46 protein-coding genes (1 of these 46 running past the window's edge) are annotated in these 57,671 nt (G+C 71.3%); 17 read left to right on the top strand and 29 right to left on the bottom strand.

Going from position 1 to position 57,671, the window contains the following annotated elements:
- Together ADK66_RS04335 and ADK66_RS04330 are read right to left on the bottom strand one after the other, a co-directional pair.
- On the bottom strand, nucleotides 1-300 hold the beginning of the coding sequence (locus ADK66_RS04335; protein ID WP_053652581.1) for a sugar isomerase domain-containing protein. Its footprint begins 450 nt before the window's first position; the window shows 300 of its 750 coding nt (coding positions 1-300); the start codon lies at nucleotides 298-300; its stop codon lies beyond the left edge, outside the window.
- Complete coding sequence (locus tag ADK66_RS04330; protein WP_053652580.1) at nucleotides 297-1,259, bottom strand: MurR/RpiR family transcriptional regulator; 963 nt, start codon at nucleotides 1,257-1,259, stop codon at nucleotides 297-299. The genes ADK66_RS04335 and ADK66_RS04330 overlap by 4 nt, the downstream gene beginning before the upstream one ends.
- Before the next feature lie 192 nt (nucleotides 1,260-1,451).
- Between ADK66_RS04330 and ADK66_RS04325 the strand changes: the two genes are divergently transcribed.
- A complete protein-coding gene (locus ADK66_RS04325; RefSeq protein WP_053652579.1) occupies nucleotides 1,452-2,438 on the top strand; it encodes an N-acetylglucosamine kinase in 987 nt (328 codons plus the stop codon).
- Between the two features lie 360 nt (nucleotides 2,439-2,798).
- Here ADK66_RS04325 and ADK66_RS04320 read toward each other — a convergent pair whose 3' ends face one another.
- The 4 genes from ADK66_RS04320 to ADK66_RS04305 form a co-directional block, all read right to left on the bottom strand.
- The gene (locus ADK66_RS04320) at nucleotides 2,799-3,698 is read right to left on the bottom strand and encodes a carbohydrate ABC transporter permease (RefSeq protein ID WP_053652578.1); all 900 of its coding nucleotides are present in this window, start codon (nucleotides 3,696-3,698) and stop codon (nucleotides 2,799-2,801) included.
- Entirely contained in the window at nucleotides 3,695-4,603 is a 909-nt protein-coding gene (locus ADK66_RS04315; RefSeq protein ID WP_053652577.1) for a carbohydrate ABC transporter permease, read from the bottom strand. Before ADK66_RS04315 ends, ADK66_RS04320 begins: the two co-directional genes overlap by 4 nt.
- Nucleotides 4,604-4,663: 60 nt before the next feature.
- Nucleotides 4,664-6,076, bottom strand: a complete 1,413-nt coding sequence (gene ngcE, locus ADK66_RS04310; RefSeq protein ID WP_053652576.1) for an N-acetylglucosamine/diacetylchitobiose ABC transporter substrate-binding protein — start codon at nucleotides 6,074-6,076, stop codon at nucleotides 4,664-4,666.
- 336 nt (nucleotides 6,077-6,412) lie between these two features.
- A complete protein-coding gene (locus tag ADK66_RS04305; RefSeq protein ID WP_053652575.1) occupies nucleotides 6,413-7,711 on the bottom strand; it encodes an aspartate aminotransferase family protein in 1,299 nt (432 codons plus the stop codon).
- Between the two features lie 169 nt (nucleotides 7,712-7,880).
- On the opposite strand from ADK66_RS04305, the gene ADK66_RS04300 reads away from it, so the two are divergent.
- Nucleotides 7,881-8,846 (top strand): hypothetical protein, encoded by a 966-nt coding sequence (locus ADK66_RS04300; protein WP_231639896.1) that lies wholly within the window; start codon nucleotides 7,881-7,883, stop codon nucleotides 8,844-8,846.
- On the opposite strand, the gene murD is transcribed toward ADK66_RS04300, so the two are convergent.
- Nucleotides 8,834-10,192 (bottom strand): UDP-N-acetylmuramoyl-L-alanine--D-glutamate ligase, encoded by a 1,359-nt coding sequence (gene murD, locus ADK66_RS04295; protein WP_053652574.1) that lies wholly within the window; start codon nucleotides 10,190-10,192, stop codon nucleotides 8,834-8,836. The two genes, ADK66_RS04300 and murD, sit on opposite strands and share 13 nt — an antisense overlap.
- A gap of 82 nt (nucleotides 10,193-10,274) precedes the next feature.
- Between murD and ADK66_RS04290 the strand changes: the two genes are divergently transcribed.
- Entirely contained in the window at nucleotides 10,275-11,615 is a 1,341-nt protein-coding gene (locus tag ADK66_RS04290; RefSeq protein ID WP_053652573.1) for a hypothetical protein, read from the top strand.
- Nucleotides 11,616-11,654: 39 nt separating this feature from the next.
- Here the strand turns inward: ADK66_RS04290 and ADK66_RS04285 are convergent, their stop codons facing one another.
- Both ADK66_RS04285 and ADK66_RS04280 read right to left on the bottom strand, forming a co-directional pair.
- A complete protein-coding gene (locus ADK66_RS04285; RefSeq protein WP_053652572.1) occupies nucleotides 11,655-13,553 on the bottom strand; it encodes a PucR family transcriptional regulator in 1,899 nt (632 codons plus the stop codon).
- A 44-nt stretch (nucleotides 13,554-13,597) separates the two neighbouring features.
- The gene (locus tag ADK66_RS04280; protein WP_082377193.1) at nucleotides 13,598-14,500 is read right to left on the bottom strand and encodes an RNA methyltransferase; all 903 of its coding nucleotides are present in this window, start codon (nucleotides 14,498-14,500) and stop codon (nucleotides 13,598-13,600) included.
- Between the two features lie 26 nt (nucleotides 14,501-14,526).
- On the opposite strand from ADK66_RS04280, the gene ADK66_RS04275 reads away from it, so the two are divergent.
- Nucleotides 14,527-16,374, top strand: coding sequence for a thiamine pyrophosphate-requiring protein (locus ADK66_RS04275; RefSeq protein ID WP_053652571.1), 1,848 nt, complete (start codon nucleotides 14,527-14,529; stop codon nucleotides 16,372-16,374).
- 23 nt (nucleotides 16,375-16,397) lie between these two features.
- Here the strand turns inward: ADK66_RS04275 and ADK66_RS04270 are convergent, their stop codons facing one another.
- The 4 genes from ADK66_RS04270 to ADK66_RS04255 form a co-directional block, all read right to left on the bottom strand.
- Complete coding sequence (locus tag ADK66_RS04270; RefSeq protein WP_231639895.1) at nucleotides 16,398-18,599, bottom strand: transglycosylase domain-containing protein; 2,202 nt, start codon at nucleotides 18,597-18,599, stop codon at nucleotides 16,398-16,400.
- 184 nt (nucleotides 18,600-18,783) lie between these two features.
- Nucleotides 18,784-19,551, bottom strand: a complete 768-nt coding sequence (locus tag ADK66_RS04265; protein WP_053652570.1) for a hypothetical protein — start codon at nucleotides 19,549-19,551, stop codon at nucleotides 18,784-18,786.
- A 150-nt stretch (nucleotides 19,552-19,701) separates the two neighbouring features.
- Nucleotides 19,702-20,808 (bottom strand): SPFH domain-containing protein, encoded by a 1,107-nt coding sequence (locus tag ADK66_RS04260; protein ID WP_053652569.1) that lies wholly within the window; start codon nucleotides 20,806-20,808, stop codon nucleotides 19,702-19,704.
- A gap of 4 nt (nucleotides 20,809-20,812) precedes the next feature.
- A complete protein-coding gene (locus ADK66_RS04255; RefSeq protein ID WP_053652568.1) occupies nucleotides 20,813-21,286 on the bottom strand; it encodes an NfeD family protein in 474 nt (157 codons plus the stop codon).
- 109 nt (nucleotides 21,287-21,395) lie between these two features.
- Between ADK66_RS04255 and ADK66_RS04250 the strand changes: the two genes are divergently transcribed.
- A complete protein-coding gene (locus ADK66_RS04250) occupies nucleotides 21,396-22,709 on the top strand; it encodes a serine hydrolase (RefSeq protein ID WP_053652567.1) in 1,314 nt (437 codons plus the stop codon).
- A 58-nt stretch (nucleotides 22,710-22,767) separates the two neighbouring features.
- On the opposite strand, the gene ADK66_RS04245 is transcribed toward ADK66_RS04250, so the two are convergent.
- A complete protein-coding gene (locus ADK66_RS04245) occupies nucleotides 22,768-23,580 on the bottom strand; it encodes a DUF3097 domain-containing protein (RefSeq protein WP_053652566.1) in 813 nt (270 codons plus the stop codon).
- 282 nt (nucleotides 23,581-23,862) lie between these two features.
- On the opposite strand from ADK66_RS04245, the gene ADK66_RS04240 reads away from it, so the two are divergent.
- Nucleotides 23,863-24,657 carry a hypothetical protein gene (locus tag ADK66_RS04240; protein WP_053652565.1) on the top strand — a complete coding sequence of 265 codons (795 nt, stop codon included), beginning with the start codon at nucleotides 23,863-23,865 and terminating at the stop codon, nucleotides 24,655-24,657.
- A gap of 178 nt (nucleotides 24,658-24,835) precedes the next feature.
- On the opposite strand, the gene ADK66_RS04235 is transcribed toward ADK66_RS04240, so the two are convergent.
- The 7 genes from ADK66_RS04235 to ADK66_RS04205 form a co-directional block, all read right to left on the bottom strand.
- The gene (locus ADK66_RS04235; protein WP_053652564.1) at nucleotides 24,836-25,615 is read right to left on the bottom strand and encodes an HAD-IIA family hydrolase; all 780 of its coding nucleotides are present in this window, start codon (nucleotides 25,613-25,615) and stop codon (nucleotides 24,836-24,838) included.
- 37 nt (nucleotides 25,616-25,652) lie between these two features.
- Nucleotides 25,653-26,681 (bottom strand): ferrochelatase, encoded by a 1,029-nt coding sequence (locus ADK66_RS04230; RefSeq protein WP_053652563.1) that lies wholly within the window; start codon nucleotides 26,679-26,681, stop codon nucleotides 25,653-25,655.
- Between the two features lie 126 nt (nucleotides 26,682-26,807).
- Entirely contained in the window at nucleotides 26,808-27,575 is a 768-nt protein-coding gene (gene fabI / locus ADK66_RS04225; RefSeq protein WP_053652562.1) for an enoyl-ACP reductase FabI, read from the bottom strand.
- Between the two features lie 27 nt (nucleotides 27,576-27,602).
- A complete protein-coding gene (gene fabG, locus ADK66_RS04220) occupies nucleotides 27,603-28,307 on the bottom strand; it encodes a 3-oxoacyl-ACP reductase FabG (protein WP_053652561.1) in 705 nt (234 codons plus the stop codon).
- A 618-nt stretch (nucleotides 28,308-28,925) separates the two neighbouring features.
- Entirely contained in the window at nucleotides 28,926-29,876 is a 951-nt protein-coding gene (locus ADK66_RS04215) for a VWA domain-containing protein (protein WP_053652560.1), read from the bottom strand.
- Complete coding sequence (locus tag ADK66_RS04210) at nucleotides 29,873-30,874, bottom strand: DUF58 domain-containing protein (RefSeq protein WP_082377191.1); 1,002 nt, start codon at nucleotides 30,872-30,874, stop codon at nucleotides 29,873-29,875. Before ADK66_RS04210 ends, ADK66_RS04215 begins: the two co-directional genes overlap by 4 nt.
- Nucleotides 30,853-31,959 carry a MoxR family ATPase gene (locus ADK66_RS04205; protein WP_053652558.1) on the bottom strand — a complete coding sequence of 369 codons (1,107 nt, stop codon included), beginning with the start codon at nucleotides 31,957-31,959 and terminating at the stop codon, nucleotides 30,853-30,855. The genes ADK66_RS04210 and ADK66_RS04205 overlap by 22 nt, the downstream gene beginning before the upstream one ends.
- Nucleotides 31,960-32,200: 241 nt before the next feature.
- Here ADK66_RS04205 and ADK66_RS04200 point away from each other — a divergent pair, with 241 nt between their 5' ends.
- From ADK66_RS04200 to ADK66_RS04190, 3 genes are all read left to right on the top strand, one after another.
- Nucleotides 32,201-32,431 carry a hypothetical protein gene (locus ADK66_RS04200; protein WP_053652557.1) on the top strand — a complete coding sequence of 77 codons (231 nt, stop codon included), beginning with the start codon at nucleotides 32,201-32,203 and terminating at the stop codon, nucleotides 32,429-32,431.
- 282 nt (nucleotides 32,432-32,713) lie between these two features.
- Nucleotides 32,714-33,316, top strand: a complete 603-nt coding sequence (locus tag ADK66_RS04195) for a PH domain-containing protein (protein ID WP_369814760.1) — start codon at nucleotides 32,714-32,716, stop codon at nucleotides 33,314-33,316.
- Nucleotides 33,317-33,578: 262 nt separating this feature from the next.
- A complete protein-coding gene (locus ADK66_RS04190; RefSeq protein ID WP_369814759.1) occupies nucleotides 33,579-34,937 on the top strand; it encodes a PH domain-containing protein in 1,359 nt (452 codons plus the stop codon).
- A 45-nt stretch (nucleotides 34,938-34,982) separates the two neighbouring features.
- Here the strand turns inward: ADK66_RS04190 and ADK66_RS04185 are convergent, their stop codons facing one another.
- Nucleotides 34,983-36,062, bottom strand: coding sequence for a phosphatase PAP2 family protein (locus ADK66_RS04185; RefSeq protein ID WP_053652556.1), 1,080 nt, complete (start codon nucleotides 36,060-36,062; stop codon nucleotides 34,983-34,985).
- 138 nt (nucleotides 36,063-36,200) lie between these two features.
- On the opposite strand from ADK66_RS04185, the gene ADK66_RS04180 reads away from it, so the two are divergent.
- Both ADK66_RS04180 and ADK66_RS04175 read left to right on the top strand, forming a co-directional pair.
- Nucleotides 36,201-36,605, top strand: a complete 405-nt coding sequence (locus ADK66_RS04180; RefSeq protein WP_053652555.1) for a thioesterase family protein — start codon at nucleotides 36,201-36,203, stop codon at nucleotides 36,603-36,605.
- The gene (locus tag ADK66_RS04175; protein ID WP_053652554.1) at nucleotides 36,602-37,432 is read left to right on the top strand and encodes an MBL fold metallo-hydrolase; all 831 of its coding nucleotides are present in this window, start codon (nucleotides 36,602-36,604) and stop codon (nucleotides 37,430-37,432) included. Before ADK66_RS04180 ends, ADK66_RS04175 begins: the two co-directional genes overlap by 4 nt.
- On the opposite strand, the gene ADK66_RS04170 is transcribed toward ADK66_RS04175, so the two are convergent.
- Nucleotides 37,405-38,178, bottom strand: coding sequence for a PfkB family carbohydrate kinase (locus ADK66_RS04170; protein WP_053652553.1), 774 nt, complete (start codon nucleotides 38,176-38,178; stop codon nucleotides 37,405-37,407). The genes ADK66_RS04175 and ADK66_RS04170 overlap by 28 nt on opposite strands.
- A gap of 423 nt (nucleotides 38,179-38,601) precedes the next feature.
- Here ADK66_RS04170 and ADK66_RS04165 point away from each other — a divergent pair, with 423 nt between their 5' ends.
- Nucleotides 38,602-39,741: a lytic polysaccharide monooxygenase gene (locus ADK66_RS04165; RefSeq protein WP_053652552.1), complete on the top strand. Its 1,140-nt coding sequence runs from the start codon at nucleotides 38,602-38,604 to the stop codon at nucleotides 39,739-39,741.
- 78 nt (nucleotides 39,742-39,819) lie between these two features.
- On the opposite strand, the gene asnB is transcribed toward ADK66_RS04165, so the two are convergent.
- Complete coding sequence (gene asnB / locus ADK66_RS04160) at nucleotides 39,820-41,781, bottom strand: asparagine synthase (glutamine-hydrolyzing) (RefSeq protein WP_053652551.1); 1,962 nt, start codon at nucleotides 41,779-41,781, stop codon at nucleotides 39,820-39,822.
- A 134-nt stretch (nucleotides 41,782-41,915) separates the two neighbouring features.
- Between asnB and ADK66_RS04155 the strand changes: the two genes are divergently transcribed.
- The 3 genes from ADK66_RS04155 to ADK66_RS04145 all read left to right on the top strand — a co-directional run bounded on the left by ADK66_RS04155 (nucleotide 41,916) and on the right by ADK66_RS04145 (nucleotide 47,621).
- A complete protein-coding gene (locus tag ADK66_RS04155; RefSeq protein WP_053652550.1) occupies nucleotides 41,916-43,397 on the top strand; it encodes an aminopeptidase P family protein in 1,482 nt (493 codons plus the stop codon).
- Between the two features lie 575 nt (nucleotides 43,398-43,972).
- Nucleotides 43,973-45,694 (top strand): hypothetical protein, encoded by a 1,722-nt coding sequence (locus ADK66_RS04150; protein WP_053652549.1) that lies wholly within the window; start codon nucleotides 43,973-43,975, stop codon nucleotides 45,692-45,694.
- A 298-nt stretch (nucleotides 45,695-45,992) separates the two neighbouring features.
- Nucleotides 45,993-47,621: a hypothetical protein gene (locus ADK66_RS04145; RefSeq protein ID WP_053652548.1), complete on the top strand. Its 1,629-nt coding sequence runs from the start codon at nucleotides 45,993-45,995 to the stop codon at nucleotides 47,619-47,621.
- 71 nt (nucleotides 47,622-47,692) lie between these two features.
- Here ADK66_RS04145 and pulA read toward each other — a convergent pair whose 3' ends face one another.
- From pulA to ADK66_RS04120, 5 genes are all read right to left on the bottom strand, one after another.
- Nucleotides 47,693-53,182, bottom strand: a complete 5,490-nt coding sequence (gene pulA, locus ADK66_RS04140; protein WP_053652547.1) for a pullulanase-type alpha-1,6-glucosidase — start codon at nucleotides 53,180-53,182, stop codon at nucleotides 47,693-47,695.
- Between the two features lie 135 nt (nucleotides 53,183-53,317).
- The gene (locus ADK66_RS04135) at nucleotides 53,318-53,983 is read right to left on the bottom strand and encodes a cellulose binding domain-containing protein (protein ID WP_231639893.1); all 666 of its coding nucleotides are present in this window, start codon (nucleotides 53,981-53,983) and stop codon (nucleotides 53,318-53,320) included.
- Between the two features lie 132 nt (nucleotides 53,984-54,115).
- On the bottom strand, nucleotides 54,116-54,784 hold the full coding sequence (locus ADK66_RS04130) for a hypothetical protein (RefSeq protein WP_053652545.1): 669 nt from the start codon (nucleotides 54,782-54,784) through the stop codon (nucleotides 54,116-54,118).
- A gap of 128 nt (nucleotides 54,785-54,912) precedes the next feature.
- The gene (locus ADK66_RS04125) at nucleotides 54,913-55,302 is read right to left on the bottom strand and encodes a hypothetical protein (RefSeq protein ID WP_053652544.1); all 390 of its coding nucleotides are present in this window, start codon (nucleotides 55,300-55,302) and stop codon (nucleotides 54,913-54,915) included.
- 37 nt (nucleotides 55,303-55,339) lie between these two features.
- Entirely contained in the window at nucleotides 55,340-56,095 is a 756-nt protein-coding gene (locus ADK66_RS04120; protein ID WP_053652543.1) for a hypothetical protein, read from the bottom strand.
- A gap of 19 nt (nucleotides 56,096-56,114) precedes the next feature.
- On the opposite strand from ADK66_RS04120, the gene ADK66_RS04115 reads away from it, so the two are divergent.
- Together ADK66_RS04115 and ADK66_RS04110 are read left to right on the top strand one after the other, a co-directional pair.
- Entirely contained in the window at nucleotides 56,115-56,303 is a 189-nt protein-coding gene (locus tag ADK66_RS04115; protein ID WP_053652542.1) for a hypothetical protein, read from the top strand.
- A 60-nt stretch (nucleotides 56,304-56,363) separates the two neighbouring features.
- Nucleotides 56,364-57,086, top strand: a complete 723-nt coding sequence (locus tag ADK66_RS04110; protein WP_053652541.1) for a dienelactone hydrolase family protein — start codon at nucleotides 56,364-56,366, stop codon at nucleotides 57,084-57,086.
- The last annotated feature ends 585 nt before the right edge of the window (nucleotides 57,087-57,671 follow it).

The raw sequence follows: 57,671 nt of genomic DNA, 5'->3' as shown, positions 1-57,671 counted from the left end.
GTGGGCGATGCAGGGGTCGCGCTCCAGCTTGGGGTCGGCGAGCACGTCGCGCGGGGCGTCGCCGTGCACCACCAGGTCCCGTACCGAGAGTCGGTTGGTGGGGACCAGCCCGCCGGCCCGGGCGACCAGTTCGGCGGCGAACCCCTCGGAGTGCCCGGCACCGAACGCCTGGAGCACACCACCGGCGCGCAGGCTGTCGGCGATCAGGTCGGCGGCCCGGGTGATCCCGTCCGCCTCGGAGTCGAGCAGCCTGTCGAGCACCGGGCGGACCGCGTCCGCGTACCCCTGGGCACTGATCATGAAGTGGCTCCCTTCGCGGCCTTGTGCCCGTCGACGGCCTGCGCGGTACGCCGGAAGGCCGCGTGGGCGCGGTCGTGGGTGCGCTGGGCAACGGCGATGTAGAGCAGGTCGAGCACCACCAGCTGGGGGTGGCGGGCGGAGAGCGCGTCCGGCCGGAAGGTGGTGGCCTGGCTGGCGGTGAGCAGCACGATGTCGGCCAGTTCGGCAAGTGGTGAGCGGGGGAAGCCGGTGAGGGCGAGGGTGGTGGCGCCCCGGCTGCCGGCCTCGGCCAGCATCTCGATGGTCTCCCGCGTCTGCCCGGTGTGGGAGATGCCCAGCGCCACGTCGCCGGTACGCAGCAGCGCCGCGCTTGCCAGGCCCTCGTGCACGTCGTTCCAGGCCCACGCGGCCACGCCGATGCGGTGCAGGCTGAACTGCATCTCCTCGCCGACCAGCGCGCTGCCGCTGGCGCCGAAGATGTTCACCCGGTTGGCGCCGGCGATCGCCACCGCCGCCCGTTCCACCTCGACGAGGTCGAGCAGCGCGGCGGTGTCGTGCATGGCCCGGGTGTCTGCGGCCATGATCTGGTCGAGGACCCGCGCGAGGGGGTCGCCCGGCTGGATCTCCCGGCCGATGTCGACGGTCCAACCGGCGGAGCGGGCCCGGCCGGTTTCGGAGGCGATGCCGAGTCGCAGGTCCGCGTAGCCCTCGAAGCCCATCGCCCGGCAGAAGCGGGTGATGGTGGCCGGCGAGGTGCCGCTGCGCTCGGCGAGCTCCACGATCGTGGATCGGGCGGCAGCCTCCGGGTCGCTCAGCACGTGCTCGGCGACACGGCGCAGCGCGCCGGTCAGCTCGCCGAGGCCGTTGCGGACCCGGGCCAGCACCCCGTCCGAGGCGGACCCGAGCGTGCCGCGCCTGTCGAACACGTCGGCATCGACCACCGCGGTCCCCGCGGTGGTGTCCACCTCGTGTTCACTCATCGACGCCTCACCTTTTCGAAAAGACTGTTAACTGTTAGTGGTAAAAGTTCTTACTGAAGGGCCCTCTGTGTCAAGACCGTGGGCGAAGTTTTCAAACTGTTACCTGGCGCACTCGCCGGGTCTTGCCTCGGGCGACGGCGCCGACCAGCATGAACAGGCCCCGACGCCGCGCAACGCAAGGAGGCCGTGCCGATGTCCGACACCGTCGTGATCGGGCTCGACATCGGCGGTACGTCCACCCGGGCGACCGCCCTGACCCTCACCGGTGAACGCCTGGGCACCGGCCGCGCCGGCGGTGGAAACCCCACAAGCCACGGTGCCGAACAGGCCGCCACCGAACTGCTGACCGCGCTGCGCGGGGCGCTCGCCGGCACCGACCCGGCCCGGGTCGCCGCCGGCACCATCGGGCTCGCCGGAGCCGCCCGCCTGCACGCCGACCCCGCCGGCCGGGCCGCCTTCGACAGGGCCTGGCACGACGCAGGCCTCCGCTGCCCGTACGCCGTGCACGGCGACGCCCTCGTCGCGTACGCCTCCGGCACCGCCGACCCCGACGGAACGGTGCTCATCGCCGGCACCGGGGCCATCACCGCCCAGGTCCGCGACCTGCGGCTGGACCGCGTCGCCGACGGCCACGGCTGGCTGCTCGGCGACGCAGGATCGGGCTTCTGGCTCGGCCGCGAAGCCGTCCGCCGGCTCCTCGCCGACCTGGACACCGGCCGTACCCCCGGTGAGCTGACCACAGCGGTGCTCATCGAACTGATGGGCAGCGCCGACATCGCCGCCCGCCCACGGGACACAGTGGACGCCACCATCCAGGCCGTCACCCGACGACCCCCCGTCGAGCTGGCCCGACTCGCCCCGCTTGTCGTCACCGCCGCCACCGCTGGCGAGCCCGTGGCAAACGCGCTGATCGCCGAGGCCGCCGCGCACCTGGCGGCCAGCGTCGGACGGATCCGCCCGGCCGGGGCCACGACACCCGTCGTGCTCGGCGGCGGTCTGCTCACCGGGGACACCCCGCTCGGCACGGCCGTCCGCGCCGAGGTCGCTCGACGTTGGCCGGACGCGCCGCTACGCACCGCCGGCGACGGCGCCGCCGCGGCGGCGTGGCTGGCCGCCCGCGACCTGGCCGAAGTGACCGACCCGGCCGCCCTGCACGCCCGCCTCTTCCCGATCCCCTGACCGCCCGCCGCCACCCCGCGCCTCCGCCCTGCGCCTCCCCCGCCCGCCGACGCCCTGCGCCTCCCCCGCCCGCCGACGCCCTGCGCCGCCCCCTGCCCCTGCGTGTCCCCAAGATCCGCGCAACTTCGGCGAAGTTGCTGCCTCACCGCGTCGCGAGGCAGCAACTTCACCGAAAGCGCGCGGATCTTGGGAAGAGAAGGCAGGCCCGCCGACTGCCGTGCGCACCGCGATCGGGCGGTGATTGGGATCGGTCGGCAGTGGACAGGCAGCAGGCACCGAGCGCCGGACAGCGAACAGCGAACAGCGAGCAGCGAGCAGCCGGGCAGCGGTGACGGGCAGCGAGCAGCCGGGCGGGTCGGGCTACTTGAGTTGGCCTGCGGTGAGGCCGGCTTGAACCTGGCGCTGGAAGGCCACGTAGACGGCGAGCACCGGCAGCACCGCGATGCTCAACCCGGCGAAGAGCCGTGCGTAGTCGCCGGCGTAGCCCTGGCTGACCGACAGGGCGAACAGCCCCTGCGCGAGCACCCACTTCGACTCGTCGCCCTGCATCAGCACCTGCGGCAACAGGAACTGGTTCCAGTGGCTGAGGAAGTTGAAGATCGCCACACTGATCAATCCCGGACGCGCCATCGGCAGCATCACCCGGAAGAAGAGCCGGAAGTGGCCGCAGCCGTCGACCATGGCGGCCTCCGCCACCGAGGTGGGCAGGGTCCGGAAGAACGCCGTAAGGAAGAACACGGTGAACGGCAGTGAGTACGCCGAGTACACGAGGATCAGGCCCGTCCAGGTGCCGAACAGCCCGGCATTGCGGACCACGAAGAACAGCGGCACCAAGGCGAGGAACACCGGGAACATCAGCCCGCCCACGAACAGGTAGTAGACGAACTGCCGGCCGCGGAACTCGTACCGGGCGAAGACGTACGCGGCGGTGGCGCCGGTCAGCATGGTCAGGCTGACCGAGCCGGCGACCACGACGAGGCTGTTGAGGAAGTACCTGCCGATGTGCGCGCCCGTCCAGGCCCGCGCCCAGTTGTCCCAGTGCAGCGCCCCGGGCAGCCCCCACGGGTCGGCGAGGATCTCGCCGTTGCTCTTGAACGAGCTGAGGAACATCCACAGCAGCGGCAGGACTGTGAGCAGACCCCAGAGCAACAGGAAGCCGTGCGAGAGGGTGTTGGCGATGCCGAGTTCCCGCCGCACCGGGCGGTCCCGCCCGGTGGTCGGCGTCGGCGTGGAGACGGTGGGCTGATCCAGAGTGGTCACGAGTACTCGATCCGATCGCGCCGGCCGACCCGCAGCGACAGCACCGCCACCGAGAGGGTCAGGAAGAACATCACCACGCCGATCGCCGAGGCGTAGCCGAACTTGGTCTCGCTGCCGAACGCGGTGTCGTACATCCGCACGCCGATCACGTCGGTGGAGAAGTTCGGCCCGCCGTTCGTCATCAGCTGTACGAGGATGAACCCGTCCAGGGCGAAGATCGCCAGGTAGACCCAGGCGACCTGCACGGTGTCCCAGAGCAGGGGCAGGGTGACCCGGCGCAGCGTCGTGAACCGGGACGCGCCGTCGAGCAGCACCGCCTCGTAGATCTCCTTGGGCACCGCCGACATCGCGGCGCCGAACAGCACGACGTAGAAGCCGACGTTGCTCCACACCATCACCGCCAGCACGCACCAGAAGGCGGTGGCCGGGTCACCGAGCCAGGTGGGAGCGGGCAGGCCGAGCCCGTGCAGGGAAGCCGTGAGCAGGCCCTTGTTGGGGTGGTAGACCTCCTTCCACAGCAGCGCGATGATGACCACGGAGAGCACCTGCGGGAAGAAGTACACAGTGCGGTACAGCGCGCCGCCTCGTACACCCGTCACGCCGGCGCGGCCCTTGCGGCCACCAAGGGCGAGCATCGTGGCGAAGAAGAGCCCGAGCACGATTGTCAGCACGGGCACCAGGGCCAGCAGGATCGCGTTGTTCTTCAGCGCGTTCCAGACGTAGTCGTCGTGCCACAGGGCCTTGAAGTTCGCCAGACCGACCGGGTTGGCGTCGGCCGAGTAGCCGAGCCAGTCGGTGGTGGAGATCTGGAAAGCCTGAAGGTACGGCGAGACGACGAAGACGACGTAGAGCAGCACCGGCGGCACCAGGAAGGTGACGATCAGCGGCCACTTGCCATGTTTCACTGTGGACCTCTCCCGGGGTGCGGCCGGCGAGGGCTGGCGCGCCCCCGCCGGCCGGGCTGTTCAGGCCGCTCGCTTGTACTTCTTGATCGAGCTGTCCTGGGCGATGGAGTCGGCACCCTTCTGGCACTGTTCGAGGAACTCCGCCGGGCCGATCCGGCCGCTGAAGAACTCGCCGCACGCGGCGTCGACGAGGTTGCGCTCCAACTTGCGGTAGTAGTTGTTGTAGACCCAGTTGAAGCCGTTGGCGCCGGACGCGTCGAGCGCCTTGACCACGCTCGTCAGCCCGTACGGCAGCTCCACGCCCTCGGTGGCGCCGGCAACGACGGTGAGGCTGGCGACCTTCTTGGTGAAGTCCTGTGCGCCCTTGCGGGACAGCATGGTCCGGAAGTACTCCAGGCCACCGGCGACGTTGCGGGCCTTGGCGGGCACCATGAACGGCTCGCCGGCGGTGCCGCGGATCGCCTCGTACGGCAGCTTGTCGCCGCTGCCCAGGCTCGGGGTCGGCGCGATGGTCATGTTGAACCCGGCCGGGGTGACGTCCTTCTGCTCGCTCTCCAGCCAGGAGCCGCAGGAGATGAACGCGGCCTTGCCCTGGCACCAGGCGGTCTGGGACTGCTTGTGGTCGAGGCCGGGCGAGCCCTCCAGGATGAACTTGTCCTTGACGATCTGGTGCCACGCGTCGGCGGCGGTCCTCATCGGCTCGGACTTCCAGGCGTTGGGTTCCAGGTTGTCGATGGCTGTCGCCACCGACGGGCCGCCGAGCTTGATGGCGGTGGCGATCACCGGCCAGCTCATGTAGCGCGGGTGCAGGCCGGCGTACGTCCAGGGGGCGATGCCTGCGGCTTTGATCTGCTTGCACAGGGCGATGTGGTCGTCCCAGGTCTTGGCGTACTCCCACTTGCGTTCGGTGAACAGCTTGTCGGAGTACCAGATGCCGTACGCGGTGTAGGTGTAGTTGAGCACGAGGAACTTGCCGTCGTACGACCCGACCTCGACGGCGCCGGGCAGCAGGGTGTCCTTGACGGTCTTGCCGGGCACGTCGAGGCTCGGCGCGGCGAGCAGCTCGCCCAGGTCGGCGATGGCGTTCTGGCTGACCAGGCCGTTGAAGTCGATCTGGCCGGCGCCGGAGTTGTTGACCACGTCCGGTGGGGTGCCGTCGACGAAGCGCGGCTGGAGGGTCTTGCTGATCTCCTGGGTGGCGGAGTGCTTGATCTTCGCTTTCGGGTACTTCTCGGTGTACATGGCCTCGTGGGCCTTGGCGTACTCCTCGCCGAACCCGCCGCCGAAGATCACGACCTCGAGTGGCGCGTCCTCCTTGACGCCGAGCGGGTTGTCGGCGCTCTTGGTGCCCTTGTAGGTCTCGGTATCGTCCTTGTCGCCGCCGCCGGTGGCGCAGCCGGCCAGCAGGCCGGCTGCGGGGGTGGCCAGCAGGCCAGCCGCGGCGCTGCGCCGCAGAATGTCACGCCTGTTCATGAGGTCTCCTCGGGTCGGGTCGGGCGGACCACCGGTACTGGGGGAAGGGCGTCCGCCGCGCGAGGCACGTCGATTCTCTTCAGCTCACTGGTTGTTGCTGAAGAATTTCTACGACAGCCGGCCCCGGACTTCAAGTCCTGACTGTCGAACCGTTATCGCCGACTGCGGCAATTCGCCCCACGCTCAGCCGACGTCATGGTCGTTATCGGTCACCGAGGAGTGCCCGCAAACAGCGACACGCCCGCCCCGGCACCGCTTGGCGGTCTGACCGGGACGGGCGTGCGAGGGCTGTTCAGGTCGACGCATCCGGCCAGGACCGGGACGCGCGGGCGATGGTCAGGCCGGCACCTCCGCCGACGAGCGGATCGCGTCGACGAGGATGGCAAGGCCCTCACGGGCCTCCTCCTCGGTAAGCGTCAACGGCGGGCCCATCCGCAGCACGTTGCCGTACAGGCCGCCCTTGCCGGCGAGCAGGCCACCGGTACGGCACGCCTCGAAGACCCGGTTGGTCAGCGCCGGGTCCGGCTCACTCGTGCCCGGCACGACGAACTCGACGCCGAGCATCAGCCCCTTTCCGCGTACCTCGGCGACGCAGTCGAGGCCGCCCACGGCGGACCGCAGGCCGTCGGCGAGGATCGCGCCGACGCGGGCCGCGTTCGCCTGGAGGTCGTGCGCGACCAGGTAGTCGAGCACCGCGTTGCCGGCCGCCGTCGAGATCGGGTTGCCGCCGAACGTGGAGAAGCTGATCCCCGGCACCGACTCCAGCACCTCGGCCCGACCGACCACCCCCGCGAGGGCGAACCCGTTGCCGACGCCCTTGGCGAAGGTGAGCAGGTCAGGCGTGATGCCGTGGGCCTGGTAGCCCCAGAAGTGCTCACCGGTACGTCCCCAGCCGGTCTGCACCTCGTCGGCGATGAACAGGATGCCGTGCTCGTCGAGGACCTTCTTCCAGCCCGCGAAGAGCCCGTCCGGCGGGTGCACGAAACCACCGACGCCCTGGATCGGCTCGGCGATCAACGCGGCCACGTCGCCAGTGGTCTGGGTGGCAAGCACCTCGCGCAGATCCTCCACCGCCGCGTCGACCTGCTCCCCCGCGCTCAGCCGGGCCAGCAGACCACGCACCCGGTCACCCGAGTGCAGCCAGGCCACCTGCAACGGGTTGAGGCCACTCGCCGACCAGGTGCGGTTGCCGGTGACGCCCATCGCCGCGTACGACCGGCCGTGGTAGCTGTTGCGCACCGCAAGGATCTGGTGCGAGCGGCGGTAGTTGGTGGCCACCAACAGCGCCGCCTCGTTCGCCTCGGTGCCCGAGTTGGTGAAGAAGACCCGGGCGTCCGGGATGCCCGAGCGCTGCGCGATCTTCTCGGCCAACTCGACCTGCTGGCGGATCAGGTAGAGCGTCGAGGTGTGCACGATGCCTGTCGCGAGCTGGCGCTCGACCGCCTCCCGGATCTCCGGGATGTCGTAACCGACCATGTTGGTCAGCACCCCGCCGAAGAAGTCCAGATAGGTACGCCCCTGCGCGTCGGTGACCCGGCGGCCCGAACCGGAGACCAGCTCGATCGGCTCGGCGTAGTAGAGCGGCATCCAGGACGGCAGGACAGCCCTGTGCCGTGCCAGCAGGTCATCGGTCATCGGGGGCACCTTTCGAAGGCGTACGCGGATACCGCACGGTCCCACCGCCGGCCAGTATGGACAACTGCCACTGTGTAGCGCAGCGGACGCGCGCTCCTGACAGTGCGTCAGGCATCCGGTCCGCGCCGGGCAGCGCCGACGTACGCCGCGGCACCGGTACGATCCGTCGGTGCCCGAGTTGCCCGTACCGCTGCCCGGCGGGGCGCCGGGCGAGCCCACCGCCGGCATCGCCGCGTGGGTGTGCGCGGACCCGCTCCGCCGGTTGGTCGCCCACTTCGGCGGCACCTGGCCCGACGGCGACCTCACCGAGGTACTCCGCTTCCTTGACGAGTTCTCCGCCCGGCACTGGGACTTCCGCGCCGGCCGGGAGCGGCCCGACGCCCGGGAACCCGACCTCGACCCGGCCGCCGCCGCGCTTGTGCTCGCCTCGGCCGCCGCCCTAGGGCTGATCCACCCGGTGCGGCCCGTCCGCAGCGCGTACGCCCACCTGGTGGTGCTCGGCGGCCTGGCGCATGCCTGCGTGCGCCGCGTCGCCTACGCCGCGCACCTGCTGCGCGCCGGGCTGACAGTGGACGGCGAGGTGGCGGTGCTGGGCAGCTTCCGACCGCTGTCCGACTGGGAACGCGCGACACTTACCGACGCCGACCTGCCGGTCGACGACACCGAGGTGGACGTGCTGGACTCGACGGTGCGGCGGGTGTTCGGTGTGGCCGAGCCTGCGGAGCACGACGGAATCGACGCCGGGCACCCGCACCACTCCTGGTCGTCGCGGACCTACCGGCCGGCCGGTCTGCCACCGGTGCGGGTGCTCGCCGCGCCGTCGAGCGAACCGCACCGGCGGCGGGCGCACACCGCCGACACGCAGCGGTTCTGGGCCGGGCACGCGCAGCTCGCACCGGGCGACGAGGTGCTGATGGTCACCGCGCCGCTCTACGTGCCGTTCCAGCACTGCGACGCGCTGCGCACCCTGGCGATCCCGTACGGCTGCCACATCGACACCGTAGGGGTGGACCCGGCGCTGACCGACCCGGCGGCGCTACCCGAGCAGACCCTCACACCCGGGCGCTACCTCCAGGAGATCCGCTCGGCGATCCGCTCGATGCGCGCCCTGCACTCCACGCTTCACGCGCGCTGACTGCCTGCGGTGTCGGCGACAGCCTGAGCGAAGACCTCCGAGCGGTGCTCGAAGTTACGGAACCGGCCGTAGCTCGGCGCGGCTGGCGACAGCAGCACCACCCCACCGGCCGGAGTCAGCTCCCGGGACAACCGGACCGCGTCGACCAGGTCGTCGACCAGCTCGGCACGCACCTTGGGCAGGCCGGCGAGCGCCTCGACGATGCGGGCGCCGCTGTCCGGGATGCCGATCACCGTCAACTCCCGCTCGGCGAGGTGCTCGGCCAGCGGCGTGTAGTCCAGACCCCGGTCGGTGCCGCCGACGATCACCGTCAACGGCCGCCCCTCGTACGCGTCGATGGCGTGCATTGCCGCGTACGGGCTGGTGGCCAGTGTGTCGTCGACGAACGTCAACCCGGACGGGTCGGCGATCTCGGTGAGCCGGTGGGCGAGCCCCTGGAACTCGGCGACGGCGATGGCGAGGCTGTCCTTCTCGGCCACCACGTCGATGCCGAGCGCGTCGAGCACGGCGAGGGCCACGCACAGGTTGCCCTCGTTGTGCCGGCCGACGAGCGGCAGCACGGCGCGCGGGAAGAGCGGCTGGTCGCCGAAGTGGAACCAGGGGGTGCCGTCCAGGCCGGCGGCGACGTGGGTGGTGTCCGGGCGACCCGCCCGTACCGCCGGCAGCTCTCCCAGCTCGGCGGCGAGCCGGGGGTCCGCGCCGTTCACCACTATCGTCTGCGGGTCGTGGGCGAGCAGGTTGAGCTTGTCCCGGTAGTACTCCCGCTCCCCGCCGTGCGCGTCCAGGTGCTCGGGGAACAACGCCGTGACCACCGCCACCCGGGGCGAGTCGGTGAGGTCGCTGCACTGGTAGCTGGACAGCTCCAGCACGTACAGCTCCGACTCGGGCAGGTCGAGGGTCGGTACGCCGATGTTGCCGCCGAAGACGTTCGGCCGGCCCATCGCGGTGAGCAGGTGGCTGATCAGGCTGGAGGTGGTGCTCTTGCCCTTGCTGCCGGTGACCCCGACGGTGCGAGCGGCGTGGTCTGCCATCCAGAGCGCGGTGCCCTGGGTGACCGGAACGCCCCGTCGGCGCAGCTCGACAAGCCAGGGATGCGTCTGCGGCACACCCGGCGAGCGGACCACCACATCGGCGGCGGCCAGCCGGACGAAGCCCGCCTCGCCGGTGACCAGCGGCGCCGCCTCGGCCAGCGGGCCGTCCCACGGCAGCGACAGGAAGTTGGCGCTGTCGTCGACGGCGACCAGCTCGGCGGGGCCGTGCGCGGCGATCGCTGTCACAGCGGCCCTGCCCTCCCGACCGGCCCCCCAGACGGCGACGGTACGTCCGCGCAGGTCAGACAGGCGCAAGGGATTCTCCTCAGGGATCGCGGCGGCGACTGGACGGGCCCGGTCCGGACACGGCCGGACGAACCAGGGCCTAGTATGGCGTGTGCCCAACGAGCAACTCCGGCGGATGGACGCCTTCACCTTCCCGTCCTACTCGATCGACTTCGTCACCGGCGAGGTGTTGTTCGACTACGCGTTGACCGGCCCAGCCGGCGAGCAACGATTCACCGAGGTGATCACCCTCCCGCTGCCGACGGAACCACCGTCGGACGAGACGGCGGCCACCCTCAGCCGGGTGTTGGAGCTGCTGCACCTGGTCGCCGGGGTCAGCTACTACAAGACCGCCGCGCCGCCCCGCCTGGTGCTGCCGGCGCCGCTGGGCGCGGCCACCGTCGACTACGTCACTGCCGTCTACACCAAGGGCCTCGCCGAGTACGCGTACCGCAACCAGCTGCCGCACGTGCTCGAACTGCGCCCGGAGGTGCCGGCGGGTTCGCCGGAGCCGCCACGGGTGTACGACAACTCCGACCGTCGCCCGCTCTCCGCAGTCGGTGGTGGCAAGGACTCCATCGTCAGCCTGGAGGCGCTGCGCCGGGCCGAGCTGGAGCCGGTGCCGTTCTCGGTCAACCCGAACCACGTGATCGTCTCGGTGAACGAGGCGTCCGGGCTGACCCCGCTCGCGGCCCGGCGGCGCATCGACCCGGTGCTGTTCGACCTGAACGCGGCCGGCGCGCTGAACGGCCACATCCCGGTCACCGCCATCAACTCGCTCATCGCGGTCGCCACTGCCGTCCTGCACGGGCTGGGTCCGGTGGTGATGTCGAACGAGCGCTCGGCGTCCGACCCGAACCTCGTCTGGGACGGCCACGAGATCAACCACCAGTGGTCCAAGGGCGTCGAGGCCGAAGGGCTGCTGCGCTCGGCGCTTGCCGAGCACGCCGGCCTGACCGAGCCGTACTTCTCGCTGCTGCGTTCGTTGTCCGAGCTGCACATCGCCAGGTTGTTCGCCGAGTTCACCCGCTACGACGACGTGGTGACCAGCTGCAACGCCGCGTTCAAGCTGCGCGACGCGAGCGAGCGCTGGTGCCGCAACTGCCCGAAGTGCCGGTTCGTGTTCCTGGCCATGGCGCCGTTCATGCCACGCGAGCGGGTCACCCACATCTTCGGCGGTGACCTGCTGGCCGACGAGTCGCAGATCCCCGGCTACCGGGAGCTGCTGGGTGTGGACGGGCACAAGCCGTTCGAGTGCGTGGGCGAGGTCGAGGAGTCGGTGGTGGCCCTCGGCCTGCTCGCCGAGCAGGACCAGTGGCGCGACGCCCCGGTGATCCGGGCCCTGGTGGAGGCCGTCCCCGCGACAGCCTGGTCCGCGGTGGCCAACTCCGACGTCTTCACCCCCGGAGGCCCCAACCACATCCCTCCGGCCTACGCGAAGACCCTGCCCTGACGCCCTGACGCCCTGCCCTCAACCGATCGCGGTCGGGGATCAGGGGGTTCGGACTGCCTCCAGGGCCAGGAGGGCCACGTGGAGGGAGAGGCAGGCTTCCACGGAGTCGAGGTCGACGTCGAGGATGCGGGCGATGCGGGCCAGGCGCTCGTAGAAGGCCGGCCTCGACAGGTGGGCGGCGGCGGCACCGGCGGTCTTGTTGCGCCCCTGCTCCAGGTACGCGCGCAGGGTGTCGAGCAGCTGCTCCCGGGGGTGCCGGGCGTCGTACTCCAGCAACGCGCCGAGTTCCCGCTCCACGAACGTCTGCAACCGGGGCTCGTCGCGCAGCAGGTGCAGCAGCCCGGCCAGGCCGACGTGCGGCAGCCGGAAGACCGGCAGGTCACGCCGGTCCCGGCGGGCCGCCTCGGCGATCTGCCGCGCCTCGACGAGCGACCGGCGTGCCTCCCGCAGGCTGCTCACCCCGGACCCGGCCGCGACGATCAACCCGTTCGGGGCGCCGCCGGCAGTCCGGGCCGGATCGACGGCGTTCGCCACCCGGGCGCCCTCGCCGCCGAACGCTACCCGGGGCGGCACCTCGAAGCTGGCCGCCGCCCGAGGCAGCTCCGACCCGGACACCGTCCGGGACACCTGACCGCCCGCCCGCGCGGAATCGGCGCTGGACGTCACCCGTGTCGGCTCGACGCCAGCGGTCGCGCGGACCGCGCCGGTGTCGAGGCGTACCCGACGAAGGGCACTTGCGAACGCGGACAGCGCGCGGTCCTCGGCGGCCGGGTCCGGCAGTGCCAGCAGGGCGCCCACCGAGTTGTCGTCGACGGCGCTTGTCAGCCCGGTCAGCTTCGCCTCCCGTAGCGCCTGGCCCACGGCCTCGGACAGGTCCCGCAGTCGGGCCTGCCCGTCCTCGGGGCGGCCCTCCGCGGCGGGGTCGTCGGCGCGGTGCCGGACCAGCACGCCGACGAGGTGCCGACGGTCGAGCACCACGCCGAGCGCCTTGGCGCGCAAGGCGACCTCGTCCACCGGTCGGGAGTGGTCGAGCAGGGCGGTGAGCAGGGTGCGGTGGATCTGCCGTTCCAGCCCTTCGGCGTCGCGGCGGATCAGCCGGCCCAGCGCGAGGGTGGACGCGGCCCGCTCGATCAGGATGGTGAGCCGGGTCGGAGGTCCGGCGTTCGGTGGGGTCGACTCACCGGCCGGTCGGGTGGGCAGTTCACCGCTGGCCGGCCAGCGCATCAGCAGCCGCCCCCAGTCCTGTCCCCGGGCGCCGACGACCGTCACGAGCCAGCCGCTGTCCGGGTCGTACGCGGTCCGCCCGGCAGGCCGGATCCGGCGGGAGTGCTGCTCCCAGCCGTCCAGCAGCAGCTCGGCGCTCTCCCCCGCCGGGTCGTATCCGAGGACCTGCCGGGACAGGTTCTCCAGCACCACCGGGCACCCGGACAGGTCGGCGGCCTGCCGGATCACCTCGGCGGCGTCGGCGCCCTCGACCGAGAGGTCGGTGAACCGCTGGTGGATCTCCTCGGTGGCCCGCAGTTCGGTGAGCTGCGCGTCGACGATGAGCGCGTGCACCGCCTCGGTGATCCGCACGAACGGGGTGGCCCGGCGTAGCTCGACAAGAGGCAGCCCGCGCCGCTCGGCGGCGGCGATCATCACCCGGGGCACCCCGCTGCCGTAGCGGCGGCCCAGCTCGACGACGAGCCCGGACACACCGACGTCGGCGAGGTCGCCGATGAACGCGCGCAACCCCGCGTCGTCGGCGGGCAGCCCGATCCCGGTGGTGAGCACCAGCTCACCGCCGCCGAGCAGGCTCGCGATGTCGGGCACCTCGGCGACGTGCACCCAGCGGACCCGACCGTCCAGCCCGGCCTCCCCGGCGACCACGCGCGGCGTACCGTGGCGGACCGGGTCCAGGGAGAGAACCTCACGGACGGTAGGGAACACGGCCGACACGCTACCCTCCGTGACCCCAGATCACGACACCTGACGGACGGTCGTCACCAAGGGTCGTCGCGGCTCAACTCCCAGCAGGCGACGGCGGTGGCGGCGGCGACGTTGAGCGAGTCGACGCCACGGCGCATGGGGATGACCACGCGGGCGTCGGCGGCGTCCATCGCGGCCCGGGTCAACCCGGCGCCCTCGGCGCCGAGCAGCAACGCCGAGCGGGCACGCTGGGCGGCGTCGAGGCGTTGGATCGGCACGGCGTCCGGCGCCGGCGTCATCGCCAGCACGGCGAAACCGGCCGCCCGGACCTCGGCGAGCGCGTCCGGCCAGGGGTCCAGCTTCGCGTACGGCACGGCGAACACCTCACCCATGCTGACCCGCACGCTGCGCCGGTAGAGCGGGTCGGCGCAGCTCGGTGAGAGCAGCACGGCGTCCACGCCGAGCGCCGCGACAGCCCTGAAGATGGCGCCGAGATTCGTGTGGTTGTTGACGTCCTCCAGGATCACCACCCGGCGCGCGGCGGCGAGCACCTCGGCCGCCGTCGGCAGCGGCCGGCGGTGGAACGACGCCAGCACCCCCCGGTGTACGTGGAAGCCGGTGGCCTTCTCCAGCACGTCCTGCGTTGCCGCGTAGACGGGCGCGTCGCCGGTGTCCAGGTCGGCGAGCTGGTCTATGCGTTTGGCGTCCACCAGGTACGACCGGGCCGGGTAGCCGGCGCGCAGCGCGCGGCGCAACACCAACTCGCCCTCGGCGATGAACAGGCCGTGCGGCGGTTCCCAGCGGGTGCGCAGTTCGACGTCGGTGAGCGCGCGGTAGTCGGCGATCCGGTCGTCGTCGGGGTCGGTGATCTGGTGGACGGGCACCCGACGATTCTGCCGGACGGCCACCCGTGCGTTCCGCCACCCACCTTTCGGGGCGTTTTGTCCGGCAGAGAACGGGAATGGCCGGCGGAGCATCGGGCCCGACGGGAAGGACCAGTCAGGTGAGCGCTGATCACCCGCCGCCGGGCGAAGCGGGCACTCTGCCACGCCGCCCGACCGTCGCGGACCACATCGTCTCCCGCCTGTTCAGCTGGGGCGTGCACCGCTACTTCGGCTACCCCGGCGACGGCATCAACGGCCTCACCTCCGCGCTGCAACGCACCAGCGGACGTGCCCAGTTCATCCAGGTGCGGCACGAGGAGACCGCCGGGTTCGCGGCGTCCGCGCACGTCAAGTACGGCGGTGGGCCGTTGGGCTGCGCGCTTGTGACAAGCGGGCCCGGGGCCATCCATCTGCTCAACGGCCTGTACGACGCCAAACTCGACCACCAGCCGGTGGTCGCCCTGGTCGGGCACACGGCTGTCACCGCGGAGGGCGGCGGCTACTACCAGGAGGTCGACCTGCTGGCCCTCTACAAGGACGTGGCCTCGGGCTTCCTGGCGCAGCTCGACCACCCGGCGCAGGTCCGGCACCTTGTCGACAGGGCGTGCCGTACGGCGCTGGCCCGTCGTACCGTCACGGCGCTGGTGCTGCCCTCGGACCTCCAGGACGAGCCCGCCATCCCGGACCCACCGCACGCCCACGGCTACTACCACACGAGCAACGTGCCGAGCAGCACTCCGACGGTGCCGCCCGAGGCGGACCTGCGCCGGGCCGCCGAGGTGCTTCGCGGCGGGCACAAGGTCGCGATGCTGGTCGGCCAGGGCGCGCTCGGGGCGCAGGAAGAGGTCCGGGAGATCGCCCAGCGACTCGGCGCTGGGGTCGCCACGGCGCTGCTCGGCTTCACCGCAGTGGACCACCGGGAACCGTGGGTGACCGGCGCCATCGGACTGCTCGGCACCCGGCCGAGCTGGAAGTTGATGAACGACTGCGACCGGCTGCTGATCGTGGGCAGCAACATGCCGTACTCGGAGTTCTATCCACCGCCCGGGCAGGCCCGTGCCGTGCAGATCGACCTGGACGGCTCCCAACTCGGGCTGCGGTACCCGACCGAGGTGAACCTGACCGGCGACGCCCGGCCCACCCTGCGGGCGTTGCTGCGGGAGCTGGGCCCCGGCCCCGGGCCGACCGCCTGGCGGGCGGAGATCGCCACTGCCACCTCGGCGTGGCGGCGGGCGCAGCGGGACCTGGCCGAGCAGAGAGCCGACCCGGTCAACCCCCAGTTGCTGTTCAGCGCCCTCAACGACCGGCTGCCCGACGACGTGATGCTCGCCGTGGACTGCGGCACCGCTACCGCCTGGTACGCCCGGCACGTGCAGGTCCGGCCCGGCATGTTGGCAAGCCTCTCCGGCACGTTGCTGTCAATGGGCGGCGCCATGCCGTACGCGCTGAGCGCGAAGTTCGCCCACCCGGACCGGCCCCTTGTGGCGCTGATCGGCGACGGCGCGATGCAGATGAACGGAGTAAACGAACTCATCACGGTTGCCAAGTACTGGCGCGGCTGGGCCGACCCGCGTTTCGTGGTGCTGGTGCTCAACAACCGGGATCTGGCGTTCGTCAGTTGGGAGCAGCGCTCAAGCGAGGGAACGCCGATGTTCCCGGACAGCCAGCAGTTGCCGGACATCGGCTACCACCAGTGGGCGCAGGTGCTCGGGCTGCACGGCGAGTTCGTCGACGACCCCGCTCAGGTGCCGGACGTCTGGGACCGGGCGCTCGCCGCCGACCGACCGGTGGTGATCAACGCGCTTGTCGACCCGGCCGAACTGATGCTCCCGCCGCACTTCACGCTTGAGCAGGCGCGCAACACGGCGTCGGCGGTGTTGCGGGGCGACACCGACTGGGCCGGGATCATCCGGCGCGGCCTGCCATCGACGATCAGCACCTACCGTCCTCGCCGTCGGGAGCGCTGACCGGGGTCGACAGGGCTTCGCTGTCAGCCCCGACGGTCGAGCCAGCGTTGCAGGGCCGAGCGGGGGTCCTGGCTGGGCTCACGCTCGCGGTCGGGAGTGGCCGGGGCGCGCGGCACCGGGCGGCGAGGCTCGCCGGCCAACTCACGGCTGGGAGCAGTGAACGCCTTCTCCGGCTGACCCTTGACGGCAGTGCCGATGACCCGGGCAACCGCGTCGATCACCCTGGCCTGCACGGCGGACCCCACCGAGTCGGTCGGGTCGTCCGGGTTGGCGGCGATACCGGCGACCGCCACCTGCGGAGTGAAGCCGACGAACGTCTCGGTGGCGTTCTCCTCCGAGCTACCCGTCTTGCCGGCCACCGGCCGACCGTCGAGGATGCGGTTCACGACAGTGGCGGTGCCGCCGTTGCACTGCCCGTACGGCGACTGCTGGCCCACCGGGCAGCGGGCTGCGTCGGTGGCGGCGCGGGCCACGTCGGCGTCCAGTACCCGCTTGCAGGACGGCTCCCCGACCGGCACCTTCGCGCCTGTCGCGTCGGTCACCGAGACCACCGGCACCGGCGTGCAGTAGGTGCCTTCGGCGGCAACGGTGGCGTAGGCGTTCGCCAGGTCCAGCGGGGTGGTGGCGGCAACGCCCAACGTGAACGAACCCCAGTTCGCGGCGTTGTTCTTGGCGAATGCGGCGTCCGACTCGGCACGGAACGTGATGCCGAGGCGCTGCGCCATTTCCACAACCTTGTCCTGGCCGACCTGCTCGGCGAGCCAGACGAAGTAGGTGTTCACCGAACGACCGAAGCCGTCCCACATCATCCGGTAGCCGTCCATCCAGTCCGGGTTGGCGTTGACCGGGCACCAGCGGCCGTCGCAACTGCCCGGCCCCTCGGCCGCGTACCGGGTGGGCAGCCTGGCGGGCGCGTCGAAGCCTGTGGACAGGGTCCGGCCCGACTCCAGCGCCGCGAGCATGGTGAACAGTTTGAACGTCGAACCTGCCTGGTACCCGTCAACGCTGGCCCCACCGGAGATCAACGGGTTGACCGTGTTCGGGTAGTTGGCCTGCCCGTCCGGGTTGTCGGCCAGGCTGTAGTGCCTGTTGACAGCCATCGCCAGTACCTGCCCGGTGCCCGGCTGCACGGCCGCGATCGGCAGGGCGCGCTTGTTGTCGTACCCGTAGACCTTCGTGGCCTGCTGCTGCGCGGTGGCCTGGACCTCCGGGTCCAGGGAGGTGACAACTCTGTAGCCACCCGAGCGCAGGGCCTGCTCGCGTTCCGCGGCCGTGGCGCCGAACGCCGGCTGGGTGAGCCACCACCGGCGCAGGTAGTCACAGAAGAAGCCCCAGTCGTCGTGCCCCTGCGCCACGGCGGTGCAGCCGTTGGGCTGCGCGGTGGGCTTCAAAGTCAGCGGCTCCGCCTTCGCCTGCGTGGCCTGCGCGGCGGTGATCGCCCCGGTGGCGGCCATCGAGTCCAGCACGTATCCCCGGCGGGCCAGCGCCGCGTCCTTGTCACCGTCGATCGGGCTGTACGCGTCCGGGGACTGCACAAGGCCGGCGAGCAGCGACGCCTCGGCGAGCGTCAACCGGGCCGGAGGCTTGCCGAAGTAACGCTGGCTGGCCGCCGCGATCCCGTACGCGCCGGAGCCGAAGTAGGCGATGTTCAGGTACCGGTTCAGGATCTCGTCCTTGCTGAGGCTCTGCTCCAGCGCGCTCGCGTACCGGATCTCCTGGACCTTGCGGCCGATCGTGGGGTCGGTGGCGGCGGCCCGCTCCTCGGCGCTGCGCGTGGGGTCGGTCTTGAGCACGTTACGGACGTACTGCATGGTCAGCGTCGAGCCGCCCTGCTCATTGCCACCGCCCTTGACGTTTGCCACCAACGCCCGGAGCAGACCCCGCACGTCCGCGCCGCCGTGGTCGTAGAACCGCCGGTCCTCCGATGCCACGATCGCCTGGCGCATCACAGGTGCGATGTCCGCAAGCGCGACGTCCGTGCGGTTCACGTCGTAGAACGTCGTGATCAGCGTCTTGCCGTCGTTCGCGTAGAGATACGAACGCTGCGGCGTGGCCGGGGTACGCAGAGCCTCGGGCAGCGCGGCGTACGTGCCGATCGCGGACTGGGCGGCGAACCCGAGCAGCAGGTTGCCCGGCAGGGCGGCCACGGCCAGGACGAGCCCGGCCAGCAAGCCTGCGAGCAGCACTGTGAACAGCCGCGACAGCGGCGAGCGAGAGGCGGCCATGGTCCCCAGGATTGCCACGAAAGCCGCCAACCGACCACCCTCACAACCTAACTGTCAGCAAGTTCACCGCCCCTGACCAGCGCTCGGCCAGTTGATCATGAGGTTGGCGGTGCGCCACGCCGGAACCGAGCACGCCAACCTCATGAGCACCGGGCGGGCGGCAGGCCGCCGGCGGGCGTGGGCGTCAGGGATTGGGGGTGGTTAGGCTGGCGCTTGCGGCGTCGCGGACGGTTTCGCGGGGCATCAGGCGGCCGGAGCGGTAGCCGATGCCAATGCCGGCGACCAGCACGAAGATCGCGCCGAACGTCTGCAGCGAGCCGATCAGAGCGCCGCCCAGGCCCAGCAGCGGTGCCGCGATGATCAGCATGACCCCGTCGCCGAGGCTGAACGAGCCGGAACGGGCCACCGCCCACCCGGTGAGGAACCAGCCCACGCTGTAGAAGGTGGCACCGACCAGTACCAGCGAACGCGCGGTGGTGCCGAAGACCGGCGTCTGCTCGGCCAGCCCGGCGAAGGGCAGCATGAGCACGGTGCCCGCGATGCTGACCATCAGCCCGGCCACCGCCACCCGGCGGCTGCGCGTCGCGGCCAGCAACCCGGTGAGCGCCAGCAGCGCGAGCAGGCCCAGCCAGACCGCCGCGACCCAACCGATGAGGTACGCCGCCTGGCCGTCGGCCGGATACGGATCGTTGCCCACCCCGCCGTCGCTGGCCATCGCGACCACGCCGTAGAGGATGGCGTACGCGGGCAGCAGCCACACCGCGGCCCGCGCGAACCTGCGCAGCGACCAGGCCCAACTGGCGTTTGTCGCCGGCCCGGGCGGGGTCGGTTCGCCGACGAAGGGCAGTACGCCGAAGCCGCCGCCGCTGCGCCGGGAGCCCAGTGGGGCGATCGGGTCGTGCGCGCCGGGTATCGGGGCCGAGGACCACGTTCGGTTCACGGGATCCTTCATGCGTCACCTCGCTCGTCCACGAGCGGTGCGAGACGCGCCGGGGCGCCCCGATCACCTGGTCACCACCCGTCCTAGGACCGATCGTGGCAGGCTACGGAGCGCCCCATGAGTCTTTTTCGTATTTACCCGGCCGGCTGGCCGGTGTACGGATCAGCCGCGCTCGCGCTGGTCCGCCGGGTCCTCCACGAGACTGGTCGGGGACACCGGCTCCGGGGCCGGCAACCCCTTCGGCTTGTTGCCACCGGTGGCCTGAGCCTCGGCGACGCGTACCTCGTCGTGGATCTGCTGGGCGGCGTCTGACGCGGCCTGCGCCGCCTCCGCGGCCTCCCGCTCGACCTGGCTCGCGTGTTCGGCTGCCTCGGGTGCGGGCAGGTCCCCCACCATCTGGCTCAGCCCGCCGAGCGCGCCGCCCATGCCCTCCAGGGCCTTGGTCAGCTCTGCCGGCACGATCCAGACCTTGTTGGCGCTGCCCTGGGCGATCTGTGGGAGTGCCTGCAGGTACTGGTAGGCGAGCACCTTCTGGCTCGGGTTCGCCTGGTGGATGGCGTCGAAGACGGTGCGGATAGCCTTCGCCTGACCCTCGGCCTGCAGGATCCGGGCCTGCCGGTCACCGTCGGCGCGCAGCACCGCCGACTGCTTGTCACCCTCGGCAGTGAGGATCACCGACTGCTTGTGACCCTCGGCGGTGAGGATCGCCGCCCGGCGGTCACGCTCGGCGCGCATCTGCTTCTCCATCGAGTCGCGGATGCTTGCCGGCGGCTCGATCGCCTTGATCTCGACCCGGGTCACCTTGATGCCCCAGCGGCCGGTGGTCTCGTCAAGCACCCCGGAGAGGTGCCTGTTGATCTCGTCGCGGCTGGTAAGCGCCCGCTCCAGGTCCAGCGAGCCGATCACGTTACGCAACGTGGTGACGGTCAACTGCTCGATGGCCTGAAGGAAGCTGGAGATCTCGTAGGTCGCCCGGACCGAGTCGACCACCTTGAAGTAGAGAACCGTGTCGATCGAGACCACGAGGTTGTCCGAGGTGATCACCGGCTGCGGCGGGAAGCTGACCACCTGCTCGCGCATGTCGACCTTCGTGCGCACCGCGTCGACGAACGGCACCAACAGGTTGAGGCCAGGGTTGAGGGTGCGCTTGTACTTGCCGAGCCGTTCCACCACATCCTGGCGCTGCTGCGGAACGATCCGCACCGCCTTCGCCAGCGTAATCACGGCGATCAACGCCACCGCGAGTATCAGCACACCTATAACCGTCATCCGTTTACCCTCTCGCTTCCGGCAGCTCGCCGGCGGACGAAACATCGTCCTGCCACACCAGGGCCGTCGCGCCCCGGACCTTTATCACCCGAACCCGTTGACCGGCTTCGAAAGTCTGCGTCGTGTCGTACGCCCGCGCGGTCCACAACTCCCCGTCGATCTTGACGAGGCCCTGCTCGGCGTCCACCCGTTCCAGCACCAGCGCCGTGGACCCCTCGATCGCCTCCACACCGAACGGCTGCTCACCGCTCTCCAGCGCGGAGCGGCGGTGCCGCCGGACGACCGGCCGGGCCATCACCAGGCTCAACGCCGACACCACAGCGAAGACCAGCGCCTGCACGGAAACCGGCGCGCCAAGAGCCGCGGCGCCGGCAGCGGCGAACGCCCCGACCCCGAACATGATCAGGAAAAGCGTCGTCGTAAAGATCTCGGCGACCGCCAGAACCACACCCAATACGATCCACACCACGGCGTCCACACCACGATCGTGACACGGAAATGCACGAGCAGCCCACCCGTGATGATCAGTAGGCTCGGCGGAGGCAACCGCACGGCCCGTATCCGACCGGTCAAACGAGGAGTTTTCGTTGACGCTGCTGCCCGAGACCGCCCGGCAGATCGACACGCGGGTCGCCCGCGCTCAGGCCGACGGCCACGTCCCGTCACTGGTGCTGGGCGTCGTCCGTGACGGCACGCTGGCGCACCTCGCCACCGCAGGCGAACACCCCCGCCCCGGCGTCGACCTGCAATACCGGCTCGGCTCGATCAGCAAGACCATGACCGCCACGCTTGTCATGCAGCTGCGCGACGCCGGCCGGCTCTCGCTTGACGACCCGCTGGAGCGCCACCTGCCCGGCACCGGCGTCGGCGAACTCACAGTGCGCCAGATGCTCGCGCACGCCAGCGGTCTGCAACGCGAACCCGACGGCGACTGGTGGGAGCGGGCCGCCGGCGTCGACCTGGCCACCCTGCTCGCCGGCCTCACCGCCGACAAGATCGCTCACCCGCCGCACGCCACGTACCACTACTCCAACCTGGCGTACGCGCTGCTCGGCGGAATGCTCGAACGACTCACCGGGACGCCCTGGATCGACCTCCTCGACGAGCGGATCCTCACCCCGCTCGGTATGCGCCGCACCACCTACTCGGCCACCGAACCGTTCGCCCGCGGTTACGTCGTCCACCCCTGGCACGACACGCTGCGCGAGGAACCCCGCACCGACACCGGGGCGATGGCCCCCGCTGGGCAACTCTGGTCGACAATCGAGGACCTGGGCCGCTGGGCCGCGTTCCTCGCCGACCCCGACCCGTCGGTACTGGCCGCCGATACCCTGACCGAGATGTGCTCCCCCGTGGTGATCAGCGACCACACGGCATGGACGCACGGGCACGGTCTCGGCCTCGAACTCCATCGGGAAGACAACCGGGTGTACGTCGGGCACGGCGGCTCCATGCCCGGCTACGTCGCCTCGCTGGCCGTGCACCGACCCAGCCGTACCGCAGTTGTCGGCTTCGCCAACTCGTATGGCTTCCGTACCGGGCACATCGGCGCGCTCGGCCGGCAACTGCTCACCCTCGTGCTGGACGCCGAGCCGGCCCCGGTCACGCCGTGGCAGCCGGCCGAGGCCGCGCCGCCCGCCGACCTCGCCGAGTTGACCAGCCGCTGGTGGTGGATGGGCACCTCCATCGAGGTGTACGCCGACAGCGCGGGCGACCTGCACGCCGGCCCGGTCGGCGCACCCGACCTGCGCTTCGTGGCCGCCGGCCCGGACCGGTGGCGGGGCCGCGCCGGCGAACAGGACGGCGAGATCCTCACCGTCCTGCGCGACGAGCGGGGCCGTGCCGTCGCGCTGGACATCGCGACGTTCGTCTACACCCGCGACCCCGACGACGAGCCCTGAGTCGCGCCTATGTCCCGGCGGCGGCTGGTCGCCCACGTCCCAGCGGCGGCGGTGGTTGTCAGGCCGGCTCGGTGACGAAGTCGATGAGGCGTTCCATCGCGTTGATCAGGGGCGTCTCCACGTCGGCGAAGCTGTTCACCCGGGACAGGATGTGCCGCCACATGTCGGCCGGCTCGGCCACACCGAGGGCAGCGCAGACGCCCTCCTTCCACGGGCGGCCCGGGGGCACCACCGGCCAGGCCGTGATACCCAGCGCCGCCGGCTTGACCGCCTGCCAGACGTCGACGTAGGGGTGCCCGGTCACCAGCACGTACGGCGAGTTGACCCGAGCCACGATCCGGCTCTCCTTGCTGCCGGGCACGAGATGGTCGACGAGCACACCGAGCCGACGGGTCGGCCCCGGGCCGAAGTCGCGCACCTCGGCGTCGAGTTCGTCGATGCCGTCCAGGGGCTCCACGACCACGCCCTCGATCCGCAGGTCGTCGCCCCAGATGCGCTCGACCAGCGCGGCGTCGTGAATGCCCTCCACCCAGATGCGGCTGGCTTTGGCGACCTGGGCGCGGACGTTCGCCACCGCCACCGAGCCGGAAGCGGTCCGTCGACGGGCCGTGGGCACCGGCGCGCGGGTCGGGCGGCGCAGCGTCACCGGGCGACCGTCGAGCAGGAACGCCGCCGGTAGCAGGGGGAAGTTGCGCCGCTTGCCGTGCCGGTCCTCCAGGACGACAGCTCCGGAGTCGAAGCCCACCACCGCTCCGCAGAACCCGGAGTCGGCGTCCTCCACCACGAGATCCGGTTCGGCGTCCACCTCGGGAGTGACCTTCCGCCGCCGCCAGTCCCCCGCCAGCACGTCCTCGCCGTATCGCCCCGCCATGTCGATCACGCTAACGCCGCCAACCCCAACCCCCCACCCCAACACGCCATCACGGTCAAAAGCCCACCGCCCAACCCCGTCGATCATGGAGTTGTGGTGCCCCACGAACCATGGCCAAACATCATCTTTCGGCCACCACAACCCCATGATCGACGCTGGGGGTGGGGTGAGGGCTCATGGGGCAGGGCCGGCGGAGGTGGGCGAACGGGGTAGTTCGGGGCAGGGCGGGCGGTCGGAGCGGCAGCCGAGACAGGGCCGGTCGTGACCACGTACCCTTTCGGCATGTCCACCCCCGCAACGGGCGCGGCCACACTCGCGCCGCGCCGGTCGAGCCGGTTCGTTGCCTGGGTGCGCGCGTGGCGCGCCGGGTTGGTGCCGTTCGACGAGGTCGCCGACGCCATCGCCGGCGACGAGGAGCACCTCGTTGCGGACGCCCCCGGCACCTGGACCGACGTCCCGCTCGGCGCCGCGCTGCCCACCCTGGCCAAGCTCTCCCCGGACGAGATCCGGCTGGTGCTGCCCGCGCCGGGTGACCCCCGCGGCCTGCCCGGTCCTGGGGACTTCGCCGGTGCGGCGCTGGTGACAGGCGAGGCGGTGGTGGCCGGTGGGCTCGGGTTGATCCCCCAGGTCCGCAACCACACTTCGGGCTCGGGTGACTGTTTCGAGACGGTGCTGTGGCGCGTCTACCCGCTGCCCGCAAACGCGCCCGCCGCCTCCCTCGCACTGCCCGGCGCCGCCGAGGCCGAGGCGGAGCTGGCTGCCGCGCTGGCCGAGACCACCGCCGCGCTGACCCGCCTCGACGTCGCCCAGTGGCGGCCCGAACTGGCCGGGGCGCTTGCCGCGCTGCGCCGCCCGGACGGTGCCACCGACCTGCCGCCGGGCTTCGACCCGCGGGCACGCCGGCTGTTCGCCCGCGCCGCGGTGCTCGACCGGGTGCTCGCCCTGGCCGGGCACGCCGCACCCGGCGGCGCGATCAACAACTACGAGGCGCAGCAACGCGATGCGGCGCTGCGACCACTCACCGCGGCCTGCCGGCAGGCCCTCGTCGCCGCCTGCAACGCCCCCCTGCGCCCCTGACCGCTCCGCCGCAATGCGGCACCACCGCGCGACGCCACAGGCATGATCGTGCTCGATCCAGGGAGGGCGTCCACGTAGGAGCGTTACCACTGCATCCTGGTTACCGCGCGATCAGCGGCGGCGACCAGCGGTCGCGATCAACGCAGCGCGGTCAACGACGCGCCACCCAAGCTGACGGTCAGACCTCGTCGAGCAGGTCGGCGACCGAGTTGACGATCCGGGACGGGCGGTACGGGTAGCGCTCCGCCTCGGTGCGGCTGCTGATTCCGGTGAGCACCAGGATGGTCTCCAGGCCGGCCTCCAGGCCACACAGGATGTCGGTGTCCATCCGGTCGCCGATCATCGCGGTGCTCTCCGAGTGCGCGTTGATGGTGTTCAACGCCGACCGCATCATCATCGGGTTGGGCTTGCCGACGAAGTACGGCTCCACCCCCGTCGCCTTGGAGATCATCGCGGCGACGGATCCGGCGGCGGGCAGGGCGCCCTCCACGGACGGGCCAGTCACGTCGGGGTTTGTGCAGATGAACCGCGCCCCGTCGTTGATCAGCCGAACCGCCTTGGTGATCGCCTCGAAGCTGTAGGTGCGGGTCTCGCCGAGCACCACGTAGTCCGGGGCGAAGTCGGTGAGCACGTAGCCGACAGCGTGCAGCGCCGTGGTCAGGCCGGCCTCACCGATGACGTACGCGGTGCCGCCCGGCCGCTGGTCGGCGAGGAACTGGCCGGTGGCCAGGGCGGAGGACCAGATCGCCTCCTCCGGGACGTCCAGCCCCATCCGGCTCAACCGGGCCGTCAGGTCACGCGGCGTGTAGATCGAGTTGTTGGTGAGCACCAGGAACGGCTTGCCCGAGGAGCGCAGCCGGTTGACGAACTCCGGCGCGCCGGGCACCGGCTGGCCCTCGTGCACCAGCACGCCGTCCATGTCGGTCAGCCAGCTCTGCACCGGCTTGCGGTCCTGCATCGATGATTCCCCGGGGTGTCGGTGGGCGGTTGGGTCGTCAGGGGCGGCGGGTCGGCACGCAGCAGACGGTGGGGCAGGTGTCCCACATCGGCAGCTCACCCAGGCGGCGGCGCAGCTGCGCACCGTCCGGGTCGGTGCGCTCGGTGACCAGCTCACGGACCATCGCCACGAAGCGCGGGTCGGTGCCCGGCGTGCCGGCCCGGACGAAGTCCAGGCCGAGCTGCTTGGCGGTCTCCAGCGCCTCGGTGTCCAGGTCCCACACCACCTCCAGGTGGTCGGAGACGAAACCGATCGGGCTGACCACCACGCTTGTCGTGCCGTTCTCGGCGAGGGTGGCGAGGTGGTCGTTGACGTCCGGCTCCAGCCACGGCACCTGCGGCGGGCCGGAGCGGCTCTGCCACACCAGGTCGTACTCCAGGTCGGGGGCGGCGGCCGCCGCGACCAGGCGGGCGACTTCGTGCAGTTGCGCCTCGTACCGGCCGCCGTGCGGGCCGGCGCTTGCCGCCATCGAGGTGGGCACGGAGTGGGCGGTGAACACCAGCCGGGTGGTGTCGCGCCGGGCCGGGTCGAGCTGGGTCAGAGCGGCCCGGACAGCGTCCACGTGCGGCTCGATGAAACCGGGGTGGTCCCAGAACTGGCGCAGCTTCTCGATCACCGGGGCGTCGGGGCCGACGGCGGCCCGGGCGGCGGCGATGTCCTCCTGGTACTGCCGGCAGGACGAGTAGCCGCCGTACGCGCTGGTGACGAAGGCCAGCGCGCGGGTGACGCCGTCGTCGCGCATCTGCGTCACGGTGTCGGCGAGCATCGGGTCCCAGTTGCGGTTGCCCCAGTAGACGGGCAGGTCGACACCGTTCGCGGCGAAGTCGGCGCGGACGGCTGCCAGCAGGTCACGGCACTGCTGGTTGATCGGGGACACCCCGCCGAAGTGTTGGTAGTGCTCGGCGACCTCGGCCAGCCGCTCGGGCGGCACGCCCCGGCCCCGGGTCACGTTCTGCAGGAAGGGCATCACGTCCTCGGGCCGTTCCGGCCCGCCGAAGGACACCAACACCACCGCGTCGTACGACATGGCCCCATTGTTCCTCGCCAGCCGGCACACCATCCGGTCGGGGCGGTGACCACTGGATCGCACCGTGTTAGGAAGGGCCCCTTCCTATGCCTGAGGCGTTAAGAAGGGGCCCTTCCTTACACCAGGTCAGGCGCCGATGGCGTGGTAGCCGCCGTCGACGTGGACGATCTCGCCGGTGGTGGCCGGGAACCAGTCCGACAGCAGCGCGAGGCAGGCCCGGGCGGCCGGCTCCTGGTCGGTGAGGCTCCAGCCCAGCGGCGCCCGCTCGGTCCAGGCGTCCTCGAACTGGTCGAAGCCCGGGATCGACTTCGCGGCGATGGTGCGCAGCGGCCCGGCGGCGACCAGGTTGCTGCGGATGCCCTGCTTGCCCAGGTGCAGCGCCAGGTAGCGGGACGCGGACTCCAGGCCGGCCTTGGCCACGCCCATCCAGTCGTAGACCGGCCACGCCTTCGTGGCGTCGAAGGTCAGGCCGACCACCGCGCCGCCGGGCGACATCAGCGGCAGCGCCGCCATGGCCAGCGACTTGTACGAGAAGGTGGAGACGTGCAGGGCGGTCGCCACGTCCTCCCAGGGCGCGTCGAGAAAACCGCCGCCGAGGCAGCTCTGCGGGGCGAAGCCGATCGAGTGCACCACGCCGTCGAGCCCGTCGACGTGCTCACGGACCCGGTCGGCGAGGCTGGCCAGGTGCTCGGCGTTTGTCACGTCCACCTCGATGACCGGCGCCGGCTCGGGCAGCCGCTTGGCGATCCGCTCGACCAGGGATAGCCGTCCGAAGCCGGTCAGCACGACCTGCGCGCCGTTCTCCTGGGCGAGCTTCGCCACCGAGAAGGCGATCGAAGCGTCGGTGATGACACCGCTGACGAGCAGCCGCTTACCGGCGAGCAGTCCGGACATGCAGGTTTCCTCCGTAATCAAAGGGGGTCAGTGGCCCATACCGAGGCCGCCGTCGACAGGGATCACGGCGCCGGAGACGTACCCGGCGCTGTCGGAGGCCAGCCAGGTCACCACGGCGGCCACCTCGTCCGGGGTGGCCATCCGGCCGGCCGGGATGGACTTGCGGATCTCCGCCTTGCGGTCCTCGGACAGGCCGGCGGTCATGTCCGTGTCGATGAAGCCGGGTGCCACCACGTTCGCGGTGATGTTGCGGCTGCCCAGCTCACGGGTGATCGACCGGGCCACGCCGACCAGGCCGGCCTTGCTCGCGGCGTAGTTGACCTGCCCGGCGCCACCGGAGAGGCCGACCACCGAGGAGATGAAGATCATGCGGCCCCACTTGGCCCGGAGCATCTTGCTGGAGGCCCGCTTGGCGACCCGGTACGAGCCGGTGAGGTTGGTGTCCACCACGCCGGTGAACTGCTCCTCGGTCATCCGCAGCAGCAGCGTGTCGTCGGTGATGCCGGCGTTGGCGACGAGCACCTCGACCGGCCCCAGCTCGGCCTCGACGGCGGTGAACGCGGCGTCGACGGAGGCCGCGTCGGTGACGTCGGCGCGTACGCCGAACAGCCCGTCCGGTGCCTCGCCGCTGCGATGGGTAACCGCAACCCGGTCACCTTGCTTGGCGAAGGCCTGCGCGATGGCCAGGCCGATCCCCCGGTTACCCCCGGTCACCAGCACGGTTCGGGCCACTGTTCCTCCTTGCAAATGGTCAGCACAGACGCGTCGGAGCCTAGGCGCTACCGACAGGTAAGCGCTAACGGGGACACGTCACACCCAGCCCTGCGCGGCGGGTGACCCGCACCGGGTGGTGGAGAGGTCCCGGACCGGTCGGCCGAGTGCGTCCTGTCGACACCTCGGGTGTACGATCATCGACGTTCCGGCCCGCCCGACTTGCAGGAGGTGATCGCTGTGCGAGATAGCGATCCTCCCAGTCGTGGCCGGGCCGATGGTCAGTCCCGCTGAGCCACGACTCAGTCTGGTGAGCTGACCCAGCTCCGCTCCCTCGCCACCCCGGTTGACGCCGGGGTTGGCCGCGCGCCGTCCGATGACCGGACGGTTGCCGGGAGCCGCCCGGTCACGACTTCGCGTGCGCGTCCCCACCCCACTGCGGTCCGCCCTGCCCCGCGGACCGTCCAGCCGCCACCCGGAGTCATCAATGAGCCGCTACGTCGCCCCCCTGGGCTTCACCCTCGCCGCCGTCTGGGTGGCCGTCATCTTCGTCCTGGCCGGCGGCGGCGGCCACTGACCCGGCCGGCCAGCCACCGAGCCCTGCCCGGCGGCGGCCACTGACCACCGCCGGCCCTTCGCTCAGAGCATCCGGGACGACCAGAGCAGGCTGAGCGAGCCGGCGCAGAGCGCCAGGAGCAGCGCCAGTCCGGCGTACCACTGGGTCACCTCGCGTGGCTCGGTGCGGAAGCCGATCGAACTGCCCATGTCCTGGTAGACCTGCTTCAGCTCGCTCACCGACGCCGCCTCGTAGAAGTAGCCCTCGGTGGTCTCGGCAAGCTCCGCCAGCGCGAGCCGGTCCACTGGCACCCGCTGGAGTTGCCCGCCGATGTCGACCTGGCCCGTGTCGGTGCCGAAGGCGATGGTGGACACCGGCACGTTGGCCGCCTGCGCGGCGGCCGCCGCCTCCTCCACCGATCGACCCGAGGTGCGGAACCCGTCGGAGAGCAGCACGATCCGTGCCGGTGGGATGCCCGCCGCACCGTCGGCCGGCACCGACCTGATCGCCTCCAGGCACGTGAACACCGCCTCACCGGTGGCTGTCGCCTCGGCCAGCACCAGCCCGTCGATCGCGGCGGTCACCGCGTCCCGGTCCTTGCCCGGCGGCACCAGCACGTTCGCCGCCTTCGCGAATGACACGAGGCCCAGGTTGTAGCTCTCCGGCAGCTCGCCGACGAACTGCTTGGCCGCCTCCTGCGCGGCCTCCAGCCGGTTCGGCCTCACGTCGTCGGCCTGCATCGACAGCGACACGTCGATGGCCAGCATCACTGTCGCCCGCTCCAGTGGCTCCTTCCGGTCCATCGCCGGGCGGGCCAGCGCGGTGGCGAGCACCAACAGGCAGAGCAGGAACGCCGTCGCCGGGACGTGCCGCCGCCAGCCCAGGCCTTTCGGCGCCACGGTCCGCAGCAGGTCCACGTTCGTGAACCGCATCGCGTAATCCCGGCGGTGCAACTGCCGCCAGACGTAGAACGCGGCGAGGGTGAGCACCGGCAGCACGGCCAGCAGCCACCACGGTTGCAGAAAACGGATCATCGTGTCGTCCCCCGGGTGCGGGCGTGCCGCTGCGCGGCAACGAAACGCACCATGTCCAGCAGCCAGTCTCGGTCGGTACGCAGACGCAGGTGGGCCGCGCCGGCGCCGCGCAGCGCGGCGGCGATCGTGGCGCGCTGGGCGGCGGCAGCCTCGGCGTACCGCTGCCGCAGGCGCGGGTCGGCGGTCTGCACCTCGTGCAGCTCACCGCTTTCCGGATCGACCACCGGCAACACCCCCACGTCGGGCAACTCCAGCTCGCGCGGGTCCACCACCTCGATCGCCAGCACATCGTGCCGCACCCGCAGCTTGCGCATCGGCCGGGCCCACTGCTCGGCCGGCGCGAGGAAGTCCGAGACCACCACGGCCACCCCACGTCGTCGGGGTGGCCGGTTGAGCATCTCGATGAGGGCGCCCAGATCGCCCCGGCCGGGCTGGATCGCGGTGCCGGCCACCGTACGCAGCAGGCCCTGCGCCTCCTTGCGGCCCGAGCGGGCCGGCAGCCGGGTGAGCACCCCCGGCCCGGGCGGCGGTGGGCCGCCGCGCCACCGGCGGGTCGGTGTGAGCGCGCCACCGCCGGTGCCGATCACCGCGCCGATCCGGTTACCGCCGCGCACTGTCAGGTGGGCGATGGCCGCCGCGGCGGCGACCACGACCTCCCGCTTGAGCCACTGCCCGGTGCCGAAGTCCAGGCTTGCCGACAGGTCCAACGCCAGCCAGGTCTCCAACTCCCGGTCGGCGACCGTACGCCGCACGTGCGCCGTCGTGGTCCGGGCCGTGACCGGCCAGTCCATCCGGCGTACGTCGTCGCCGGGGCGGTACTCCCGCGACTCCCCCGCCTCGCTGCCCGGCCCCGGCAGCAGGCCGGCGTAGTCGCCCTGGAGCAGGCCGTCGAGCTTGCGGGTGACGAGCAGTTGGAGGCGGGACAGCACCGCTTCGCTGCGGTCGCCGAGGAGGGCGGGACGAGGGGTGGGTGAGGTCACGGCCGCTGCCCGGGCCAGCCTGCACCCGGCGGCGCGACGGTGGGCGACGGGGTGGCCTGCTGCCGGGGTGCGACCGCCGGGAGCGGGATCGTCGACATGACCCGGTGCACGATGTGGTCGGCCGGTACGTCGTCGGCGAGCGCGTCGTAGCTGAGCACCAGCCGGTGCCGCAGGATGTCCGGGGCGATGTCCTGCACGTCCTGCGGGAGCGCGTAGTCCCGGCCGCGCAGTAGCGCCAGCGCGCGGGTGGCCCGCACCAGGCCGAGCGAGGCGCGCGGGCTGGCCCCGTACTGGATGAGCTGGGCGACGTCCGGCATGCCGTGCTCTGCCGGGGTACGGGTGGCCAGCACCAGCCGGACCGCGTAGTCGACGAGCGCGTTGTGCACGAACACCTGGTCCGCCTTGCGTTGCAGGGCGATCAGGTCGGGTGTGTCGAAGACCGCCGCCGGCTCCGGAGCGGCCACGCCCATCCGGTAGACGATCTCGCGTTCCTCGGCGTCGGTCGGGTAGCCGACCACGATCTTCATGAGGAACCGGTCCCGCTGCGCCTCCGGCAGCGGGTAGACGCCCTCCTGCTCGATCGGGTTCTGGGTGGCCATCACCAGGAACGGCTCGGGCACCCGGTGGCTCTCCCCGCCGATGGACACCTGCCGCTCGCTCATCACCTCCAGCAGCGCCGACTGCACCTTGGCCGGCGCCCTGTTGATCTCGTCGGCGAGCAGGAAGTTGACGAAGACCGGGCCCAACTCGACATCGAACTTCTCACTCGACTGCCGGTAGATCCGGGTGCCCATGATGTCGGCCGGCACCAGGTCCGGTGTGAACTGCACCCGGGCGAACGAGCCGCCGACAACCTTGGCGAGGGTCTCCACGGCCAGGGTCTTTGCCACCCCGGGCACCCCTTCGAGCAGGCAGTGACCCCGGGCGAGCAGCGCCACGAACATCCGCTCCACCATCCGGTCCTGCCCGACGATCACCCGTTTGATCTCGAACAGCGCCTTCTCCAACAGGGTGGCATCCTGCGCGGGCGTCGTCACCGGCGCGGGCGTCTCCGGTGCCGCCCCGTTCGGCGTCGGGGCATCGGGCGTGGTCGGCTGGGCCACCGGTCCTCCACAGCGTTTGTCGGTCGTCGCGGCTGGTGCGGTATCAAGACTCGCACGCCCGGCTGAGTGTGGTGGTGGGGAGAAGCCGATTTTCGCCACGTCGTCCCCGCCAACCGAATCGCCCGTCACGGGTGGACACCGACCCGCCCGTGGTGTGTACCATTCATCCCGTCGCCGGGCGGCTCCCCCCGTGGCCGCCCGGCGCTCAAACTTCCTCTCCGGCCGCCCTAGACTGGCCGTGATGAGCATCCCCTCCCCTGCCGACGAGGCCCTGGTCTGCTCGGCCCGCGGCTGCCGTGCCACAGCCGTCTGGGCCCTGGAGTGGAACAATCCGCGCCTGCACGACGCCGAGCGACGCAAGACCTGGCTCGCGTGCGCCGACCACCGGGGCAGTCTGGGCGACTTCCTGGACGCTCGCGGCTTCCTGCGTACCGTCACTCCGGTGCCCGCATCACCTACCCTCGACATGTGATCAGCGCAGCGAGGAAACGATGAGGCACAGCAGCGTGACGTCGCGCGCCGTCCACGCACGGCGTGGAACGGCAGCGCCGTACGCGCGGAACGGGTCCCGTCGGTGAGCGCGGAGGACCGCGCCGGACCGCCGAACCCCACCTCCCCGTCCTGGCCGCCCACGCCGGCCGCCGCGCCGCCCGGTGTCCCACCGCCGTCCGGCACGTTCCCGGCGCCGGGCACGCTCGGCCCGGAGCCCACCCCGCCCGACGCATCGTCGCCGGCGCCGCTACCGCCGCAAGCGCTGCCTCCCTCCGGGGGGTACGACGCCAGCTCGCGCCCACCCGACCTGCCGCCTCCCGGCCTCCTGCCGCCACCGGGCGCCGACCCGCTGTCCGCCTCCGGCGCGCCCGGCGGACGAGGCCCGTTGGACCCGTGGCCGGACTCCGTCCAGTGGCAGCCGATCTCCACCGACCTGATCTGGGTGGAGCTGATCCGACTGGCGATCGTGGTGGCCGTCGGGCTGGCGGTGACAGCGTTCGGCTGGGCGCTGAGCGGCCATGGGCTGTTCGGGGTCGCCTTCGCCGCCGTACTCGTGTTCGGCGCGTGGCGGGCCACGGCCATCGTCCGCGCGGTCCGGGCCTGGGGGTACGCGGAACGCGACGACGACCTGCTCGTGCGGCACGGCCTGCTGGTCCGACGGCTGTCCATCGTGCCGTACTCCCGGATGCAGTTCGTCGACGTGAGCGCCGGCCCTCTGGAGCGCGCCTTCAACCTGGCCACCGTGCAGTTGCACACGGCCGCCGCCGCGAGCGACGCCCGGGTGCCGGGGCTACGCCCGGCGGAGGCGTCCCGCCTGCGTGACCGGCTCACCGCGCTCGGCGAGGACCGGGCGGAGGGGCTGTGACCGCCCGGCCGGGCACCCGTCGGCGCCGCCGAGGGTCGGCCCGATGAGCGAGAGTCCCACCGAGCCGGGCACCCGCCCGTCCATGCCGTCCGGCGACGCGCCTCCCGCCGGTCCACCGCCCCAGTACCCCGCCGCAGGCCCTTACGGCGCTCCGCCGCCGGGCGCAGGGCCCTACGGCCCGGTGCCGCCGGGCGCAGGACCCTACGGCCCGGTGCCGCCGGGCGCAGGACCCTACGGCCCGCCGCCGGGACCATACGGGGCGATCCCGCCGGGCGCTGTTCAGCCGTGGCCGGGGCCGCCGGGAGACGGCGAACCGCGCCAGCGGCTGCACCCGCTCAGTCCGGTGCTGCACGGCGCCAAGTCGTTGGTCGTGGTGATCGCCGGGCTGTCCTGGTCGACGCTGTCCCGGGTCGGCTTCGGCTGGTTCGCCGCGATGGTGGTGGTGCTGGCGCTCGGCGCGACAGTGCTGTCGGTGGTCAGTTGGTACAACACCGGCTACCACGTGGTGGGCCGCGAGCTGCGCGTGTACGAGGGGCTGCTCTGGCGGCGTACCCGGGCCATCCCGCTGGAACGGTTGCAGGCAGTGGAGGTGGTCCGGCCGCTGCTCGCCCAGCTCACCGGCCTGGCCGAACTGCGTCTGGAGGTGGTCGGCGGGGGCAAGACCGAGGCCCCGCTGGCGTACCTCGGGGTGGCCGACGCGGCCCGGCTGCGCGAGCGGCTGTTGGCGCTGGCCGGACGGACGGCGCCGGCCGCGCCGGGCGTCACGGTGCCGACGGCCGTCGGTGGTGCGCCACCGCAGGCGCCCGCGCCGGGCCGGCCACTGCACGCGGTACGCAACAGCAACCTGCTGATCAGCCAGCTGCTCACCCCGCAGGCGTTCCTGCTTCCGTTCGGCCTGGCGTTCGTCGTGGTGCAGTTCGTCACCGCCGAATCGTGGTCGTTCATCGCGGTGGCGAGCACGCTCACCGCGATGGCAGGTGTGCTGCTGCAACCGATCCGCCGGGTCCTCGACGACTGGAACTTCCGGCTGGCCCGCGACGACGGCACACTGCGGGTGCACAACGGGCTGCTGGAGACGCGGGCGCAGACCGTACCGCTGCACCGGGTGCAGACCGTGCGGGCCACCTGGCCGCTGCTCTGGCGGGTCAAGGGTTGGCTGCGGCTGCGCCTTGAGGTGGCCGGCTACTCCGTCGGCGAGGCCGACGACCGCAACCGTCCCGACCGGCTGCTGCCGGTCGGTGACCTGCCGACAGCGACGATGATCGTCGCCGAGGTCCTACCGGGTGTACGCCTCGACGCGCTGACGCTGCACCGCCCACCGTCCCGGGCGCGCTGGCTGCACCCGCTGGGCCGGGGCGCCCTCGGCACGGCTCTGTTCGACAAGGTCTTCGCCACCCGGTCCGGGCTGCTCACCAGGCAGTTGGCGATCGTGCCGTATGCCCGGATCCAGAGCGTCCGGGTCGTGCAGGGGCCGGTGCAGCGCCTGCTGCGGTTGGCGACCGTACACGCGGACACGGCGGGCGGATCGGGAGCGGCAGCCGAGGACCGGGACCTGGCCGAGGCGTGGATCCTGGCAGCCGAACTGACCACCCGAGCACAGTCCGCCCGCCGCGTCGCCTGATCCACCACCGAACGACGACGCCCCTGATCACCCCAGGGGTGGTGGTCAGCGGTCGGCGGGTACCGCTGGTGCCGTGGCCGGCGGTCCGGCGACGCTGTCGGGGTCGGTCGTCGGCCCCGGTGGTTCCGCGCCCGGAGGTTCCGTGTCTGCGGGTTCCGCCCGGGCCTTCGGGTGCTTGGCCCGCCACGCCACCCACGCGCGCTCGGCCAGGCCGAGCACGAGGAAGGTCAGGCCGACGTACGCCCAGCCCACCAGCACGTCGATCACGTAGTGCTCACCCGAGTAGACCAGGGTGAAGGTCATCGCCAGCGGGTACGCGAACAGCAGCGGCCACCAGCGGCGGCGGGTCGTACGCAGGAAGAACACCACAACGAACAGCGCCCACGCGGTGTGCAGCGACGGCATCGCGGCCACCGGGTTCGAGGCGATCTGGCCGGCGTTGAGCAGGTTGCCGGCGCCGTGCATGCCGAACGCCTTCCAGCCCCTCGTGGAGATCCGGAGCACCTCGGTGAGCAGGCCGTTCTGCGCGGCCCACCACGGTGGGGCGGCAGGGTAGATGAAGTAGGTCGCCAGGCCTGCGGCGCAGAGGAAACCCCAGCGGCGCATGTACGCGGCCCACCGGTGCCGATCACGCAGCCAGAGCACCGCGGCCGCGGCCAGGGCCACCACGAAGTGCGAGAAGTACACCCAGCTCGCCGCGATGTCCCACCACTGCACCTGCGGGCGGTAGAGGTGCTCCTGCAACCAGATGGTGGGCACCTCACCGCCGGTGGCCCAGCCGAACATGAACCGGTCGGCGACGATCAGTTCCATGGCGTGCGGGGTGGCCCCGTTGTCGGCGAACCCACGCGACAGGTTGTACGCGGCCAGTAGCAGCACCACGGGCACCCAGTCCCGGGCGAAGCGCAGGTGGCTGCGCCACGGCCGGTCGCTGTTCCAGGCGATGGTTCCGGCCCAGATCCACACGAAGGCGTACGCCGGGTCGGTGGGCAGCCCGATTCCGAGCCAGGCGGCGACGAATGCGACAGCCCAGATCGTCATGGCGACGACGCGCCGACGGCCCCCGTCCGGGGACGCGGGCGGGTCGGTCCGGGCGGGGGGTTGGGGGTCAGTCACGACGGCCATCGCGGTCAAGGTTAACGACGGTGATGGCATCGACCGACGGCGACCACCCGGCGAAGCCGTGCACAGGTGGAAGGCGGTCATTGCCGGGTTCCTCGGGCGCGTGCTCGGCAGACACGGCGAGCACCTAGGCTTGCGACCATGCAGGAGCAGCCCGAGCCGGCCTTCGCGCCGGGTCTGACCGCCCAGGTCGAGTTGACCGTCACCGACGCGGACACCGCCCAGGCGGTGGGTTCCGGGGACGTACCGGTACTGGGCACACCGCGGGTGCTCGCGCTCGCCGAGGCGGCGACCGTCGCGGCCACGGCGACCGGGATGCCGTCCGGGTCGACGACGGTGGGCACCCGGGTCGAGTTGGAGCACCTGGCGCCGACGGTGGTGGGCCGGACGGTACGGGCGCAGGCGGTCCTGACTGCCGTCGACGGTCGCCGGCTGTCGTTCGAGGTCACCGTCAGCGACGACACGCAGACCGTGGCGCGGGGCCGGGTCGACCGGATCATGGTGGATCGGCAGCGTTTCGTCGACCGCGCCGGGCGGACGTCGTGAGCGGCGGTTTCGTCGAGGTCGCCGACCGGGTTCACGTGTTGCGTGAGCCGCTGCTGCGGATCAACGTCACGCTCGTCGTCGGCGACGACGAGGCGCTGCTGGTGGACACTCTCTCCTCGGCGGCGCAGGCCACCGAGCTGGCCGCAGCCGTCCGGGCGGTCACCGCCCGTCCGCTGATCCTTGTCAACACCCATCACCACTACGACCACTGCTTCGGCAACGCCGTGCTCGCCGGGGACCCACAGCGCCCGGTGTACGCGCACGAGCGCGCCGCCGAGGCTCTGCGCGACGAGCCGGAGCGGCTGCGCCGGGAGGCGTACGAGGAGGTGCGCGCGGAGCATCCGGCGCTCGCCGCCGAACTGGCCGACACCGCGCTGCTCGCCCCGACGCACACTGTGCACACCGAGACGACGCTCGACCTGGGTGGCCGGCGGGTGCTGCTGCGGCATCCGGGGCGGGGGCACACCGACGCGGATCTCGTGGTGCACGTGCCCGACGCGGACGTACTGGTGGCCGGTGATCTGGTGGAGCAGAGTGGTCCGCCCGCCTTCGAGGACGCGTACCCCTTGCAGTGGCCGGACGCCGTGGCGGACCTCCTGCGGCTCACGACCCCGACCACTGTGGTGGTGCCGGGTCACGGTGACCCGGTGGATCCCGCTTTCGTCCGCGCCCAGCACGCCGAGCTGGTGCGGTTGGCGTGGCTGATCCGGGCCGCGCACACCGGCGGCGCGCCGCCGGAGCGGGTGGCCGCCGAGGCGCCCTTCGGGGCGCGCGCGGCGCTCGTCGCGGCCCGGCGCGGCTACCGCGAGCTCGACGGCGCGGCCTGACCGCCGAAGCGGCGCCCCACGTCGGCGCGGGTGGGTTTCGCTGTGGCGCCGGCGGGTGACTCGCAGACCAGGCCCGCCACCCGCAGTGCGAACGCCACCCGCTCCACCCAACCGTCGGGGCGGTCCGGTTCGCCGGAGGCGAGCAGATCGGCGATCAGCGCGGCAAGCATCGCGTCTCCGGCGCCCGTGGTGTCGACGGCGTCGACACGTGGCGTCGGGACCCGCACCGGGTCGGCGCCTGCGGCGGCCAGCACCGCGCCGGCCGCGCCGAGCGTCACGACGACGGTCGCGGCCCCGAGTTCCCGCAGGTACGCGGCGACGCCCTCGACCGGCTCGCCCGGGTAGAGCAGGCGGGCGTCGGCGGTGCTCATCGTGACCAGGTGCGCGCCGGCGGCGAACTCGGCCACCACCTCGCGCAGCCCGTCCGGCGGGCGAGGGCTGACGTCTGCGTCGAGGACCCGCAGCCCGGTGGCGAGCGACCAGGCCCGCCGGGCGGCGGCGAGGGTGCCTGGTTGCCGCAGCACGACCGAGCCGCAGCAGAGCACGTCGGCACCTTCCACCACTGCGACGTCCAGATCGTCGACGCCTGGTGAGCCGACGAACTGTGCCCTGCCGCCGAGCCGGGCCACCCCGACGACGACGTCGAGTGGCCCCGCGCCGGCCGCCTGCCGGTAAGCCCGCTCCGCGTCACGCTCGGTGTCGAGCAGGCCGACGGGTGCGTCGCCGAGCACCACCGCGTACCCCATCCTGGTCCCTTCCTGCCCCAGCGGCCGACGCCCGCCGAAACCGGCCGGCTGTGATCAGGCTGGCACAGCGCGCGGGCCGGCGGGCGGCGAAGACGCGGTACTCAAGCCGGCGGGGTCGTCGCGAAGGCGCGCGTCCCGTTTGGCGCATCGAGGGCCGACTATTGCGTGGCGGCCGACGGCGTGATGGGATGACGCGTACCAGGCGGTGCGAGGGGCTGTCGCGCCGCCGGTTGCCGGGTTGTGTGACGCGAGGGCGCCGGTCCCAGGACAGGACCGTTGATGGCGCGTGCCCGCCGGCCGATCCCCTCCGCCGGGCGCATCGCCATCACCGTGATCGTCGCATCGGCTCAGTGCAGCGATGCGACAAGGCCACATCCCAGGCGGGGCGGCTAGGGCAGCACGCCTCGCGAGTCAGGAGAACCCGTGAATCGTTCCCGTACGGCCGCGTTGCTCACCGCGGCCGTGACCCTCGCGCTGGGCGCCGTCGCCCTGGCGACCACTCCGGAGCCTGCCGCCGCGCACGGCGCGGCCATGACCCCGGGCAGCCGCACCTACCTGTGCTGGCAGGACGGCCTCAGCCAGACCGGTGAGATCAGGCCGAACAACCCCGCGTGCTCCGCCGCCGTGGCGCAGAGCGGCGCGAACTCGCTCTACAACTGGTTCAGCGTGCTGCGCTCGGACGCCGGTGGTCGGACCACCGGGTTCATTCCGGACGGGCAGCTGTGCAGTGGCGGCAACACCGGTTTCCGGGGCTTCGACCTGCCCCGCACCGACTGGCCGTTGACCCACCTGACGGCCGGTGCGCGGCTGGACTTCCGGTACAGCAACTGGGCGCACCACCCGGGCACCTTCTACTTCTACGTGACGAAGAACAGCTGGAGCCCGACCCGGGCGCTGGCCTGGAGTGACCTGGAGGAGCAGCCGTTCCTCACGGTGACCAACCCGCCGCAGCGTGGCGGTGTCGGCACCAACGAGGGGCACTACTACTTCAGCGGCAACCTGCCGTCGGGCAAGAGCGGCCAGCACATCATCTACTCCCGCTGGGTGCGTTCGGACTCGCAGGAGAACTTCTTCGGCTGCTCCGACGTCGTCTTCGACGGCGGCAACGGCCAGGTGACGGGTGTCGGTCCGGGCGGCACGCCGCCGCCCACCACTCCCCCGCCGACCACGCCGCCGCCGACCACCCCGCCGCCGACCACGCCGCCGCCGACCACCCCGCCGCCGACCACGCCGCCGCCGACCACGCCGCCGCCGGCCGGCGGTGACTGCATGGCGGTCTACAAGGTCGTCAGCGCCTGGCAGGGCGGCTTCCAGGGCGAAGTCATGATCATGAACCACAGCAGTGCGCCGTACAACGGCTGGACCGCGAGTTGGACCTGGCCCAACGGGCAGTCCATCAGCCAGATCTGGGGTGCCACACAGACCTCGTCCGGCTCGTCGGTGACAGCGCGGAACGTCGACTACAACGCCACCGTCGCGCCGGAGGGCACCACGACCTTCGGCTTCCTGGCCAGCACCAACGGCACCAACGGCCTACCGACGGTCAGCTGCACAGGCCGCTGACCTCCTGAAACGGCCAAGAGGTTTGCGTCACCGGAACTCCTCCGGCTGGCGCAAACCTCTTGGTCGACAGGGGTCGGGTCAGCGCACCATGGACCCGACGACGGGCTTGGTGAGCAGGGCGGACTGGTTGCGCTGGATGCCCGGGTCGAGGGTCTTGGCCACGAAGATCGCGTGCCAGATGCAGAAGATCAACACCGTCCACACCTTGCGGGAGTGGTCGGCCTCCTCCCGCTTGTGCTCGTCGAGCAGCCGCAGCGCGTACGACAGGTCCAGCAGGTCACCCGCGCCCGAGGTGCTCAGCACGTGCCGCGCCCACTCGTACATCTCGCCACGCAGCCACACCCGGGTCGGGGTCGGGAAGCCCAACTTCTTGCGGTTGACGATGGCCGGCGGCACGACACCCTGCAACGCCTGACGCATCGCGTACTTGGTGGCGTCCGAACGCGGCGGCAGCTTGAGGTCCACCGGGATCTTCGCCGCGACGTCGAAGACCTCACGGTCGAGGAACGGCACCCGCACCTCCAGCGAGTGCGACATCGAGATCCGGTCGGCCTTGACAAGGATGTCGCCGCGCAGCCAGGTGTACAGGTCGACGTACTGCATCTTGGTGACGTCGTCCAGCTCGGTGCACTCGGCGTAGATCGGGGCGGTCACGTCCGTGTAGCGCACCGAGGGGTCGTAGCGACGCAGCAGGTGCTGCTTCTCCTCCTCGGTGAACATCCGCGCGTTGCCGTAGTAGCGCTCCTCGATCGGCGTGGTGCCGCGCTCCAGGAAGCTCTTGCCCTTGACCCCCTGCGGGATCGCCTTGGAGACCGCGCGCAGCCCCTTCTGCACACCGCCGGGCAGGCCGTTGACGGTGCCGAGCGACAGCGGCTCCCGGTAGATCGTGTAACCGCCGAAGAACTCGTCGGCGCCCTCACCGGAGAGCACCACTGTGACGTGCTCGGCGGCCTTCTTCGCCACGAAGTACAGCGGCACCAGCGCCGGGTCCGCCACTGGGTCGTCAAGGTGCCAGACGATCTTCGGCAGCGCGTCGATCATGTCCTGCGGACCGATCTTGGTGGGGATGGTGGTGACGTCCAGGTGCCGGGCCGACTCCTGCGCGACGTCGATCTCCGAATATCCCGGTACGTCGTAACCGACGGTGAAGGTGAGGATGTTCGGGTTGAACTCCCGCGCCAGCGCCACCACGGCTGTGGAGTCGATGCCGCTGGACAGGAACGAGCCGACAGGCACATCGGAGCGCATGTGCATGCGGACGCTCTCGCGCAGCGTCTCCCGGATCTCGTGGTAGAGCTTCTGCTCGTCGTCGACGGGCGCGGGCCGGAACACCGGCCGGTACCACCGGCGTACGTCGATCCGCGCGCCCGGCGACCAGGTCAGGTACTCCCCCGAGCCGATCCGGCTGATGCCCTTGTGCAGGGTGCCGGGCTCGGGGACGTACTGCAGGGTCAGGTAGTGGCTGAGGTTTGCCGTGTCGACGCCCGCGTCGCCCTGGTAGGCGCTGTGCGCGAACGGCAGTAGCGCCTTCTTCTCCGACGCCAGGTAGAGCCCGTCGGAGGTCTCCAGGTAGTGCAGGGGCTTGATGCCGAAGTAGTCACGGGCGCCGAACGCGCGCCGCTCCTGCCGGTCCCAGATGACGAAGGCGAACATGCCGCGCAGCCGGGTGAGCACCTGCTCGCCCCAGAAGTGGTAGCCGGCGACGATCACCTCGCCGTCACCGGCCGTGGCGAACTGGGCGCCGAAGTTCCGGATCAGCTCCTCGCGCAGCTCGATGTAGTTGTAGATCTCACCGTTGAAGGTGAGCAGGTAACGACCGTTCGCATACGGCAGCGGCTCGTGACTCGACGCGACGTCGATGATGGCGAGCCGCTTGTGGGCGAACACTCCGTCCGCGTACCGGCCGGATGCATCGCCGACCACCTCGACCCCTGTCTCGTCAGGGCCGCGGTGGTGCAGGCATTCCAAGGCTCCGGCGATGTGGTCGCGGTGCGCGGCGGCGTTGCCGTTCGCGCTGAAGAAGGCCAGAAGTCCGCACATGGTGGTCATCTTCCCACGCGCTCTGCCGGCCCGTAGCAGCCGTCCGTCGATCCGGAGCGCCTCCCGGGCGGCACCAACGCGAGCCGGGCGCGCGGTACCGTCGGGACCAGCAACGAAGCGGAGGGAGCGGCGCAATGACCGAGGGACGCACCGACGGTACGCCGACGGACGGTACGGAATCGCACGATCCGGATTTCCCGGAGGCGTTCCTGTCCTTCATGCGGACGGGCTGGCAGGACATCGAACTGCCTGTGACACCTCGACCGGAGGCGCCCAACTACGCCAAGCGGCGTGCCGCGCTGTCCGCCGCCTTCCCCGGCGAGACCCTGGTGATCCCGACGGGCCCCGAGAAGGTACGCGCCAACGACACCGCCTACCCGTTCCGGCCGGGCAGCGACTTCGCCTACCTGACCGGTGACCATGACCCGGACAGCGTGCTGGTGCTGCGCCCGAACGGGTCCGGGCACGACGCCACGCTGTACATGCGCCCGCGCTCCTCGCGGGAGACCGACGAGTTCTTCCGCAGCCGCCACGGCGAGCTGTGGGTGGGCCGGCGGCACACGCTCGGCGAGAAGTCCACCGAGCTGGGCCTGCCCACCGCCGACCTGACCGGCCTGGAGGCGGCGCTCGCCGACCTGGCGCCCGGCCGCACCCGGGTGCTGCGCGGGTTCGACGCCCAGGTCGACGCCACCGTACGCCCGTACGACGGGGTCCGCGTCGAGGGGCAGCCGCCCCGTGACCGGGAGCTGGCCATCGCCATCTCGGAGCAGAAGCTCGTCAAGGACGAGTGGGAGATCGCCCAGCTCCAGGACGCGATCGACGCCACCGTACGCGGCTTCGAGGACGTGGCCCGCGCCCTGCCAGCCGACCGCGCCGTCTCCGAGCGGCTGTTGGAGGGCATCTTCGCGCTGCGCGCCCGGCACGACGGCAACGACGTCGGGTACGGCTCGATCGTCGGCGCCGGTGAGCACGCCACGATCCTGCACTGGGTGCACAACCACGGCGCCACCCGTCCGGGTGACCTGCTGCTCATGGACATGGGCGTCGAGGGGCGCAACCTCTACACCGCCGACGTGACGCGGGTGCTGCCGGTCAGCGGCCGGTTCACCGCCCTGCAACGCCAGGTCTACGACATCGTGTACGCCTCGCAGCAGGCCGGCATCGACGCGATCCGCCCCGGGGTGAAGTTCAAGGACGTCCACCTGACCTGCATGCGGGTGCTCGCCGAGGGCCTGTCCGAGCTGGGCCTCCTGCCGGTGAGCGTGGACGAGGCGATGGACGAGAAGTCCTCGGTCTACCGGCGGTGGACGCTGCACGGCTTCGGCCACATGCTCGGCATCGACGTGCACGACTGCTCGAACGCCCGCAAGGAGACCTACCGCGACGGCGCCCTGGGCGAGGGCTACGTGCTCACCGTCGAGCCGGGGCTGTACTTCCAGCCGGAGGACGAGCTGGTCCCCGCCGAGCTGCGCGGCGTGGGCATCCGCATCGAGGACGACGTACTGGTCACGGCGACCGGTGCGGTGAACCTGTCGGCCGGTCTGCCGCGCACCGCCGACGAGGTGGAGACCTGGCTGGCCGAGCAGCGGGAGGCGGGTCCCCGCCTGCCCGGCTGACCGGGGAGCGCCACCGACTGACACCGCCGGGCCGGACGTATCGACGTCCGGCCCGGCTTTCGCATGGGCGGCTCCCGTACCCGGGTGATCTCCTCGGGTTCGGTGAAACGCGGTGTCCGCCGTCCGGGATACCCCGGTTTCAGGAAGCCGAGTCGATCAGCCGAGGGCGGCCAGGGTGCGCCGGGCGGTCGGCGAGACCGGGCCGCTCAGGCTCGTACGCGATCGGCACGCGCGCGGGAATCGTCATTACTGCAAAAGACCACAGGACCTCGTTCGGGTGTTTGGGCTACCGGCATCCCTTCCTACCGTCGCGCTCCGTTCACCGGCACATGGCCCAACCTGGGCCGAATGTGGGGTTATCTCGGATACGTCCGCCTCGCGAAGATAGTTCTCATACGGTGGGCATCAGAGGCTGCAACCGATTTGTAGCTGGTCGCGACGCCTCGGGTGGTGCGACCCCGTCTGATAGCAGGAAAGGGCGGAAGGCTCTGATGTCCAACGACTTAACGAGTACCGAGGGCGGGCCCCCGACGGCATCGCCGACACGACGGCGACGTGCGCTGTGGGTCGCCGGCGTGGCCGGGCTGACCGGCGTCGTGGGCCTGGCGGCCCTCGGCGGGGTGGCCGCGCGTGACGACAAGCCCAGTTCCGGCCGCGTGTCCGACGCGCAGTCGTCGACCAACCGGCAGAACGTCAGCGACGCTGGCGAGAAGACCGACGGCACCAAGGAGAACGACGGCCAGGACGAGTGGGGCGGTGGTGACTGGAGCGGTGGCGACGACCGGTACGCCAAGCGCGACGGCAAGGAGCACACCAGCCAGGTGCCGTGTGACTCCGACAAGCTGATCCAGGCGATCGTCTTCGCCAACAGCCAGGACGGCGGCACGCTGGAGCTGGCCAAGGGCTGCACCTACAACCTGACCCGCAACGACTACGAGGGCAACGGCCTGCCGGTGATCACCGAGCGGGTGACGCTCAAGGGTGACCACACGACCATCGGTCGCGACGCCACGGCCGACTACTTCCGCATCCTCAACGTCGGCCCGGGTGGGCATCTCACGCTCAAGGGTCTGAGCATCCGGGGCGGGCAGACCATCCAGCGGGCGATGACCCTGGACCCGGCGACGGTCTGGGCGCCGTACTCGGCCTCGGTCCGCAGCACCGTGGCGGCCGCCAAGCCGGAGGCCACCACCGCCGCGCCGGGTGCGGCAGCCAAGCCGGAGGCCACCACCAAGGCCAAGCCGGCGGCAGCGACGGCCGCCAAGCCAGCGGCGGCAGCCAAGGCGACGGCGGCAGCCAAGCCGGCAGCGGCGGCCAAGGCCACGGCAGCAGCCACGACGGCGGCCAAGCCGGCAGCGACCGCGAAGGCCGAGCCCGCCACGGTGGCCGCCAAGCCGGCGGGGGCCGTGGTGCCGCTGGTGGAGGAGCCCGGGTTCAACGACGGAGCCGGGGTGCTGGTGCAGCCGGGCGGCCGGGCCGAGATCCTGGACAGCGAGTTGCTCTACAACCAGTCCGGTGGCAACGGTGGCGGGTTGGCCAACTTCGGCGCCGCCAAGCTCAGCAAGAGCACCGTGGCCCACAACACCGCGTTCCTGCACGGCGGCGGCATCTTCAACGCCGGCGTGCTCCAGGTCGACGAGTCGAAGGTCAAGGACAACACCGCGATCATCGGCGGTGGCGGCATCGCCAACGGCGCGGCCGGGATCTTCGGCGACGAGGTCGACGGCGGTTCGGTCTGGGTCTACAAGAGCGAGATCACCGACAACGAGACGCTCGGCTTCGGCGGTGGCGTCCTGGACGTCGAGGGCACCACGACCCTGCACGACACGACGGTCAGGAGCAACACCGCGGTTCTCGCCGGAGGCGGCGTCGCGGTGGCCGACAGCCAGCTCACCCTCAAGAACGCCACTGTGGCCAGCAACAGCACCGCTGGTGTGGGTGGCGGGTTGGCGGTTGCCTTCGACAGCACCGCGACAGTGGAGAACAGCGCGATCACTGACAACACCGCCGGGTTCTTCGGCGCCGGCCTCTTCAACGAGGACAGCGTCACCACGCTGCGTGACAGCAAGGTGGTGGGCAACCGGGCCATCGGTCCGTTCGCTCGCGGCGGCGGCATCTACAACACCGACGGGGGCGAGGTTTCCCTGAGCCGGACGACAGTGGCGCACAACTTCGCCACGCTCCCGGCCGGTGGGGTCTTCAACCAGCTCGGCAGCACCGTGACGCTTGACGACAAGTCCGCGGTGACCGCCAACCGCCCCACCAACTGCTTCAACGTTCCGGACTGCTTCGCCTGACGGGTGGGGCTGAACCACATAGAGGGCGCGCCCCTCCGAGCCGGCGACGGCGCGGAGGGGCGTACCCATTTGGGCTGCTCACGGGCCGGACGGCGGCCTTGGGAGCCGTGTGCCCGGCCGGGGCGTCGCGGCCGGTCCGGACGGAACATGAACCTAATGTGGGGTTGTTTCGGATACGCCCCCGAGGCGAGGAACATTCTCATACGGTGTTTTTGGGAGCTACAACCGATTTGTAGCAGGGGAAGTCCGTCTGAGGGCGGCGACCCTGTCTGGTACGAGGAGAGGGCAGAGAGCTCCGATGTCCAACTACCTGAAGAACAACGAAGCCTCCGGGCAGGCGACGGCCAAGCGCCGCCGCAAGCTCTGGCTCGCCGGTGGCGTGGCCGGTTTGACGGGCGTGATCAGTCTCGCGGCGGTGGGCGTCGCGGGCACCGCCGGTGCGGTCAGCGGCCTGAACACCGCGCAGGTCAGCAAGGACGGCGGCGACCACGGGCGCGACTGGGACAAGGACCAGGGCAAGGACAAGGACTGGGACAAGGACCACGAGCGCGGGAAGGAGGTGCCCTGCGACACCGACAAGCTGATCCAGGCGATCGTCTCCGCCAACAGCAACCACGGCGGTGTGCTGGACCTGGCCAAGGGCTGCACCTACAACCTGACCCGCAACGACTACGAGGGCAACGGCCTGCCGGTCATCACCGAGCGGATCACGTTGAAGGGTGAGCACACCTCGATCGTTCGGGATGCCACGGCCGACTACTTCCGGATCCTCAACGTCGGCACCGGTGGGCACCTCACCATCAAGGGCCTGACCATCAAGGGCGGCCAGACCCTCGAACTGTTCGAGGCCGTCGAGCCGGCCGCCGTCTGGGCGTCCTACTCGGACTCCGAGGCGATCGCCGCCGAGGTGAAGTCCGGCGTACCGCTGGAGAAGGCGCTCACCGCGCGGCAGGCCAGCCCGAAGGCGGGCCTGAAGGCGGCCCCGAAGGCCGCTCCCAAGGCCGCGCCGAAGGCGCCGGCGGGTGCGGTCACGCCGCTTGTCGAGGAGCCGGGCGACACCGACGGCGCCGGCATCCTCGTCCAGCCGGGCGGCACCGCCGAGATCCTCGAGTCCGAGGTCGTCCTCAACCAGTCCGGCGGCAACGGCGGCGGTGTGGCCAACTTCGGCACCACGAAGATCTGGCACAGCACCGTGGCCCGCAACACCGCCTTCTTCTTCGGTGGCGGTGTCTTCAACGCCGGCCTGCTCAAGGTCGAGGAGTCGAAGGTCAAGGACAACACCGCCATCATCGGTGGTGGCGGCATCTCCAACGGCGCTGCGAGCATCTTCGCCGACGACGTCGACGGCGGCACCGTGGAGCTGAAGAAGGCCGACATCAGCGACAACGAGACGCTGGGCTTCGGCGGTGGCCTCCTCGACATCGGCGGCAACACCACCGCGTACGAGACGAAGTTCGTCTCGAACACCGCGGTCGTCGCCGGTGGCGGTCTGGCCGCTGCGGACAGCCAGCTGAACCTGCACGGCGTCACAGTGGAGAAGAACAGCACCGCCGGCGTCGGTGGTGGCCTGGCCATCGCCTTCGACAGCGCGGTCACCGCTGAGCGCACCGAGATCAAGGACAACACCGCCGGGTTCTTCGGCGGCGGGGTCTTCAACGCCTTCAGCGTCACCACGCTGCGCGACAGCGAGGTTGTCGGCAACCGGGCCATCGGCCCGATCGGGGTCGGCGGTGGCATCTTCAACATCTTCGGCGAGGTCAACCTGTCGAAGACGAAGGTCGCGCACAACTTCTCCACCTTCGCCCCGGGCGGTGTCTTCAGCTTCTTCGGCGAGGTGAACGTGGACGACAAGTCGGCGATCACCGCGAACCGTCCGACGAACTGCCTGGCCATCCCGGGCGGCACCATCGAGAACTGCTTCGCCTGATCACCCTCGGGTGACAACCAGCACGACGGGCCGGCCCCCTTCCGCACCACGCGGAAGGGGGCCGGTCCGCGTCACTTCTGCACGAACACCGCCACGCTGCGCGCCGGTACGGTGAACGTGCCGCCCGCCCGGTCGAACGAGGCCGTACGCAGCACCGGGTCGGCCGAGTTCACAAGTACCGGGTGCAGTGACACGTCGGCACCGCGCAGACCGCTCACGGTCTGCGTCGCCGTCGTCGGCGTGCCGTTGAAGACCACTGTCACCGACTTCCACGCCCCGCCCAGCCCACGGGCGTCCAGCGTCATGGTCAACACACCGGGCGTCTCCTGCGGGCCCGACAGCGGGAACGCCACCCGCTGCTGCACCTGCTCGGCCGTCGGTAGGCCGAACACCGGCGACGACGCCCTGATGCGCAGCAGCTCGGCGTACCGGGCGTCGGTGGTGTTGATGGCAGCGCAGTCCGGCACCAGCGCCGGGTCCGCGAGCAGCGGCTTCGCGTACGACCACTTGTCCTCGTTGTCGGCCGCCGGCGGTAGACCGGCCCCGAACCCGTTGCCCCGCTCGCAACCCCACCGGATCTGGTTGAACCAGTCACCGGAGTTGTACGAGTTGCGGTCCAGCGACTTCGACCGCAACCGCTCGGTGCCCGTGGTGACGAACCCGGCGCCCTGTCCCAGCACCACGGTGCCCAGCGCCAGCACCTGCATCCGGGAGCGGTCCGCCGCGGTGGTGTCCTGCGGCAGCTTGTACGCCAGCGCGTCGTACAGGATCTCGTTGTCGTGCGCGTCGACGTACGTGACGGCCTCCCCGGGCGCGGCGGTGTAGCCGGCCGACGAGCCGTTGTAGTCCACCTGCGCGCCGGTGACGGTGCGTCCGGCGGTGTCGGTGAACCGGTAGCCGCGCAGGTTGCCGGTGAGCCCCACCTTGATGAGGTCGTGGGCGTGCAGCAGGCGGGTCTTCTGCTCGGCGGCCGAACCGTTGACCGGGTCCCCGTTGGGGTCGGTGTAGAGCCCCGAGGCGAAGCCCTGCACACGGGGGTTGGCGTCGAACGGTCCGCCGCCGCGCACCGCGTCGCGCAGCCGGTCGTTGAAGGTGCCGATGCCGGTGCCGGCCATGTTGGCCTGGGTGGCCTGCACGAACCGGGCGTCGTCGGCGACCTCGCCGAAGTTCCAGCCCTCGCCGTAGAGCATGATCGCTTTGCCGTCGACGCCGTCGCGGGCGACGGTCAGCCGGTCCAGTGCCTCGCGGACGGCGAGGATGTTCGCCTTCGGGTGGTGACCCATCAGGTCGAACCGGAAACCGTCCACCTTGTACTGCCTCGCCCAGGTGACAAGCGAGTCGACCACCAGCTTGCCCATCATGGCGTGCTCGGGCGCGGTGTTGGCGCAGCAGGTGGAGTTGGCGACAGTGCCGTCCTCCAGCAGCCGGTGGTAGTAGCCGGGCACGATCTGGTCGAGCACCGACTTGTCGTCGGTGCCGGCCGCCGCTGTGTGGTTGTAGACGACGTCCATGACCACCCGCAGTCCGGCGCCGTTCACTCCGGCCACCATCGCGCGGAACTCGGTGGTCCGCGCCGCGCCGGCCGGGTCGACGGCGTAGCCGCCCTCCGGCACCGTGTAGTGCAGCGGGTCGTACCCCCAGTTGTATCCGTCGGTTTCGGCGACGGCCGCCACGCATTTCTGCTGCTCGGCCGAGTCCGGCGGCAGCGCCGCCAGGTCACAGGCCGGCTGACGCTGATCGGCCCGCTTCTCGGGGATCGTCGCGAAGTCGAACGCCGGCAGCAGGTGCAGGTGGGTGACACCGGCGGCGCCCAACGCCTTCAGGTGGGTCATGCCCGCGGTTTTCGGGTCGGTGAAGGCGAGGAAGGTGCCTCGCCGATTCGCCGGCACGGTGTCGTCGGCGATGGAGAAGTCCCGCACCGACAGCTCGGAGATCTGCGCCCGTGACGCGGGCACTGCCGCCGGTTTGCGCAACGCCTTCCAGCCCGCCGGGGCCAGCGCCGGGTCGCTCAGGTCGACAAGCTGGCTGTGCGTGGAATCGGCGGCCAGGGCCACCGAGTACGGGTCGGTCACCGACGCGGTGACCATCCGCTGCGCCGCCGGCTGCCACGTCTGCACCCGGTAGCGGTAGTACTTGCCCACCCAGGTGTGGCTGCCCCGCGCCGACCACACGCCGGTGCGGTCGTCGCGACGCATCGGCACGGTCTTCGGCTGCGCGGTGGGCGAGTCGAACAGTTGCAGCTCCACCGTCCGCGCGGTCGGCGCCCACAGCGCGAGGCTCGGCGTGCGGCCGGCGAAGGTCGGCCCGAGCGTCGCGTCGGCGGCCCGCGCGTAGACGTCGTCGAGCACACCGGGGATCTGCACGCCTGTCGCCGCGAGCAGCGCACCCTTCGCGTCGCGCTCGGTGACGAGCACCTGCCCCCGCAGCGCCGCCGGGACCTTGGCCAGGTCCGCCCGGTCCACTGCGAAGCTCCGGTACGACCACAGGTGCGGGAACTTCGCGCGCTGGGCCTCGGTGAGCCCGTTGCGCTGCGCCCGCAACGGCATACTGGTGTACGTCCCGGTCAGCTCCCCGTCGACCACGCCGACTCCACCGGTGGGCGCGACGACGAGCGCGTACGTCCTGCCGTCGGTCGGTGGGGTCTGCCAGGCGATGGTGGACCTGTCGATCCAGTGCGCCTTCTGTTTGCCGATGTCGGTGTCCCCGCCCGCGCTGGTCGCGGTCGTCGGCAGCAGCCGGCCCGGGGTGGCGGCGAGCAGCCACACCTCCCGTCCCGCGCTGGCGAAGTCGAGCCGCTGGTCGTCGGGCAGGTCCTTGGTGTCGCCCTTGTGGATGATGTAGTTCAGCCCGGTGGCCCCGGCCGCCAGCGGCACCCGGAACACCGCCCCGAACGCGTCGGTCGCGCTCGGCGCGAGCGGTGTGGCCCAGTCGGTCGGGTTCGCCGCCCCGTCCCACACGTGCAGGCCCCAGCCGGCGTAGTTGCCGTCGGCCCGCCGGTAGTGGATGACCGCGGTGCCCTCCTCGACCGGCGGGTCGGGTTGCCCGGTGGCCGCCTGCCGGCTCGGATAGATCGCCGGGTCGCCCTGCTTGAGCCAGACCTCCCCGGTGGAGGTGACGTCGATGCTGCGGTCCTGGGCGACGTCCTTGTTCCCGTCCTTGTCGACAACCACGAACCCGACCGACTTCGCGCCCGGCTTGAGTTTCACCCAGGCGAACCGGCCGTAGGAGTCCTCCCCGGCGAACGGCTGCCCCTTCGGCCACTCGGTGACGTACGCCGGATCGATGTCGCCCCACGCGTACAGCGCCCAGTCGTCGTACCCACCGGCGGGCCGCTTGTAGTGCACGACCGCCCACTCCCGGGACCCACCCTGCTCGGGGGTGCCGACGGTGGCTGTGGAACGGGCCGTGGCGGTACGGCCCCGGCCGTCGCGAACCACCGCCTTGTACTCGACGCGGGTGCCGCCGGCCAGGCCGGTCAGGTCGTGGTGGACGGTGTACGGCGCGTGGTCGGCGCTGCCCAGCAGCGTCCACCGGCCACCGGCGACCCGGGCCGCGACGGTGACGGTGGCCAGCGGGTCACCGGTCACCGTGGCGGTGACGGCGACCCGGGTGGCGACTGGCGCGTCCGGGGTCGTGACGGCGATCGTCGGCTTGCCACCCGGCAGCGCGACGGGGGTACCGGCCCGGTACGCCACCGCCGACAGCGGCGGCACGGTCAGGGTCACCTTGCCGTCACGACCGGCCGTGGCGCTCGCGCTGCCGCCGTAGATGCCGGTGAAGGTCGCGCCGGCCGACCAGGTGTCCACCGTGACAGTCTGCGCGGTGCCGGCGTTGTTCACCGCCACCACGTACTCGATGCGGTCGGCGGGAGAGATCCGGGAGGCGGCGAAGACGCCGGGGCCGTCGGCGGCGTACCTGGTGATCTGGATGCCGTCGCGCAGCCCAGGGTGTGCCTGGCGCAGCCTGCCCAGCTCGGCGATGGTCCGGTACAGCGGATGGCCGGTGTCGAACTGGTCGCTGGCGTGGGTGCGGTCGGTGCCGAGCAGGTCGTCGTCGAGATAGTCGGGGACCGTCGAGGCGAACATGTCCTGCCGGGCGTCCTTGTCCCCGCCCGGGCCGGTGAAGCCCTGCTCGTCACCGGAATAGATCACTGGCTGGCCGCGGGTGAGGAACATCAGCTGGTGGGCGAGCTGGTCGCGGCGCAGATGACTCGCCGGATCGGTGCCACCGCCGACGATGAACGAGCCGATCCGGCCCATGTCGTGGTTACCGAGGAACGTCGTCAGCCGCCGGGCGTCGGTGTCGCGGGCGGCGTAGAGGTCGTCACGGGCGTACACGTCGGCAAGCGCCTTCGCCGAGCCGGCACCCGCTGTGTAGCCGCGCGCGGCCTCCTGGAAGGGGAAGTCGAGGGTGGCCGGCAGGCCGCCCTGCCGCACATAGCTGGAGGTGATCTGCGGGTCGGCGCTGTAGACCTCGCCGAACATGAAGAAGTCCTTCTTGCCGGCCTTCTCGGCGGCCCGTTCGATGCCCCTGCTGAACTGCGGCCAGAAGTCCATGTTGACGTGCTTCACGGTGTCCAGCCGGAACCCGTCGACACCTGTCGCGCCGATCCAGTCCCCGTACGCCTTGGTCAGACCCTTGACCACCTCGGGCCGCTCGGTCCACAGGTCGTCGAGGCCGAAGAAGTCGCCGTACTCGCTGTTCTCCCCGGCGAATGTCGAGTCACCACGGTTGTGGTACATCGTGACGTCGTTCAGCCAGGCCGGGACCTTGACCTTGGCGTCCCCCGGCTCGTCGAACGTCGGCGTGTACGGGAACGACTCCCGATTCACCGGCGGGAAGGCACGGCTGCCGTCGGCGTAGTTACGGTCCTCGAAGGCCCGCCCCTGCGCGTCCGTGTACGGCGAGGTGGCCTTGTCGATGTAGGCGTACCTGTCCTCGGCGTACTTGATCACGTCGGCGGTGTGGTTGACGATCACATCGAGGTAGACCTTGATGCCGCGCTGGTGGGCGAGCTTAACCAGCCGCTTCATCTCCTCCATGGTGCCGAAGTGCGGATCCACCTGCGTGAAGTCGGTAATCCAGTAGCCGTGGTAGCCGGCCGAGATGTCGTCGCCCTTGCCCTGGACGGGCCGGTTCTTGAAGATCGGGGCGAGCCAGATGGCTGTGGTGCCCATCCCCTGGATGTAGTCCAGCTTGTCGATGACGCCCTTGAGGTCACCGCCGTGGTAGAAGCCCTTGTCGGCCCTGTCGAACCCGGTGCGCAGCCGGTCGCCGGTGAGACCGCCACGGTCGTTGCGCCGGTCACCGTTGGCGAACCGGTCCGGCAGGACGAAGTAGAACTGCTCTGCACGCGCGGTGGTGTCGCCCGCCTTCAGCAGCGCCTCGGCGGTGGGCTCGTCGCGCCACTGGGCGGCCCCGCCGACGGCGAGGGAGGCGTCGCCGGAGGGCCGGGGGGCCGCAGCGGCGGGATGCGCGGCGACCGGAGTGCCGACGAGCGTCAGGGTGAGCAGGCAGGTGAGGGCGAGCAGGACGGTGCGCGGAAGCGGCGGGGGTTCCATCGACGGCCTTCCTCTGGTCGAGATTGGCCGCACGCTAACCCTTGCCGAAACAATCTGCAATACCTTGCAAACAAAGTCGTAACAGAGCAGATTCCTTGCAACGGACTTTGGGTCTCTCCATCGACGACCGTCCGATCAGAACCCGCTGCAGCGCACCCCGTCGACAGTGCACCCGCGCGGCGTACTCGACGCCCACTCCATGTGGAACCGCAACGGCACCGACCCGCCCGCCGGCACTGACACCCCACTGACGTACGAGAAGCCGCCGTCGAACTGCCGCGCCGTCCCCTGCGGCGCGCCCTCCACCCAGCTGGTCACCAGCCGCCCACGACCGAAATGGATCCGCACCGTCCAGCCCCGGTCCACCCGCGACGCGTTGACGATCAGCACCTCGCCGATGAAACCTCCGTCGAAGCTCTGCACCACCCGGTACCGCCCAGTCACCGCGGGCGACTGCTGCGGTGGCGCAGGCCGTGGCGCCTGGGTCGACGGCCGAACCGACGTCGGCACCACCACCGGACGGACTGGCGGCGTCGGGGACACAGTCGGCTCGCTCGGCGGCGGCCCGCTCGCCCGCGGCGACAATCCGGGAACCACAGGCGCCGACGGACCCGACGACGGCGGCGCCTGCGTCACGTCGCTCGGCTCGACCGGCACCCGCGGCAGCGGCAACCCCACCGGCGGAATCCGGTCGTCCACCGGGCTCCGCCCCCGGTACGCGCCCAACGCCACGATGAGCAGGACCACCATCACGACGAGGCCCGCACACGCGACGATCCAAGGCGACGACGCGATAGCCACCGGGCCACGCGATGGTCGTGGGGCACGACGCATGCCGGACATGTACCTCCCTCAGCGGGCCGTCCGGGAAGCGTAGGCGATCGATGCCTCACCCGGAAACGCCGCCGCCGAGCACCCGGACGGGCGCCGACGTCAGCCGATGCGGCAGGCGGCTCCGTTGATTGTGCACCGCGACGGCCGCTGCGCCGACCCGGACCAACCCAGCCGCAGGCGCAACGTGCTGGTGCCACCCGAAACGAGCGACGCACCGCCACTCACCACGTACTTTCCGCCACCCTGCGCCGACACCGAAATCCCCGCCTCGCCGCTGACCCGCAGACCCCGCACGTCGTCGGCGTACGCCAACTCGACCCGCCAGCCCACCGGCCGATCCGACTCGTTCCGCAACGACAACACCGCGTCCGAATCGGACGTACCAACCTGGTACCGGGCGGTCACCACCCCGTTCGCCGGCGCCAACCCCGCCGGCGGTGCGCTCGTCTTTGCCGTACCCGGCGACGGCGTCGTGGCCTGCGGCGACGGCGTCCGCGTGCTACGCGACGGCCGCGGCGACGCCGTCCGCCGCTCCACCGCAGCAGGTGTCGGCGACGCGGCCGACGACGACGCCGGCGGCACCGTCGGCAGGAACACCGGCGGCGCGGCCTGCGGCCCACCATCGCGCTCCCGGCCACGGAACGACAGCAACGCGATCACCAGCAACACCACAAGCGCGCAGACGCCGACCAGCACCACGATCCACGGCACCGACACCAGCACCCGCGCCGCACGCGAACCCTCCGCACCGTCCGGCCGCACCGCCATCAGGTCTCCCCTCGTCCCACCGACGCGCCAGCGTAGCCAGCGCCGGCCGGACCGGAAACCAGGCGGGTACGGATCAGACCGACCGGCCCACCACGACCGGAAAACGGCCCCACGCGGTGGACGGTCGCTCAGGACGCCCGGATGACAGTGCAGATGAGCGGCCCCTCAGCCGGTGTACGCAGCAGATAGCGGTACCGCTCCCCCGGCACCGCAAACCCACGGCTGTCCAGGAACTCCCACTCCACCGACACCATCGTCAGCAGGGCGGACACCGGCTGCACGTCCTCGATCCGGGCGTGTGCCGCGATCAGCTCACGATCCTGGTAGTCCGGCGCCGCCCCCACGAAGGACAACGCGACAGCCGCCAGCGAGGTGAACGAGAAGCTGTACGTGTCGGCCACCACCAACCCGGGCAGGGCGTAACAAGCGCCGAGGGCCGGCAGGTCACCGGAGGTCAGCGCGACGCCGTACCGGTCGAAGAAGCCGGTCAGGGTGTCGAGATCGGTAGAGGCGTTCACGGCGACAGCAATTGCCCTCCGCCGGGCTGGCCAAACCTCAGCGCGGCGGAACCCGCACCTCGATCTCCGAACCCAACCGCGCGCCGGCCGCCAGACCCAGGTCGTCTCCACTCCAGAACCGGCCCGGGTCGTACCAGTTAGGACGCCGACCGGCGGGCAGCAGTCCCATCGCCTCGTACGTCACCGCCACCACCTCGGCGCAGTACGCCGTCTCCAGCGCCCGATCCCGGGCAGCCGCCGAGCTGGTGTCCTTCGCCTGGCTGGCGTCCCTCGCCTGGTCGGCGTCCCTCGCCTGGTCGGCGTCCCTTGCCTGGATGGCGGGGATGGCCCGGGAGGCGAACCGGGACACGGCCTGGCCGGGGCGGGGCAGCACCGGCACCCGGCCGCGTACCCACCTCCAGGCCAGCTGGGCCGTGGACGGAAACGGCGTGCCATCCAATCGCGCGACGGTGCGCAGGACAGCCCTTTCCATCTCCGCATCCGCCGGAGGGTCGAGTTGCCGTAGCCAGGCCCGCTGCCCGTACCGGTTGGCCCAGACAGTGACCGCGTCCCGCAGGTCGTGGAGTTGCACACCCCGCTGGTGGCTGCCCGACCACAGATCCGGCAACGACTTGCCCAACTCGGCGTGCCACATCAGCGGGGGCATGTCGTCCAACACCACGGCCATTCCGACGTGGTTGACCGGGCTGTTCGTGGTGAACTGAATTGCCCGGTCCGGCACGCTGCGACCCCGGAAAACCCACACGTCGCCGGTGCGGGTCAAATCGACGGCCTCATCCAGGCTGATGCTCATGGGGGTCTAGCCTAGGCCGATGCGGCAACGAATGCGGTGGTGGAAAGTCCTCGGGCTCGCCGGTCTCGCCGGAGTTGCGGCCTCCGGCGTGGTCATCGCGCGGGCCGAACGGCGGCGTCGCGCGTACACCCCGGAGGAGATCCGGCAGCGGCTGCTGGAGCGACACGCGCAGGCCAGCGACGCGGGCAAGCCCGTCGACCCCGCCTGAGGCTCCCTGTGGACCGGCAGCGGGGCCTCCCGGCCGGCGGATGATCGATACCCTCGGGGCATGACGACGCCCGTCGCCCAGCGACCCTTCGTCCTGTCCACGCCCGCTGCGCCGGTCGAACGGCACGGCAACGTCGACCTGCACCTGCCCACCGGCGACGGCCGGGAACCCGCAGTGGTGGTGGTGCACGGCGCCCCACTGCCGCCGGGCGTGCCCGACCCCCGCGACTGGCTGCTCTACCGCGGCTACGGCGCGCTGCTCGCCGAGAGCGGCGTGGTCACCGCGCTGGTCAGCTACCAGGTGGCCGAACTGTCGGCGCTACCCGCCACGGCCGAGGACATCGCCACGATGGTCGAACAGGTCCGCGCCGACCCACGGGTCGACCCCGACCGGGTGGTGCTCTGGTTCTTCTCCGGAGGCGGCCTGCTGGCGTCCGACTGGCTGCGCGACGCCCCGTCCTGGCTGCGCGGGATCGCGCTGACCTACCCGCTACTCATCCCCTTCCCCGACTGGGAGATCGACTCGCGGTTCCTGCCCGTCAACGCGCTCGAGGCCGGGTCGACCGTCCCACTGGTGCTGACCCGGGCTGGGCGGGACATTCCGGTGGTGCTGGCGGGCATCGACGCGTTCCTCACCGCAGCCACCGTCCACGGCCGCCCGGTCCAGGTCATCGACGTACCGGACGGCCAGCACAGCTTTGACATCCTCGACCACTCCCCGCAGTCCGAGGCGGCCGTCCTGGCAGCACGGGATGCGGTCCTGGCCTTCCTCGCCAACAACTGACCACCTGTCCGGCGAGTCCGCGACGCGCGGTCCGCCCCGCGGTGCGTCCGCCGTGCGAGGGTTCCCGATCGGGGCCACCGACAGGCCCTCGCCAGGTGCGCGAATCCCGCCGTACGGCACCAATCTGACAGCGAGCGCATGATCGACTCCATGTCGCAGATGTGGGGGTGTCGGCGCGCTGGGATACCCCCACATCGGCGATCCGGAGTCGATCACCGCCCGGCGTGGAGCTGGCTCGGACGGTTTGTCGGGTTTGGGGCTCGGCGTCCCGTGGTCGGCGGCACTGTGGTGGCGGAATGATGGGCCGGGCCGGCTGGTTGTACAGGGGGTAACCGACGACAGGTCGCGGCCCCCCGGCCCCCGGCCCAGCGGTCTCCGGTATCCGGGAACACCCGCCCGGCCGCCACGGTTACATCCCCCTGAACCACCCGAGCAGCGCCTCCCCGTGGCTGTCGGACAAGATCCCCCGGAGCGCGGCGGAATGACTCGCCGGCCCGGCTGGTTACATCCCTGGACCACCCCGAGCAGGCAGAGCCGCCGGGTGAGATCCCTGGAACTTCTTCCCCCTGCTCGCGCGCACCGTCC

Origin of the sequence: Micromonospora sp. NRRL B-16802, assembly GCF_001279555.1 — a bacterium.
GTDB lineage: Bacteria > Actinomycetota > Actinomycetes > Mycobacteriales > Micromonosporaceae > Micromonospora > Micromonospora profundi.
Note: the sequence above shows the minus strand (reverse complement) of the source record. Positions and strands in the feature narration are given on the sequence as shown.

Excerpts from the sequence above, each read along its gene's own strand:
- ADK66_RS04110 (WP_053652541.1), top strand. The coding sequence starts at position 56,364 with ATGACGACGCCCGTCGCCCAGCGACCCTTCGTCCTGTCCACGCCCGCT.
- ADK66_RS04215 (WP_053652560.1), bottom strand. The coding sequence starts at position 29,876 with ATGATCCGTTTTCTGCAACCGTGGTGGCTGCTGGCCGTGCTGCCGGTG.
- ADK66_RS04240 (WP_053652565.1), top strand. The coding sequence starts at position 23,863 with ATGTCCACCCCCGCAACGGGCGCGGCCACACTCGCGCCGCGCCGGTCG.
- ADK66_RS04180 (WP_053652555.1), top strand. The coding sequence starts at position 36,201 with ATGCAGGAGCAGCCCGAGCCGGCCTTCGCGCCGGGTCTGACCGCCCAG.
- ADK66_RS04270 (WP_231639895.1), bottom strand. The coding sequence starts at position 18,599 with ATGGCCGCCTCTCGCTCGCCGCTGTCGCGGCTGTTCACAGTGCTGCTC.
- ADK66_RS04265 (WP_053652570.1), bottom strand. The coding sequence starts at position 19,551 with ATGAAGGATCCCGTGAACCGAACGTGGTCCTCGGCCCCGATACCCGGC.
- ADK66_RS04155 (WP_053652550.1), top strand. The coding sequence starts at position 41,916 with ATGACCGAGGGACGCACCGACGGTACGCCGACGGACGGTACGGAATCG.
- ADK66_RS04260 (WP_053652569.1), bottom strand. The coding sequence starts at position 20,808 with ATGACGGTTATAGGTGTGCTGATACTCGCGGTGGCGTTGATCGCCGTG.
- ngcE (WP_053652576.1), bottom strand. The coding sequence starts at position 6,076 with ATGAACAGGCGTGACATTCTGCGGCGCAGCGCCGCGGCTGGCCTGCTG.
- ADK66_RS04200 (WP_053652557.1), top strand. The coding sequence starts at position 32,201 with ATGAGCATCCCCTCCCCTGCCGACGAGGCCCTGGTCTGCTCGGCCCGC.
- ADK66_RS04130 (WP_053652545.1), bottom strand. The coding sequence starts at position 54,784 with ATGGCGGTGCGGCCGGACGGTGCGGAGGGTTCGCGTGCGGCGCGGGTG.
- ADK66_RS04305 (WP_053652575.1), bottom strand. The coding sequence starts at position 7,711 with ATGACCGATGACCTGCTGGCACGGCACAGGGCTGTCCTGCCGTCCTGG.
- ADK66_RS04185 (WP_053652556.1), bottom strand. The coding sequence starts at position 36,062 with ATGGCCGTCGTGACTGACCCCCAACCCCCCGCCCGGACCGACCCGCCC.
- ADK66_RS04330 (WP_053652580.1), bottom strand. The coding sequence starts at position 1,259 with ATGAGTGAACACGAGGTGGACACCACCGCGGGGACCGCGGTGGTCGAT.
- ADK66_RS04235 (WP_053652564.1), bottom strand. The coding sequence starts at position 25,615 with ATGCAGGACCGCAAGCCGGTGCAGAGCTGGCTGACCGACATGGACGGC.
- ADK66_RS04170 (WP_053652553.1), bottom strand. The coding sequence starts at position 38,178 with ATGGGGTACGCGGTGGTGCTCGGCGACGCACCCGTCGGCCTGCTCGAC.
- ADK66_RS04280 (WP_082377193.1), bottom strand. The coding sequence starts at position 14,500 with ATGCTCCGCCGGCCATTCCCGTTCTCTGCCGGACAAAACGCCCCGAAA.
- ADK66_RS04245 (WP_053652566.1), bottom strand. The coding sequence starts at position 23,580 with ATGGCGGGGCGATACGGCGAGGACGTGCTGGCGGGGGACTGGCGGCGG.
- ADK66_RS04120 (WP_053652543.1), bottom strand. The coding sequence starts at position 56,095 with ATGAGCATCAGCCTGGATGAGGCCGTCGATTTGACCCGCACCGGCGAC.
- ADK66_RS04145 (WP_053652548.1), top strand. The coding sequence starts at position 45,993 with ATGTCCAACTACCTGAAGAACAACGAAGCCTCCGGGCAGGCGACGGCC.
- asnB (WP_053652551.1), bottom strand. The coding sequence starts at position 41,781 with ATGTGCGGACTTCTGGCCTTCTTCAGCGCGAACGGCAACGCCGCCGCG.
- fabI (WP_053652562.1), bottom strand. The coding sequence starts at position 27,575 with ATGTCCGGACTGCTCGCCGGTAAGCGGCTGCTCGTCAGCGGTGTCATC.
- ADK66_RS04230 (WP_053652563.1), bottom strand. The coding sequence starts at position 26,681 with ATGTCGTACGACGCGGTGGTGTTGGTGTCCTTCGGCGGGCCGGAACGG.
- ADK66_RS04115 (WP_053652542.1), top strand. The coding sequence starts at position 56,115 with ATGCGGCAACGAATGCGGTGGTGGAAAGTCCTCGGGCTCGCCGGTCTC.
- ADK66_RS04325 (WP_053652579.1), top strand. The coding sequence starts at position 1,452 with ATGTCCGACACCGTCGTGATCGGGCTCGACATCGGCGGTACGTCCACC.
- pulA (WP_053652547.1), bottom strand. The coding sequence starts at position 53,182 with ATGGAACCCCCGCCGCTTCCGCGCACCGTCCTGCTCGCCCTCACCTGC.